The following is a 57671-nucleotide window of genomic DNA, read 5'->3' on the forward strand; positions in this document are numbered from 1 at the left end:
CCCCCCCCCCCCCCCCCCCCCCCCCCCCCCCCCCCCCCCCCCCCCCCCCCCCCCCCCCCCCCCCCCCCCCCCCCCCCCCCGATTGTGGGAGCGGCGTAACCCGCGAAGCAGATGGTTCCCAATGCAGTAAAAATCCCAAGCACTCCAGCACACTGGGCTTCGCGGCCCACACCGCTCCCACAAAAAAACACCAACACGCCCTGCGATCAGCACCACGCATCGCCCCGGACTTCCCAGCCTTGTGAATTTGCGCTGCAATAACGCAAACGAACAGATGGAAGCTCGATGCGCTATCAAGGCCGGCTGCAGGATTGGAACGATGACAAGGGCTTCGGTTTCGTATTACCCAACGGTGGCGGTGATCGGGCCTTCGTCCACATCAAGGCCTTCGAGCAGCGCAGCCAGCGGCCCTCCAATGGGATGCTGATCAACTACGCAGTACGCAAAGATGATCGCGGTCGCCTCAATGCGATTGCCATACGCTCGGCAACCACTTCCAAAACCACTGCGGCAAAACCAAAACGCGTCCCGATCACAGCTCGCCTGCCACATATCCTGCTTGGTGTTGCCGCCCTGCTCTGCATGTTCGGCTTATGGATAGCCAAGCTGGTACCGGACTGGACCTTGCCCGTGATTGGCGGCATGAGCATCGTTGCACTTGGCTTCTACCTGCACGACAAGGGCGCAGCGACCCGCGGCCAACAACGCACTGCGGAAAATACCTTGCATCTGATTGCCCTGCTCGGCGGCTGGCCTGGCGCGCTCATCGGCCAGGGCCTGTTCCGTCACAAGACCAGCAAGACCAGTTTCCAGATTGTCTTCTGGTTGACGGTTGTGCTCAACGTCGCCGCGGTTTGGCTCATGGCCAGCGGCAAGCTGAGCCTTCCGCTATAACCCCAGCCGCGTGGCAGCCACGCAGCCCGGGCAAGCGCAGCGCACCCGGGGCTCCCGCCCGTCACGCTTGAATCCACCAGAACCCCAGCCCGAGCGTGCGCTGCGCTTAACCGGGCCAAGCATTGTGTGCGCCTGGGCTTGTCGCTGATTGATGCCGCACTCCGGCAGTGGTGTGCCCCACCATCACCCCAGCCTCTGCCATGACCAAGCCCCCTGCCCGCTGAGAACAGTGCGGATCAGAATCTACTGCTTTCCGCCCAGCAACCACCTGCTACACCACCGCATTGGTGCCGGTGGCTTATCATTTGCCTTTCTCCAGCACCAGCACGGCATCATGGATCGAGCCCGTACGCAGTCCACCTTCCGCAACGTTTGTCTGCGGCTTGTCGCTCTCAGCTTTTTCTCGCTGATCGGTCTTCAAAGCGCCTTCGCGCAGACCGCCCGCAAGCCTTCGCCCTACGAATACCGGCCTGACGTCGCCGCGCCCGCAACCAATAGCAGCCAGGCCCCGGCGCATCTGCCGCGCATTGGCAGCCGCGATGACTTCATGCGCCTTGCCCGGGTTTACAACCCCGGTACGCCGCTGGAAATGCCGCACCTGATCTTCACCATCGATCGGCGTGACCCTGTCCGCATCTACTACATCAATACACCTCGCTTCGAGCTGCATGAGAACTTCGTGCGCCGCGAGCGGCTCGTCGCGCAGCTGGACAAAGCCACGCTCAACGCGCAGTACAAGGACCCGCAACGACGTTTCCTGTTCGGCACGGTGAGTTGGCAACGTGACCTGCCCGGCTATACCTATGAGTTCTGGGAAGGTGACCAGCTCACACCCGCACTGCTCAGGCAGACCGACCAGTTGGTGCGCGGATCGTTCTACGAGGCAATCCGCTTCAAGACCAATTCCACCCTGCACGAACAAACCGCACGCACAGCCGGGCTCCCCTTCATCACCCAGGAAGCACTGCTGCGTGAGCAATCCTTCCTGCCATTGAACGCAGGCATTGCACAGGGCCGCTTGCGCATCGTCCGCTCGGTCGAGCAGGCCAGCGATCTATCGCCACAGGATATCGTGGTACTGGATGATGTCCCGATCTCGCTATCACCGGTCGCAGGTCTGGTTGCCCAGCGACCATCGACGCTGCTGTCGCACGTCAATCTGCTGGCCAAGGGCTGGCGTATCCCCAACGTCTATGTCCGCGACGCGCAGGCTGCATTGCGCGTCTACGACGGACAGTGGGTCGAACTGGAAGTCACCAATAACAATTACAAGGTGCGCCCGGCCCTGCGCCCGGCATCATCGCCATCCCGAACCACGCAGGCTTCCGTGCGCAACCTGCCTCGGCCCGACCTGTCGGTGACCGCGCTGAAGCCACTGTCAGCCCTGCGCGCCAGGGACAGCAGCCATTGCGGGGTCAAGGCCGCGAACCTGGGTACCTTGAGATCCGCGTTGCCGCCGTCGGCCCGGGTTCCCGATGGTTTCTGCGTTCCCTTCTCGCACTATCAATCCGCAATGCAGAAACTGCGCATCGGCGAGCGACTGGCGGCACTGCAACAGCGCCCCGGCTTCGCCACCGATGCCAATGTCCGTCGCGAGGCACTCACCGCGCTGCGCGCCGAGATCGCCAATGCCACACCGGATCCGGCGCTGGTCCGCAACCTGCAGTCACAGTGGCAAGGCCAGCTGCAGGGCCGCGGTGTATTCGTGCGCAGCTCCTCCAACTCCGAAGACCTGCCCAACTTCAGCGGTGCCGGCCTGTATACGACGGTACCCAATGTGATTGCTGCTGATGCACTGGTGCGTGCGGTGCAGACGGTCTGGGCATCGGTCTATAACTTCGAAGCTTACGAAGCCCGCAGTGCCGCTGGCCTGCGCCAGGATGCGGTTGCAATGTCGGTGCTGGTGCAACTGGCAGCCCCGTCGGACAGCTCCGGGGTGATGATCACCCGCGATCCGTTTGACGCAGGTCGCCGCCATATCACCTATATCTCGGCCAAACGCGGGCTCGGCATCCGCGTGGTGGAAGGCAAGCGACAGGCCGAGCAGGTGATGTACTCGAACTGGTCAAAGGCCGTGCAGGTACTCAGCCGCTCCGCCGAAGACACCCAACTGGTCGCCAATGCCAGCGGTGGCGTGCGCGAAGTGCCGCTCACTGGTTCACGCCAGGTGCTGACCGACAGCTTGATCGCGCGGCTGGCCGCGGTTGGTGGCCGTACCAAACAAGCCCTGGGCGGGGTCGACCAGGACATCGAGTGGGCTGTGGTGGGCAATGACATCATCATCCTGCAATCACGACCTTATGTGGATGGCAGCAACCGTTGATAGTCGAACGGCTCCCTGCCGGCAGCATCACCGTCCCACTTCATCCAACGGGAGGATCCATGGACAAGATCGACCTGAAGAACCAGTTCAAGCAGCTCTACAAACCCTCGGCCAAGGATGTAGCCGAGGTGGATGTGCCTGCCTTCAATTTTCTTATGATTGATGGCGCCGGCAATCCAAATACGTCGCAGGAGTACAAGCAAGCAGTGGAGGCACTGTTCTCCGTCGCCTACACCATCAAGTTCGCACTGAAGAAAGCCGGGCGCCTGGACTATGCCGTGATGCCGCTGGAGGGTCTGTGGTGGGCAGATGACATGGCGAGCTTCCAGCGCGATGAGAAGCAGCACTGGCGGTGGACCATGATGATCATGCAGCCAGCGCAAGTCAGCGCCCAGGATGTGGATGCCGCGATCACCAGCGCGCTGAAGAAGAAGCCACTGCCCGGCCTGTCAAAGCTGCGCTTTGAGTACTTCCATGAGGGCCGCTGCGCGCAGCTGTTGCATATTGGTCCGTTTGCCAATGAAGGCCCGAACATCCAACGCGTGCACGACTTCATCGGCGAACGCTCTGCATTGCGCGGCAAGCACCACGAGATCTACCTGAGTGACATCAGAAGGGCCGCTCCAGAGAAGTGGAAGACCATCATCCGCCAGCCCATGCAATGATGTCGCGGCGATGATCAACCCAGCCTTCAGCCCGTCAGACAGGAGCTCCGCATGACTTTCTGGTTGGTCGCAATTGCAGCCAGCGTCGGCCTTGGGATGGCCGCAGGCGCACTCTGCCGTCGTGCCTGGCTTGCGGTTCTGCTTGCCGCCCTGCTCGGCGGCCTGCTCGCCCCGTATCTGGGGCTGCGCTTTGTCTGGGACGTTACAGGTCACCACGACGCACAGGATGGGTTGGCCTTCCTGTTCGGCCCGATGATCACCGTGCCTGTGGCCAGCATCGTTGCCTACTGCTTCAGGCGCTGGCGGCAACGGAAACCAGGCTGATCACGCGCGCCATCGCGCCCCCGCCACGATAACGCTGGAGCCGGGCCACGCCCGGCTCCAAATTGCTTAGTGCAGGACCAACTGCCCCTGCTGCAGCCGATACTCACGCTGCACCACGCCTTCCGGCAGGCGGTCATGGGTAATCATCAACAGGCTGCGCTGGCCCAGTGCCGCCGCCAGATCGATCAGCAACGCATGCGCCGTGTCCACGTCCAGACCTTCGGTCGGCTCATCCAGCACCATGATCGGTGCATTGCGCAGCAACGCCCGCGCCAAGGCCAAACGGCGCGCCTGCCCGGCCGACATGGTGGCGCCGTTCTCGCCAACCCATGCATCCAACCCGCCCTGTTGCTGCGCCCACTCGTTCAAGCGCACCTGTGCCAACACCGCCCACAGGGTCTCGTCACTGGCCTGCGGATCGCCCAGCCGCAGGTTCTCGGCAATGCTGCCGGCGAACACCGGTGCGCCCTGCGGCAACCAGGCGATCTGGCGGTACCAATCGTCCTGGGCAAACTCGCGCAGATCGACGCCGCCGAAGCGCACCGCGCCTTGCTGCGGATCCCATAACCGCAGCAGCAACGCCGACAACGTCGTCTTGCCGCAACCGCTGTCACCGCGGATCGCGATGCGATCACCCGCTGCGAGCCGCAGGTCCACCCCATCAAGCAGATTCCGTGTCTCGCCCGGCCAGGCAAACACCACCTGTTCGAAGCTGACGGTGGCATCGCCTACCGGCACAGCACGCGGCTGCGCCGGCTCCTGCACCGCAGACGGTTGGTCGACGATCTGCCGCAGCCGTTTGCCTGCGACCCGCGCCGCCTGCAACGCCTGCCACGCAATACCGCTGCCCGCTGCCACTTCCAACAGCGCGACGGTCAGGAAGATCAGGGTTGCAGCGAAGTGCGCCTCCACCTTGCCAGCCTGGAAGGCCGACAAAGCCAACCACAGCATCGCCACCAGACCGAGTCCAGCAATACTGGAATGCAAGACGTTGCCGGCGATCAGGCGCCCGCGACGTCGTTGATCGCTGCGCGCCAGTTGCTGCGCAGCGGCGTCAACACGCAGTGCCCAATCGTCGCGGGCATCCAGCGCGGTGAGATCAGCAGCGCCTTCCAGCCCTTCAAACGCCAACGTGCGCAGGCTGGCATGCTGCTGCGCACGCTCGGCCTCGAACGCATCGCCGCGACGCACCGCAAACACCGGCACGCCAACCCCGACCAGCACCGCCAGCAGCAGCAACAGCACGGCCGCCGGCCAATGGATCAAGCCAGCGGCCAGTACCGTCGCCAAGGCAATGCCGGCCAGGGCCAACAAGGGGCTGATGGCACGGACCATCAAGCCATCGACTTCACCGATATCGGTGATCAGTCGCGCCAACAGTTCGCCGGTGCGACTGCTACCCAAACGTGCTGGCGCCAGTGGCAACGCACGCTGGAAGAACCAAACCCGCAGGTCACGGGCGATGCGCAGGGTTGCGTCGTGGCCGACCAGCTTTTCGAAATAGCGCGAGACGATGCGCGCCATCGTCAACGCGCGGATGCCGGCCGACGGTGAGAAGAAGTTGAAGGTGGCGCCCATACCCAAGGCACCGGCCAGCGCCGCGGCGGTAAGGAAGCCACCGGACAGACCCAGCAGAGCAACACCAGCAAGCATGGTGGTGAACAGCAGCACGGTCGCCAAGGTCAGACGCCAGCGGTGGCGCTTGAATACATCACGCATCGTCAGCGCGCTCATGCGTGCTCTCCCTGTACTTCACGTTGCATGATGTGCTGCAGGTCGATGACGTTGTCGGCCCAGCGCATTGCCGCCTCACTGTGGGTCGCCATCAGCACGGTGCGGCCACGCGTATGCGCAGCCAGCGCCTGCAGCAGATCGGCTTCGGTCTGCGGATCAAGGAAGGCCGTGGGCTCATCCAGCAGGAACAGGTCCGGCTCCAGCAACAGCAACCGCGCCAGGCCTATCCGCCGTGCTTCGCCACCGGACAGGCCGAACCCGCGTTCGCCAATCACCGTATCCAGGCCCAGCGGCAGATGCTGGGCAAAGCGCATGATCTGCGCGACCTCGGCCACAGCCTGCAGGCGCGCAGCACTGACTGCCGGATCGGCCAGGCGCAGGTTGTCGGCAATCGTTCCGTGGAACAGGTACGGACGCTGCCCGGCATACGCGATGCGCACACCGTCGCGGACCACGATACGACCTTCGTGCGGCGGCAGCCAACCAGCAAGGGCTTCCAGCAAGGTGCTCTTGCCGCTGCCGCTTGGCCCAATCAGCGCCAGCCGCTGACCGTCACCGATCTCCAGCGAAAAGTCGTTCAACACATCGTGGGCGGCGCCTTGCGGACGCAGCCTGACGCTGCGGACCGAAACCAGCGACGCATGCAGCTGCGCCGGCTCTGGCGCTACCAACGGCGCCGCGATCGCGCCAACCGACGCAGCTTCCTGATCATCGGCCAGCAGTCGTTCCACCTCGGCAGCAGCAGCCAGGGCATTGGCGCGGTCGTGGTAATGCGCGGCCAGACGCCGCAGCGGCGCATAGAACTCCGGCGCCAGCAGCAGGCAGAACATGCCGGTACCCAAGGTCGGCACCACCGAATGCAGCGACATCAGGCCCAGATAGCTCAAACCCAAGTACAAGGCCACCATCGCCACGCTGACCGAGGCGAAGAATTCCAGCACCGTGGAGGACAGGAAGGCGATGCGCAGCACCTTCATGGTGCGCTCGCGCACGCCATCAGCGGCGGCGGCAACCCCTTCCAGCTCGGCTTCACCGCGCCCGTACAGACGTAACAGACCCAAGCCCTTGATGCGATCGGCAAAGTGGCCACTCATCCGCGCCAACTCGCCCAGCTGTGCCCGACCGGCGGCCTCGGCGCCCCAGCCGACCAGCATCATGAAGAACGGCACCAGCGGCGCGGTGAAGATGAAGATCAACGCCACCACCCAGTCCACATAGGCCACAGCGGCGGCAATCAGCAGCGGCACCACCACCACTTCCACCCGCACCGGCTGGAAACCCGCGTAATAACCCTCGATCGCGTCGCCATGTGACAGCAGCAGTTCGCCCAGCTCCCCCGTGCGCTGACGGCGCAACCACAACGGCCCGCGCGCCAGCAAACGCCGGTAAACCTGCTCACGCAGGGCCAGCTTGGCGGTATCGGCCACCTTGCCGGCGGCGGTCTGCGCGACACCCCCGAGCAGGCTGCGCGCCAGTAGAACTACTGCCAATATCCAGAAACCGTGAATTACCTGTACCCAATTCAGCTGCTTCACGACTATGCTCTGGATCAGCCAGGCAATTGCGCCAGCCTGCACGATCAGCAGCGCACCTGAAGTACAGACGGCCAAGGCCGCCAAACGCTGCTGCGAGCGGGCGCCGGACGCCAAGGCCGCCAGCCATTGCTGTTGCTGGCGACGTTGCTGCTGCACCGCGTTGGAATGTGGAACTTCGCTCAAGACTGACAACTCAGGTGAAGGAGAACCAAGTGATTGTAAGCAAGCCGTACCCAGCCTGCCGGCCCTGCACGATCGGCGTTGGACAGCCAGCCCACATTGATCCAGATCAAGGCATTGGCAGGCCTGAACGGGGAGTATCGCTGCCATAGAACCCCTCCCAGCCACTCCATGACGCCCAATTCCCACGAGGTAGCCAGGCCATGATCGACTCAACAGTCGTAGAACTGTCACGTCTACAGTTCGCGCTGACCGCGATGTATCACTTCATTTTCGTCCCGCTCACGCTGGGTCTCTCTTTCATGATCGCGATCATGGAGAGCGTCTATGTGATGACCGGCAAGGATGTCTGGCGCCGGATGACCCTGTTCTGGGGCGTGCTGTTCGGCATCAACTTCGCCATGGGTGTGGGTACCGGCATCGTGATGGAATTCCAGTTCGGCATGAACTGGTCCTATTACAGCCACTACGTAGGTGACATCTTCGGTGCGCCGCTGGCCATCGAGGGCTTGATGGCGTTCTTCCTGGAAGCGACCTTCATCGGCCTGTTCTTCTTCGGCTGGGGCCGTTTGTCCAAGGTGCAGCATCTGACCGTGACCTGGCTGATGGCGCTGGGTACCAACCTGTCGGCGCTGTGGATCCTGATCGCCAATGGCTGGATGCAGTACCCGGTGGGTGCCGTGTTCAACCCTGAAACGATGCGCATGGAAATCGTCGATTTCGCGGCCGTGCTGCTGAACCCGGTCGCCCAGGCCAAGTTCGTGCATACCGTTTCGGCCGGTTATGTGGCCGGTGCGATGTTCGTGATGTCGATCTCGGCCTTCTTCATGCTGCGCGGCAAGCACCGTGACATCGCCCGCCGCTCGTTCGCGGTGGCCTCGGCGTTCGGCCTGCTGGCCTCCATCTCGGTTGCCGTGCTGGGTGATGAATCCGGTTACGCCACGGCCGAAAACCAGAAGATGAAGCTGGCTGCCATCGAAGGCATGTGGCATACCCACCCGGCCCCGGCCCCGTTCACTGCGTTCGGCATTCCGAACCAGAAGGAACAGCGCAACGACTTCGAAGTGCAGATTCCGTACGTGATGGGCCTGATCGCCACCCGTTCGCTGGACGAGGAGATCCCGGGCATCCTGGACCTGGTCAAGCAGGCCGAAGGGCGCGTCAAGGGCGGCCAGATCGCCTACGCCGCGCTTGAGCGCATCCGCGCCGACAAGAATGACGTTGAAGCCCGCGAGGTCTTTGACCGCCATTGGCAGGACCTGGGCCACGGCCTGCTGCTGAAGCGTTACCGCGACGACATCGAGAACGCCACGCCCGAGCAGATCGCACAGGCTGCGCTGGATACGGTACCGACGGTAGGCCCGCTGTTCTGGACCTTCCGCGTCATGGTTGGCCTTGGCATCTACATGATCGGCTTCTTCGCCCTGGCCTTCTACTACTCCTGCCGCAACAACTTCGAGCACAAGCGTACCTTCCTGCGGGTTGCCCTGTGGTCGCTGCCAGCACCGTGGATCGCCATCGAATGCGGCTGGTTCATCGCCGAATACGGCCGTCAGCCGTGGGCTGTTGATGGCGTGCTGCCGACGTTCTATGCCGCTTCCGGCCTGGCCGTCTACGAAATCCTGGCGACGCTGGTCGGCTTCACCGCGCTGTACACGGTGCTGCTGGTCATCGAAGTCAAGCTGATGCTCAAGGCCATCCGCAAGGGCCCGGACGACATCCTGCCCTCGCTGCAGCAGTCGGCCGTCGCAACCAACCACGCCAATGCCGCCGGCAACGGCCAGGCATAAGGCAGGAGAACACACATGGAATTCATTCTTCTGGACTACACGACGCTACGCGTGATCTGGTGGCTGCTGCTTGGCGTGCTGCTGATCGGCTTCGCGGTGATGGACGGTTTCGATCTTGGCGTTGGCACCTTGCTGCCGTTCGTGGCCAAGACCGATGAAGAGCGCCGCCTGGTGATCAACACCATCGGCCCGGTGTGGGAAGGCAACCAGGTGTGGCTGGTGCTCGGTGGCGGCGCGATCTTCGCCGCCTGGCCGCCGCTGTATGCGGTGAGCTTCTCCGGCTTCTACCTGGCGATGTTCCTGATCCTGTTCGCCCTGATCCTGCGCCCGGTCGGCTTCAAGTACCGCGGCAAGATGCCCAGCCAGCGCTGGCGCAACAACTGGGACAAGGCGCTGTTCATCGGCGGCTTCATCCCGGCGCTGATCATGGGTGTGGCGGTTGGCAACGTGCTGCTTGGCGTGCCGTACCACTTCGATGACACCCAGCGCGTGTTCTACACCGGCAACCTGCTTGGCCTGTTGACCCCGTTCGCCCTGCTGGCTGGCCTGGTCAGCGTGGCGATGCTGGTCTCGCACGGTGCGGCAATGCTGGTACTCAAGACCAGCGGCCCGGTCGCCGAGCGTTCGGCAAAGATCGGCAGCATCGCCGCCATCGCCTCGTTCGTGCTGTTCGCCCTGGCTGGCGCCTGGGTTGCCTTCGGCCTGCCGGGCTACCAGATCACCTCGCAGGTGGTGACCGATGGTGCCAGCAATCCACTGTTGAAGACCGCTGAGTTCTCCGCCGCTGGCGGCTGGCTGCACAACTACAGCTCCATGCCGGCCACGATCCTGGCGCCGGTGGTGGGCCTGCTGGGCGCGCTGGCCAGCGCGGTGCTGCTGCGCAAGCGTCGTGGCGGCCTGGCCTTCATCGCCTCGGGCGCCTCCATTGCCGGCATCATCTTCACCGTCGGCTTTGCGATCTTCCCGTTCCTGCTGCCCTCTTCCACCAGCCCGGGCTCCAGCCTGACGCTGTGGGATGCTTCCTCCAGCCACCTGACGCTGTGGGTGATGCTGCTGGCCACCGTGATCTTCCTGCCGATCATCATCGCCTACACCACCTGGGTGTACCGCGTACTGAAGGGCAAGACCACGCTGGAAGAAATGGGTGAAAACCCGAACGCCTACTGATCCGCAACGACAACATCAAGGAGACAACTCATGTGGTATTTCGCTTGGATTCTGGGTGCTGGCCTCGCTGCGACGGTCGCCATCCTCAACGGCATGTGGTTTGAAGCGCGCGAAGCCAACAAGATCGATGCAAAGCGCTGAAAAAACTGCGTGAAGGTATTGCCAAAACGCCGGACTGAGCGTATCTTTCCGGCTCCCTTCGCGGGGTGTAGCTCAGTCTGGTAGAGCGCTACGTTCGGGACGTAGAGGTCGCAGGTTCGAATCCTGTCTCCCCGACCAAAGGGTCGGAAAAAGCCTGGAATGACGGCAACGTCCTCCAGGCTTTTTATTCGCCGATACATGGTTGTCGGCAGCCAACGCACCACGCCTTGCAGGCAGCGCTGGCTGAACAAAAGAACTTGCAGGGCGCGAGGTTCACCGCTATCATAGGCGGCTCCTTCGGGGTGTAGCTCAGTCTGGTAGAGCGCTACGTTCGGGACGTAGAGGTCGCAGGTTCGAATCCTGTCTCCCCGACCAATTTGACAAAAGCCGGCCTCTGGTCGGCTTTTGTTTTTGGTGGGTTTCAAACGACGCCACCCACCGCGTCGGAGTAAGCAATGTCCACGCCCGCCCAGTCCCCCATCCGGCACCCCCTGCTCAAGGGCCGCCTGCTGGCATTTGCCGCCATCGTCCTGGTCGCCGCCAACCTGCGCAGCGCAGTCACCTCGCTGACGCCACTGCTGGACCGGCTCGGCCACGTCTTCGACTTCGGCAGCACCATGACCGGCGTGCTTGGCATGATGCCGACCGCTGCCTTTGCCGTGTTCGGCCTGGCCACGCCACGCATCACCCGCGCCATCGGCCTGGAACGCACCGCCGTGCTGACCATGGTGCTGGCCACCATAGGCCTGCTGCTGCGCGCCTTCGCCAACGATGTCGGCATGCTGCTGCTCGGTTCAGCCGTCGCCCTGGCCGGCATGGGCATGGGCAACGTGGTGGTGCCGCCGTTGGTGAAGCGCTATTTCGCCGACCGCGTAGGCACGCTGAGTACGGTCTATATCTCGGTGCTGCAGGCCGGCACGATGGTGCCTGCATTGTTGGCGGTACCGGTGGCCGATCAGTTCGACTGGCGCATCTCGCTGGGCATGTGGTCGATGCTGTCGGTGGCTGCATTGCTGCCGTGGATCCTGCTGGCACGCAGCGCCCCGCGCGTGGAGGCTGCCGTCACCAGCAGCGAACATGCACCTGGTCGCGTCTGGAAGACACAATTGGGCTGGGGCATGGCGCTGATGTTTGGCATGACCTCGCTGGGCACGTATTCCCTGTTCACCTGGTTGCCCAAAGTGATGGTGGAAGCAGGCGCCAGTGAGTCCTTCGGCGGCGTCATGGTGGCGGTGTATTCGGCAATTGGCTTGTTGCCCTCGTTGCTGGTGCCGGCATTGGCAGTGCGCATGCGCAACCCCTTCCCGATTGCGGTGATAGTGTTTGTGTTGAACATGATCGCCTTCGCCGGCCTGCTATGGGCACCGATGAGCGCACCGCTGCTATGGGCAGTCATCGCGGGTCTTGGTCCGTCTACCTTCCCGCTCGGCCTGACCTTGATCAACCTGCGCACCCGCAGCCAAGCTGGTTCGGCAGCACTGTCCGGCTTCATGCAAGGCGTGGGATACAGCCTGGCCAGCCTCGGCCCGCTGTTGTTCGGTTGGCTGCATGGCATGAGCGACGGCTGGGCATGGTCGTTTGCCTTCCTCGCCTGTTGCTCGGGCGTACTGCTGACTGGCGCTTGGTTTGCCTGTAAACCGCAGCAACTGGAAGATCACTGGAAGTAAGCCGCAGTTGATACAGAAAAGCCGCCGATGTGAATCGGCGGCTTTTTCGTACTTGAGCAAGCAACGCAGCCCGGCACCGGCGGCTGACCGGATCTTGTAGGAGCGGCGTAAGCCGCGAAGCCGACGGTATTGGAAGGGCCGGAGCTTTGTGCACGCCGAAGCAGTGGGTGCTTCACGGCTTACCCGGGCTACAACGGTTGCTTGCCACGATTAATTCAACGGATGCCTCACCTGGCCTTCGCCGCGCACCACGAAGCGCTCCACCGTCAACGCTTCCAGGCCCATCGGACCATAGGAATGCAGGCGCGTGGTGGAAATCCCGATCTCCGCACCCAGGCCGAGTTCACCGCCATCAGAGAAACGCGAGGACGCGTTGACCATCACCACCGCCGAGCGCAGTGCGCGCACGAAGGCTTCGCCGTGGGCCGGATTACCGGTAGCAATGACTTCGGTGTGATCCGAGGTATAGGTCTGGATATGCGCAATGGCGGCAGCCATGTCAGGCACCACTCGGATTGCGAGGATCAGATCGAGATACTCGGCGGCGTAGTCGTCTTCCGTCGCCGGCACGATGTCCGCCACCAACGCCTGGGTCGCCGTATCGCCACGCAGCTCGACACCGCGCTCGCGCAGCGCAGCCGCCGCCAGCGGCAGGAACTGCGGCGCGATCGCCTCGTGGACCAGCAAGGTCTCCAGCGAGTTGCAGGCGGATGGCCGTGAAGCCTTGCCGTCGATCAGCAGATCCACTGCCAACTGCAAATCAGCTGTGTCATCGACAAACAGATGGCAGACGCCCTTGTAGTGCTTGATCACCGGCACCCGCGCATGCTCGGCGACGAAGCGGATCAGGCCTTCACCGCCACGCGGAATGGCCAGATCGATGATGTCGTTGAGCTGCAGCAACTCCAGCATGGTCTCGCGGCGCAGGTCTTCGACCAGCGTGAGTGCCGCATCCGGCAAACCCGCATCGCGCAATGCACGCTTGAGGCTGGCGGCAATCGCAGTATTGGAATGGATGGCTTCGGAGCCACCACGCAGGATCACGCCATTGCCAGCCTTGATGCACAGCGCTGCGGCATCGGCAGTCACATTGGGCCGCGCTTCGTAGATCATCGCGATCACACCCAGTGGCACCCGCACCTTCTGCACGCGGATGCCATTGGGTCGGTCATAGTCGCGAGTAACCTCGCCCACCGGGTCGGGCAAGGCAGCGACTTCACGCAGCGCATCGGCAACACCGCGCAGACGCTCCGGGTTCAAAGCCAGGCGATCCAGCATTGCCGAACCCACACCCTTGTCGCGTGCTGCCTGCAGATCGCGTGCGTTGGCAGCGAGGATGCTGCCAGCATCGGCCTCCAACGCTGCAGCCATCGAGCTCAGAAGCGCGCTGCGGGCAGCGCTGGAAAGCAGGCCCAACTGCTGCGCGGCATCACGGCACTGCAATGCCAGGGTGCGGATATCACTCATGTTCTGACCTGCCGGTAATCAAAGGGAAACTCACAGCAACACCAGGTCATCGCGATGGACCACGTTGTCGCCGTAGTTGTAGCCAAGGATGGATTCGATCTCGCGGGTGTGATGTTGGCTGATGCGGCGGATGTCCACGGCCGAATACTGGCTGACACCACGCGCAACGCGCTGCTGTCCCTGCGGATCAAACAAGCGCACCTCCACCATGTCACCACGGCGGAACTCGCCTTCCGCCCCAACCACACCGCCGGGCAGCAGTGAGGCGCCTTTGTCGCGCAGCGCACGTGCGGCGCCGGCGTCGATCAGGATCGCACCCGGCTCCAGTGGCGCGTGTTTCAGCCAATACTTGCGCGCGGCGATACGCGACTGGCCAGCATGCAGGCGGGTTCCATGCAACCTGCCCTGTGCCAAACCGCGCACAACGTCGCCGCTGCGGCCATTGAACAAGTAGGTATCAATGCCGGCTGCACCGGCCTTGGCCGCGGCCTGCAGCTTGGTGTGCATGCCACCGGTGCCAACCGCGCTGCCACTACCGCCGGCCATGGCCAGGATCTCCGCGGTAAGCACGGTGACTTCGTTGATCGGTTGCGCATCAGGACAACTGCGCGGATCGGCGGTGTACAGGCCATCGATGTCGGTGGCGATGAACAAGGCATCGGCATCGACCAGCGCGGCGACGATGGCGGCGAGGTTGTCGTTGTCGCCGAGCTTGAGCTCATCCACCGACACGGTGTCGTTTTCGTTGACGACCGGCAGCGCGCCGAGCGCCAGCAGCTCGTTGAGCGTTGCCCGCGCATTGAGGTAGCGCCGGCGGTTGCGCAGATCATCGTGGGTGAGCAGCACCTGTGCCACCGGACGTTCGAAGAAGCGCTGCCATAGCCCGATCAACTGCGCCTGGCCCAACGCGGCCAGCGCCTGCCGCGCAGCCATTGCCGTCCCCGCCTCTGCTGCCTTGGGCACGATGGCGCGCCCGGCGGCGACTGCGCCGGAGGAGACAATCACTACTTCGCGGCCGGCGAGCACATTGGCCGAGACGAACTGCGCCAGACCGAGTGCGAAGCGCGGGGTCAGACCACCACCATCGGCGGCCAGCAGACTGCTGCCGACCTTGAGGACGGCGCGACGCCACTGCGGCAACGCTTGCTCGGCAAAGGGTGAGAGCGAGGTCTGGATCATGGGATCAGCGGGTATTCCACTCGTGGATGGTCAGCTCGGAGCTGCCATGGATGGCCAAGGGGTCGGTCGCGACAATGGCCTTGGCAGCTTCGAGTGTTTCGATGTTCTTCAGCACATACGCGCCGCCGGTGCCGTCGCTGAAACCTCCGGTCAGGTGCAGCTGATCATCGGCGCTGAGCGCATCGAGGAAGGCCTTGTGTGGGGCGATCACCGCGTCGTCGAACGACGGCTTGCGCATCGCCAATACCAGATAGAGTTTCATTGCATTCTCCTTTAGCTGCGTATGACACCACGCCGAAGCTGAAGCTGGCGCGATTGCTTTCGCTTGGAACTTGCTGTGGCTATGGCTATGGCTATTGCTGTGGCTTTGGCCGTCCCTTCTCCCGCCTGCGGGAGAAGGTGCCCGAAGGGCGGATGAGGGGGCTTTTGACTTTATCCAGCTAGAAGCTCCCCTCACCCCAACCCCCGCTCCGCGCCCCGGCCCTTGCGCAGGCGCAAGGGCGTTCAACAGGGCACGAACCGGTGGTTCGTAAACGCACCTCTTTCACCCCGCAGGCGGGAGAGGGGCTTAAGCCGGAGCAAAAACAAACACGGGCGCCTCTCGACGCCCGTATCCAGCCATCAGCCCTACAACGCGCTCCAGCGCGCACCGAGCTCATCCAGCCTGAGATCCGCCGCAGCGCCGGGCGACACCCGCGCCGCCAGACTGCCTTCGGGCGTGCGCCCCCGCCCCGCCGTATCCGCTGCCTCTGCTGCCGCCTTGTAAGCATCACGGAATGGCACACCCGCCACCGCGGCTTCCACCGCAACGTCGGTCGCATACATGCCTGAATCAATCGCTGCGCGGATGTTGTCATCGCGCCAATCCAGGTTCGACAGCAAGGCCGGCAGCAGTTCCAGCGCTGCGAGTCCACGCCCAAAGCCATGCACGATTGCGCCCTTGGAGTTCTGCAGGTCACGCTGGTAACCAGACGGCAGCGACAGCAGCTGCTCGATCTCGGTGCGCGCGGCGGCAATGCTGGCATGAGTGGCGCGCATCAATTCGATCACGTCCGGGTTGCGCTTGTTCGGCATGATCGAGCTGCCGGTGGTGTACTGCGCCGGCAATGCCACGAACGCGAACTCACCGGTGGTGAACAAGGACAGATCCCAGGCGATACGACGCAGGTCCAGCGTCGCGCCGCCCAGCGCTTCCAATGCCGCCAACTCGAACTTGCCACGCGAGAGCTGCGCGTAGATCGGGCTGATCTGCATGCGCGAGAAGCCCAGCGCTGCGGTGGTGTGCTCGCGATCGAGCGGCAGGTTGACGCCGTAACCGGCGGCCGTACCCAGCGGATTGGTGTCGATCAGCGCGCGCGTGTCGCGGGCACGGATCGCATTGTCGATGAAGGCTTCGGCCCAGCCCGCCCACCACATCCCCGCCGAGGACACCACGGCGCGCTGGATGTGGGTATAGCCCGGCAACGGCTGCAGCTGTTCAGCGGCAGCGCGGTCCAGCGCAACCCTGGCAACGTCGGTGCTGATCTGCGCAACACGCTCCAGCTTGTCCTTCAGCCACAGGCGGGTAGCGACCAGGATCTGATCGTTGCGGCTGCGACCGGTGTGGATCTTGCGGCCGGCATCGCCCAGACGCTCGGTCAGGCGCGCCTCGATGGCCGAATGGCAATCCTCGTACTGCTCGTCCAGCACGAAGGCACCACTGCGGAAATCCTCGGCCAGAATCGCCAGCTCACGCTTCAGCGCTTCCAGCTCGTCGGCGCTGAGGATGCCGATATGCTGCAGACCTTCGGCATGCGCGGTACTGGCCTGGATGTCGTGCAGGAAGAACTCGCGGTCCAGGATGACGTCGTCACCGGCCAGGAAGGTCTGGATCTTCGCGTCAACCGCAACGCCGGGTTTCTGCCAAAGCAAGTTAGTCATGTCTATCTCTCTAAATGCAGCTGTGTAGGAGCGGCGTAAGCCGCGAAGCTGGCAACCTCCCAGCCGTTTCCCACCAGAATCAGTACGGAACCGCCATCAGCTCATCCAGCCCCAACGCCCGGTTGAGGTTCTGCAAAGCCTGCGTAGCCGCGCCCTTGAGCAGGTTGTCGATGGTCGCCACCACCACCACGCGCTTGTTGCCAGGCGCCATGGTGAAGCCACCAATCTGTACACCGTGCTTGCCGGCAATACGACTGACCCACGGTGCCTCATCGACCACTTCAACCAGCGGCTCGTTGGCATAACGCTGCTGGTACAACGCCATCACTTCCTCGCGGCTGCGCGGCTGCTGCAGCCACAGGTTGACGGTCATGGTGATGCCGCGGAAATGCGGCGCCACGTGCGGCATGAACTCCACGGGTACGCCGAGCTGGGTCGACACCTCGCGCTCGTGCACATGGTTGGTGAGCGCGTACGGCATCAGGTTGTCGCGCAGCAGCTCAGGGTTGTTCTTGTCCGACGGCGTCGTACCAGCACCGGACCAACCGGAGACGCCGAAACAGGTTGGCGGCCCAGCCAGCTGGCTCAGCAACGGCGCGATCGCCAGCTGCATGGCGGTGGCGTAGCAGCCGGGGTTGCTGATCCGCTTCTGCCCGGCGTAGCGCGCACGGGTCAATTCCGGCAGGCCGTAGTACCAATTGTTGTCGAAACGGTAGTCGGCCGACAGATCGACGATCACCGTATCCGGTGCGGCCGCATCCAGCGCAGCCACGAACGGCTCGCCCTTGCCGTTCGGCAGCGCCAGTACCACCGCGTCCACACCCTTGGCGGCAACTGCATCCGGGCCCAGACTTTCGTAGCGCAACTCGCCCTTGTAGTCCTCGTTGTGGTCGGCCACGCGCTGCCCATCGAGCTCGCGCGAGGACACGAAGGCCAGCTCGATGCGCGGGTGTGCAGCCAGCAGGCGGATCAACTCGGCGCCGGTATAGCCGCGCGCGCCAACGATGCCTACCGAGAATTTCTTGTCAGTCATGAATGCGAGTCCAGAAGGAATTGCAGGTGGGCTTTCACCGCCGGCCACTCCGTGTCGATGATGGAGAACACCACGGTATCGCGACGCGACCCGTCGGCATGACGCTTGTGGCTGCGCAATACGCCATCCTGCTTCGCACCGAGGCGGGCGATGGCGGTACGCGAGGCATGGTTGAACCAGCTGGTCTCGAAGCCCACGCTGATGCAACCCAGGGTTTCGAAGGCGTGATGCAACAGCAGCAGCTTTGCTTCGGTGTTCAAGCCGCTGCGCTGCACGCGCGGGTGGTACCAGGTGTAGCCGATGTTCAAACGCGGCACATCGGCTTCCAGTGCGTAGAAGCGGGTACTGCCAACCGCCTCGCCGCTGGCATCGCGAACCACGAATGCCAGCACCCTGCCCTGCGACTGTGCTTCCAGCGCAGCGACGACGTAGTGACCGGCGTGCTCGGGGGTCGGCACATTGGTGTACCAGCAGCGCGACAACTCGCCTTCACCCAAGGCACGCTGCAGCGCCGGCACATGCGCAAGCTGCAACGGCTCCAAGGTCACATGCCGTCCCTTCAGGACTGGCACCTGACCCCAGTGTCCGGCGGCGGCCAGATCCATGCTCATCCCTGCAGGCTCGGCTTGCGCTCGCCGCAGTGCGCGACGTAGCCCTTGATGCTGTCGAAGTCATTGGCGCCAAACCAGAACACCTTCCAGTGGTCGAGTTTGTAGCAGCCGTCCGACTCGGAATAGTAGAAGTGATTGACCGGGTTGCCGTTGCGCGAACGCCAGAACAGCTGCGGGGTTTCTTCCAGCATCACGTTCCATACCGCGCGCCCCAGGCCTTCGCCCTGTGCGTCGTCGAGCACGGCGAACTTGTCCAGGTAGACGCCCTCGGCTTCATCGGTCAGCACCACCGCAGTGCGATAGTTCTCGCTGACATAGGCGCGCAGCAGCTTGGTCTTCTCGAAGTAATCAGGTACCAGGGTGCGGCCAAAACTCGATTCGATCAGTGCCTTCAGGCGTGCGGTATCGAGCTGGTCCCACGAGGTCGCCTTCAGCACCTTCTCGCCACGGCGCACCAGCGTGCCGGAACCCTTATGCGTGAACAGCTCCTTGGCCAGGTCGGCCGGGCGCGTGATCGATACCGAGGACTCTTCCGGCAGACGATCCAGCAAGTCCTTGATCTGCTCGATCTTGACCCGCATGCCGCCATGAATCCACGGCTGCTGCATCAGCTGCTCGTACTCGGTGGACAGGTTGATCGAGTCGATCAGATTGCCATCTTCATCAAGCAGGCCACCGGTGCCGGTCAGGAAGATGATCTTGTACGGCTGCAGCTCCTGCACCAGCTCATTGGCAGCGAAGTCGGCATTGACGTTGAGAATCTGCCCACTCGGGGTTTCACCCAGGCTGGTGATCACCGGGATCGAACCGGCACGCAGGCTGGCCTCGATCGGCGCGAGGTTGACCTTCTTCACCTCGCCAACCAGACCGTAGGTATCCAGATCCAGATACTCGGCCTCGAACACACCACCAGTGATCGAGGTCGCGCGCGCGCCGTTCTGCTGCAGCGCTTCGACCAGCTTGAGGTTGGACTGTTGGAACACCTTGCGCACGATCGCCAGCGCTTCCGGCGAGGTCACGCGCAGGCCATCGATGGTCTTCTTCTCGATGCCGGCAGCGGACAACTCGGCATCCAGCTGCGGACCAGCGCCGTGCAGTACGATCGGGGTCAGGCCTACTTCCTGCAGGAAGGACAGCGAGGAGGTCAGCGCTTCCAGATCGTCGCGCAGCACTGCGCCGCCGACCTTGACCACGGCAAAGCGCTTGGCATCAAGCTGCGAGAAGCGCTTGAGGTACTGGCTGATTTCCTTCGCGCTGGCCATGCTCGAAAGCAGGCGGACGATGGTCTGACGGGTCTGGCGGTGCGGCTGCATGGCTGGGGACATTGCTTGTATCTACATGGCGACCTTGAAGGTCGCGGAAAGGAGCCGGCGGCAAGCCGCCGGGCCACGAGCGGCTCAGGCGCCGCGTTGCAGGATCTGCAGCACCGACTCGGCATAACGCTGCAACTGCTCCAGCGTCACGAATTCATCGGCGGTATGGGCCTGGGCGATGTCGCCGGGGCCGTACACCATGGTTGTGTAGCCACCTGCCGAGAACAGCGAAGCCTCGGTCCAGAAATCCACCGCATTGCCGATTGGCAAGCCAAGTTCGTCAGCGATGTCACGCGCAGCCAGGCGACGCTCCTCGGCGCGGGCGATATCGCCTGACGGCAGGCTCGGGCCGCGGAAGGTTTCTTCAAAGTGCGCGGCCTGTGGCTCGGCAAAGCTGGCGAAGGTGCCCAGCAGCGCGTCGATATCCATCGACGGCAGCGGCCGGAAGCCAAAACGCAGCTCGGCTTCGGGCGCGATCATATTGGCCTTGATGCCACCTTCGACGCGGCCGATGTTGAAGCGCAGGCCGGTCAGGCCGCCAAAGCGCGCGTGCGCCAGCGACTCGACATGCTCCAGCGCCTTGCCGCCCCAGCGCATCGCCTGGTGCAAGGCGCTGGCGGACGGGTCCTGCTTGCCCGAGGCGTGGCCGGCGCGACCCTGGAACTTCATCAGCACCGAGCTGATACCGCGGTGCGCGAGCACCGCTTCGCTCATGGTCGGTTCGGCGACGATCACCGCTTCATAGGCGATGCCACGCGCCAGGAAGGCGGCGATGCAACGCGGATCATTGGCTTCCTCGTCACTGGAGAACAGGAAGGCAGCATCGCCATCGCTCAGGTTGGCGGCGGCCACCAGCGCCGCAGCGGCGCCCTTGATGTCGCAGACGCCGAGGCCGACAACGCGGTCGTCCAAACGACGCATCACATGCGGATCGGCGGACCAGTGTGGCGAATCCGGCACGGTATCCAGATGCACGTTGAACAGGTATTTCGGCTTGCCACGCACTGCATAGAAGCTGACCGCACCGGCACCGTGGTCGATCACCTCGACATTGAAGCCCGGCAGGTTGTCGCGCAGGTAATCAAAGATGCCACCGGTGGTGATGGCACGCGGCGGATTGCGGGTGTCGTAGGACACCAGCTTTTCCAGGTGATCGAGGGTGGATTGGAGCAGGTTGGTCATGGTGGGCAGCAAGTCGGCAGATCAATGATCGAAGGGTTTCCCTTCTCCCGCTTGCGGGGGAAGGTGCCCGGAGGGCGGATGGGGGGAGCTTTTGATTTGCCTCGTCTGCTTTGAGAGCAAGCAACGACAGAAGCAGAAGCTGCCCTCACCCCCGCTCCGCGCCCCGGCCCTTGCGCAGGCGCAAGGGCGTTCAACAGGGCACGAACCGGTGGTTCGTAAACGCACCTCTTTCACCCCGCACGCGGGAGAGGGGCTTCAAGCGGCGAGCGTCGTGCGCTTAACGATTTACCTGCGCATACAACGTCGAGCTCATGCCAAACAGCTTGATGAAGCCCTCGGCTTCTTCCACGCCCCAGTCCGCCGACTGCGCGTAGGTCGCGCCCTTGGCATTGAGGATGTGCTCCGAACGCACCGCCACTGCATCAACGCGGCCGCCACGGGTTTCCAGCACCACTTCACCGGTGACCTTGGCCTGCGAGGCTTTCAGGAAGGCTTCGATGTCGGTCTTGAGCGGGTCGTGGTAGAAGCCTTCGTACACCAGCTCCACCCACTTGCGCGCGACTTCCGGCTTGAAGCGGTTCTGCTGCTTGGTCAGCACGGTGTCTTCCAGCGCGCGGTGCGCGGCCAGCAGCGAAACCAGGCCCGGTGCTTCAAACACGATGCGGCCCTTCAGGCCGATCACGGTGTCACCGGTGTACACGCCACGGCCAACGCCGTACTGGGCGAACAGCTTGTTGAGCTTGGCCAGGATCTGCTCACCCGGCAGTGCCTTGCCGTCCAGCGCAACCGCTTCGCCTTCGACGAACTTCAGGGTCACGGTCAGCGGCTCGATCGGCCAGGCGCTGCGCGGTGCGCACCAGCCGCGAGCGCCTTCACCCGGCGCTTCCCACTTGTCGATCTCGCCGCCGGACATGGTCAGGCCCAGCAGGTTCTCGTTGATGGTGTAGGCCTGCTGCTTGGCGCGCACGCCGAAGCCACGCGCTTCCAGGTACTTCTGCTCGTAGGCGCGGGTCTGGGTGTGTTCCTTCTGGATTTCACGGATCGGCGCGACGATCTGGTAGTCGCCCAGTGCCTTCACCGCCAGGTCGAAACGCACCTGGTCGTTGCCCATGCCGGTGCAGCCGTGGGCGATGATGTTGGTGCCCAGCTCGGCGGCGCGCTTGAGCGCGGCATCGACGATCAGGTAGCGGTCGGACACCAGCAGCGGGTACTGGCCCTGGTAACCCTCACCTGCCCACACGAACGGCTTGACGAAGCCATTCCAGATGGCCGGGCCACCATCGACGGTGACGTGGCTGGTCACCCCCAGCTCGGCCGCACGCTTTTCGATGAAGTCACGCTCGTCGGCATCCACGCCGCCGGTATCGGCGAACACGGTGTGCACGTTGTAGCCACGTTCCTGCAGGTAAGGCACGCAGAAGCTGGTGTCGAGGCCGCCGGAGAAGGCGAGGACGATGTCTTTGCTCATGGGGAAGGAATCTCTGCTTTTGATCTTTGAGCCCCTCGCCCGCCGAAGGAGGGGTTGGGGAGGGGGTAATGAAATGGAGGCGGTACCTGGAGCGAGGAGCTTTGCCCTCACCCCAACCCCTCTCCCGCACGCGGGAGAGGGGCTAAAGCATTACTTGCCCGCATGCGGGAGAGGGGCTTCGAGCATTACTTGCCGATCACTGCCGCCATGATCGCCTTCTGCACATGCAGGCGATTCTCGGCTTCGTTGATTGCAATGCATTGCGGCGAATCCATCACGCCATCGGTGGCCTTGACGTTGCGACGCAGCGGCAGGCAGTGGCTGAACACGCCATTGTTGGTCAGCGCCATCTTGGCTTCATCGACGATGAAGTGCTGGTACTGGTCGCGGATCGGCTTTTCCGGCTCCCAGTTGCCGAAGAACGGCAGTGCGCCCCAGCTCTTGGCGTAAACGACGTCGGCGCCGGCATAGGCACTCTGGATGTCGTGGCTGACCTGCAGCGAACCACCGCTTTCGGCCACGTTCTGTTCGGCCCAGCCCATGTAGCGCTCGTCCAGGATGTAGTCCGGGGTCGGACACAGCAGGGTCACGTCCATGCCCATGCGGGTGGCGATGGTCAGTGCCGAGTTGGCCACCGCGGTGTTCAGCGGCTTGGGGTGGTAGGTCCAGGTCAGCACGTACTTCTTGCCGCGCAGGTCACTGGTACCGAAGTGCTCCTGCAGCGCCAGGATGTGCGCCAGCTCCTGGCACGGATGGGTGATGGTCTCCATGTTGATGACCGGCACCGGCGAATACTTGGCAAAGCTCTTCAGCACCTGGTCCTCGCGGTCCTTGCTCCAGTCCACGAACTTCGGGAAGGCGCGCACACCGATCAGGTCGACGTAACGGCCCAGCACCTTGGCCACTTCGGCAATGTGCTCTTCGGTATCGCCGTCCATCACCGTGCCGAGGTTGAACTCGATCGGCCATGCATCCTTGCCCGGCTGCAGCACCACCGCGTGCCCGCCCAGCTGGAACGCGCCCAGCTCGAAGCTGGTGCGGGTACGCATGGACGGGTTGAAGAACACCAGGGCGATCGACTTGCCCTTCAGGTCATCACCCAGCTTGTTCTGCTTGAACAACGACGCTTGGGCAAGCAGCGCGTCGAGCTCGGCGCGGCTCCAGTCCTGGGTGTTCAAAAAGTGCTTCAGAGACATCGATCCTTCCTTTGTTGCGGAAAACCACCGTCGCCGGTGGGCGGATGCGCATGCGCGCGGCTCATTGCGTTTGAAACTTTTACCGAACCAGAAACGAAAAAACCCAGCCTGGGCTGGGTTTTCAGAACGGACAGCACGAAGCTCCGGTCACCCAGCGAATATGTGGGATTCCGGTCGGCGGGCACGCGACGTCATGCCGGTGGCCATCCGGGCGGTGCTGGTTTCGTGCTGGAAGCTGGTTGCTTTCATCGTCGGGCATACTCGCACGCGGCTCAGGCCGGCGCAAGTGGCGCGCTGCAACATTACGGAACGCTGTTCGCAGCCGGCGGTGCCTGGCCGATATCCGGGGTGATCGACACCCGCAGCTTGAGCCGGTTACCGGGGTCTTCCGGCAGCCGCGAACGGAATTTGATGCCCTTGTAGACGTAATCCACGTCATAGGCGATGGGCCGGCGGAACTCACGCCCGACCTCGACAATCTTGCATTCCGGGGTCAGCAGCGCGGAAGAACCGCCAACGCTCTGTGGGGCAAGCGCCATTTCTTCTTCCTGTGCCTGCCCTTCCTGCTTGAACATGCCACGCACGGAATCCCAGAAGCGACGGAACCCGCCCTTGTCTTCCTCGCCCTTGACCTGAACCGGCGCCAGCGTGCGGGTGGACACCGGCTCGCAATGCTCCTCGGTGCGGCTTGCGCGCAGGGTCTGGAAAACCGGCTCGACATTGAGCACCTGCGCATAGTCGTAGCGCACGTTTTCCATGATCACCACGCGATTGCGCTGCTCCGGTTCCTGCGCAAGCGCGGGCACGGCGGCACCAGCCAACAGGCAGATCGTCGACAGCAATGGAGCAGGTTTCATCAAGATATCGGCAGGAACTGGGCGCGGGTGACGGGTACTAGTGTAGGCAGCACAGCTGCCCCGGGCCTGAACATTACCCATCCGTACGCGTATTGCCCAGCCCGGGGATGCCCGACCCGGCGCGGACCGCTAGAATTGGCGGGTTCGCTTACCCCCGGATTGCCATGACCCTGCGCCTGCACAACAACCTGACGCGGCAGCTGGAGCCGTTTGCTCCGCTCGACCCCACCGCCCCCACCATGTATGTGTGCGGCCCCACGGTCTACAACTATGTACATATCGGCAATGCGCGCGGCCCGGTGGTATTCGGGGTGCTGGCCGACCTGCTGCGCCGCCGTTACGGGAAACTGCGCTACGCCCGCAACATCACCGACGTTGACGACAAGATCAACGCCGCGGTCAAGGACCAGGGGGTGCCGATCTCGGCCATCACCGACCGTTTTGCCGCTGCCTACCGTGAAGACATGGCCGCGCTCGGCGTGGTCCCGCCGGAGATCGAGCCGGAAGCCACCGCACACATGCCGCAGATCATCGCCATGATCGAGCAGCTGATCAGCACCAGCCACGCCTACGCCGCCGAGGGCCATGTGCTGTTCTCGGTAAGCAGCTTCGCCGATTACGGCAAGCTCTCGGGCCGCGACCCGGAGGAAATGCTGGCCGGTGCGCGCGTCGAAGTGGCGCCGTACAAGCGTGATGCCGGCGACTTCGTGCTGTGGAAGCCCTCCAACGACGACCTGCCTGGCTGGGACTCGCCCTGGGGCCGTGGCCGCCCGGGCTGGCATATCGAGTGCTCGGCGATGGCTGCGGCGCACCTGGGCCCGACCATCGACATCCACGCCGGCGGCGTCGACCTGCAGTTCCCGCACCACGAGAACGAGATTGCGCAAAGCGTCTGCGCCCACGGCGGGCAGACCTTCGCCCGTTTCTGGCTGCACAACGGCATGCTCAACTTTGGCGGCACCAAGATGAGCAAGTCGATCGGCAATATCGAGCGCGTGCACGATCTGGTGCGCCAGCACCCGCCGGAAGCGCTGCGCTATGCGCTGCTGTCGGCGCATTACCGGCAGCCGTTGGAGTGGTCCGATGCGTTGATCGAGCAGTCGGTGCGCACGTTGGACCGCCTGTATGGCACCTTGCGTGACCTGGCTGATGTCAGTGTCCAGGGCGCGATTCCTGCCGGTGTCGAAGCGGCGCTGGACGATGACCTCAACACGCCGCTGGCACTGGCCGAAGTGGCCCGTATCGCCAGCGAAGCGCGCAAGGCCGAGTCCAGCGAAGACAAGGCGCGCCTGAAGCGCGAGCTGCTCGGCGCAGGCCTCGCTCTTGGCCTGCTGCAGCAAGCGCCGGCCGAATGGTTCGGGCGTGGTGCTGAAGCCGGTGACGATGCGCGCATCCAGGCGCTGATCGACGAGCGTATTGCCGCCAAGCAGGCGCGCGATTTCGCCCGTGCCGATGCCATCCGCGACCAGCTGGCTGCGGAGAACATCGTGCTGGAAGACACGCCGCAGGGTGTGCGCTGGAAACGCGGGTAAGGCCTGCCCTCACCCCAACCCCTCTCCCGCGCGCGGGAGAGGGGCTTAAGCGGAACCTGCAATTGCATACATAGCGTCGGCTAACGGCGCACTGAGCCCCTCTCCCGCGTGCGGGAGAGGGGTTGGGGTGAGGGCAACTGCGCCCCGACCCACACCAAAGCCCCTCGCCACCAAGGCGACCGGCCAAGCACAGGACCCACAGTGATCAACTCCCCCTTCCCGCTCGAACCCACTCCCGCCGAAGCCCAGGCCGCCATTGCCGAGGAGTTTTCCTTCTTCGGTGACTGGTCCGAGCGTTACCAGTACCTGATCGACCTCGGCCGCAAGCTGCCCACCTTCCCGGAAGAGTGGAAGACCGAAGAACACCGCCTGCTCGGCTGCCAGTCCATGGTCTGGATCGTGCCCGAAGGCGATGCCGACAAGCTGGTGTTCCATGCGATCAGCGACTCGGCGATTGTCTCGGGCCTGATCTATCTGGCGCTGCGCGTGTACTCCGGCCGCTCGGCGACTGAGATCCTCGCCACCGATCCGGACTACGTGTCCGCCATTGGCCTGGCCAAGCACCTGTCACCGACCCGCAGCAATGGCCTGGCCGCGATGCTGGCCTTCATCCGCGACACCGCCCAAGCAAAACAGTGAGCAACAACGGCTCCATCTCCGAGTTGCTGCGTCAGCCCGGCTTCACCCAGCTGCTGCTGTACCGCATTGCCGGCATGCTGTCCTACCAGATCGTCGCGGTCACGGTTGGCTGGCATATCTATGAAGTCACCCGCAATCCATTCTCGCTGGGCCTGATCGGCCTGGCCGAGGTGCTGCCCTACTTCTGCGTGGCGCCATTCGCCGGCTATCTGGTCGATCATCTGCCGCGCCGCAAGCTCGGCATGACCGCCTGCCTCGGCCTGATTGCCACCGCCTTGATGCTGGTCGCGGTCGCCACCGGCTGGCTGCCGGTCAAAGGCGTCTGGCCCATCTATCTGGCGGTGGCACTGACCGGCATGGTCCGCGCCTTCCTGTCGCCGGTATACAACGCCTTGTTCGCACGCGTGCTCAAGCGCGAGCAGTTCGCGCGTGGTGCCGGTTTCGGCACGGTGGTGTTCCAGATGGGCATGGTGATTGGCCCTGCGCTGGGCGGCGTACTCGTCGCTGTTGGCGGCAAGGGCCTGTCCTATGGCGTGGCGGCGACAATGGCGGTGCTGGCACTGATAGCGCTGGCCTCGCTCAAGGTCAGCGAACCCGCACCGCCGCAGACCCGCGCGCCGATCTTCGCCAGCATCGCTGAAGGCGCACGCTTCGTACTGTCCAACCAGATCATGCTCGGCGCAATGGCGCTGGACATGTTCTCAGTGCTGCTTGGCGGCGTGGTGGCGATGCTTCCGGCCTTCATCCAGGACATTCTGCATTACGGTCCGGAAGGCCTGGGCATCCTGCGCGCGGCACCGGCACTGGGCTCGATCGGCGTTGGCCTGTGGCTGGCCCGGCACCCACTGCGACGCAATGCCGGGCGCGTACTGCTGTTTGCGGTGGCCGGTTTCGGCCTGTGCGTGATCGCCTTCGGCCTGTCCAGGAACTTCTGGTTGTCGGCCACGATTCTTGTGTTCTACGGCGCCTGCGATGGCGTCTCGGTGGTAGTGCGTTCGACCATCATGCAGTTGGTGACACCGGATGAGATGCGTGGCCGGGTATCGTCGATCAACGGCATCTTCATCAGCTCATCCAACGAACTGGGCGCGTTCTACGGTGGCAGCATGGCGCGTCTATTGGGCCTGGTCACAGCCGTGGTGATCGGTGGTTGCGCGGTACTTGGCGTTGCCGGCATCACCGCATGGAAAGCGCCCAAACTGCGCAAACTGGACAACCTGCAGGATCTCTGAACGGATCCAGGCCGGTGCAGGAAGGACGCCTGCACCGGCCAATCCATCTCAGGCAACCACATCCATCACGGTGCGTATTCGCTGGCTTGCTGTTTCTCGAACGCCTGCTGCGCACGGATATCGCGTGATGAAGCACCTACGCGCAGACTATAGGTCCCTGCATCGGCGACCCAACGACCCTGCTCCGTATCGAACGACGCCAGGTCCTTTCCAGCGATCTCAAACTGCAGCACCTGCGATTGCCCCGGCTGCAGTTCGCCAGTCTTGGCGAACGCACGCAGCTCCTGCGCTGGCTTCTCCAGTGCACCTTGTGGCGCACTCACGTACACCTGCGCCACCTCGCGTCCTGCCACCTTGCCGGTATTGGTGATCTTCACGCTTGCACGTACCAGGCCCGGCTGACTGGCATCGACCTGCAGATCGCTATAGCCGAATGTTGTATAGGAAAGACCGAAACCAAACGGATAGGCCACATCCACCTTATGTGCATCGAAGTGGCGATAGCCCACCCAGATACCATCCGTGTATTCCACCTCGGCCGCACGCGCGACTTGGCCGAAGACCGACTTGTCATTCGGATCGGGCCCGAGCAGCACCTTGCCGGGGAAGCCGTTGCTTGCCGGGTAGTCGCTCAGCCGTACCGCAAACGTATCAGCCAACTTGCCGGAGGGATTGACCGCACCTGACAGCAGATCAGCGACCGCATTGCCGCCTTCCTGACCCGGCTGCCACGCCAGCAGGATGGCATCGGCAAAGCGGCTCCAACTGGCGGTCTCGATCACACCACCGATATTGAGCACCACCACCAGCTTCTTGCCTCGCGCGTGGAAGGCGTTGGCGGTACGTTCCAGCAGTGCGTGCTCGGTGGCGGTCAATGTGAAATCACCCTCGGCCTTGCGGTCCACAAACTCGCCCGATCTGCGGCCTATGGTCACCACTGCCACATCCTGCTGCTCGGCCAGCCGCTGCAACTCAGCCTCATCAAGCGAACGCTCCGGAATAAGGGGTTTGGCCAGATACCACTCGGTCGCCGGCAACTTCGCCTCCTCCTCTTCGATATAACGGGTATAGCTCTGCTCCAGCCCCGCCGCATTGCTGAAACCTGCATTCTGCAAGCCTTGCAGGAAGGTTGTCGCATACGCTTCGTTCACGTCGCCGCTACCGGTGCCACCAGCGATCACTTGATAGCTGCCATACCCCAACAGCGCCAATCTGGCCGTAGCTGGCAGCGGCAGTGTTGCTGCCTGATTCTTCAACAGCACCATGCTTTGGGTCGCAGCGTGGCGCGACAGCTTCGCATCAGCCTGCAGGTCGGGTTGATCCGAATGCGGCAAGCCCTTGAACGCACGGCTTCGCAACACCAGCTCCAGCACCCGCTTTACATTGCGATCGAGCACCGCCGCATCGAGCGTACCGTCGCCGATTGCGGCCACTATCGCCTTGCGCTGCTTGCCAGTACCAGGCATCAGTATCTCGTTGCCGGCGCGCATCTGTGCCACGGCATCCTGCCCACCAAACCAATCGGTCATCACCACACCCTGATAGCCCCACTGCGAACGCAGCACATCGGTCAGCAGCCACGTGCTCTCAGAAGCATACGCACCGTTGAGCTTGTTGTAGCTGGACATCACGGTCCACGGCTGGCCTTCGCGCATGGATATCTCGAAGCTCTTCAGATAAATCTCACGCAAAGCGCGCTCATCCGCCTTTACATTGATGGTATTGCGATTCCACTCGTGATTATTGACTGCAAAGTGCTTCACCGAAGCACCCACGCCACGACGCTGCAGTCCCTTCACCAAAGCCGCTGCAATCTCGCCGGCGACAACCGGGTCTTCGGAGTAATACTCGAAGTTACGCCCGCCCAACGGAAATCGATGGATGTTCTGTGCTGGCGTCAGCATCACATCGACACCGTAAGCAGCAGCCTCATCACCTATGGCCGCGCCGACCTGCTGAACAAGCGCAGCATCCCACGAACTGGCGAGGGCGCTGCCAATCGGAAAGGCGGTGGCATGGAAGGTTTTTCCCGGCTCGCCCTTGCGGGTTGCATCGATGCGTACACCCGCCGGGCCATCGGCAAACACCAACGACGGTATACCCAGTCGCGGCACTGCAACCGTTGCCCCGGCCGCACCGGAAACCTTGTTCTCAATGGCCCCCACGGCCGGAGCCTGCATGTCCTCGGGCAAGCCCGGAATGCTCATCCCCTGACCAGTGACCAAGGCGACTTTCTCCTCAAGGGTCAAAGCTGCAACAACCTGCTCCAGCGATGCCTGACCGAGCTGTGGAAGCTCCATTCCATGCACCGGACTCGCTAGCAGACAAGCTGTCGCTACACTGATCAAGGTGGGCGTCAGCGTCGTTCCTTTCTGTTTCATTGCCATATTGCCTACTCCGGATAACGGCCCCTGGGAACACGGCGCCTTGTGGGTGGGGGATACGTTTTCGGTCAGGCAGCACACGATCGCCACAGCCATCAAGCAACGGGCAGTACCCGACCACAGGGCCTGCGCATCCGTCGCAGTGCTCTGTGCTGTCAAAAAAACTGGCTACCGATCGGCCCGGCCTGTGTCAGTACGAGAAGGTCAAACTGGTACTCAGGTTGATCACATCCGGATGCGCCGAGGCAAACAAAGGATTGCGGGAATAGTTCAGACCGTTCACCCAGTAAACGCCCCGAGCTGCGCGTAGCGCATACGAAATGGATGCCGAAGTGCTGTAGCGCACCGGTGCCATGCCTTGCGAACGCAGGAAACCTACAGCGTCCTGGCTGACGTCATTACGTGAGAAGGCGAACGCGACCATATCGCCAAGGCGCGTTGCAAATGGTGCAAGGCTGTACACCGTTACAGCGAAATCAGAGTCGAAGATGTTGTACCTGGACGCCGCACGATCAGCCTTGAGGCCAATGTACCAACCACGAAATGGCACCGTAGCATCCGGCTGCGTCACCTGGCGATCAGCCATCAGGTAAAACGCGTTGTTTCTTCCTTTCCCCCCCGGCTTGCTGAAGTCCGCATAAAGCGAGCGGTTGTGAATAACGCCCTGGCGTATCCAGGTCATACGTGTGCCAGCACCTGAAACCACGCGGTAGCCGAGCTCATTGATGTACAGCGGCCGGGCACCGTCGACGCTCCACGTCAAACCGCTGCGATTGGCTTTGGCATCAGCCTGGAAGCCTTCCGGGCTCTGTGAACGCAGCATGCCGAAATGCTCATAGAAACGTCCGTTCTTTGAATACAGGCGCACATCCACCCCTGGCACGGCCTTGAACGCAGACAAGCCAACCAGGATTGGGAGCGAGCTGTTTGGACCCAGCGCGGAGGCTGCGGAACTGGTGCCGAGCGTGCCGCCCATGAACTGCCCGGACGCGCCGTAGTAACCATACCGGATACGCACACGATCATTGGCAAAGCGCTGTTCAATCGACAACTGCCCTACGGTGGCGTCATCGTTCACACCACCATCCCGATAGTTGAACCGATAACTGGCAGCTTCGAATGTCAGCTGTGACTTTCTCCCGAACCACCCAAGACGCGACAAGTCGTAGGTGAGGATGGCCATCGCCATGCCACTGAACGTAGGCCGCTCACCACTATAGGACTGAGGCCCTTCACTCTGGTCGCGTACATCATAGGTTTCCGACGCATTATAAAAACCCATCAGCATCCAGCCCTTCTCGTACAGCTTCGAGCGCAGACCGAGCAGATCAGGCGACAGCGTTTCACAGGTGGTGATGATGGGTTGCTCAGAACCACGACTAGCGTACCTGTCGTAGTCCCTGCAACTTGGCATCGACGAGACATCAGCCAATTTGCCCACGGCTGACGGTGCTTGCGACGTCCTGGCCGAACCATCCGGCACAGCCGCAAGAACGGCATCCTGCCCTGGTTGGGCATACGCCATCGTGGTCGAAAGCCCAAGAAAAACGGTCAGCATCATTGTATGGAGGCCAAACCGCGGCCGATCTCCACTGCACTTCCTCATCAACGTCCTCTCCAACAATTCACAGCAACAGCCAACAGCACCGCATTGGCCACTGGCGATAGAGCAACCGGGCTACACGTCCAGCGCGGACCAGACCGTCCAACCGTGGCATTCCGACGCCGGCTTTTTCGGCAGACAGTTCATCCAGCAGAACAGGCGTTGCCGACACCGCCGCAGCAAGACGACGGTGCGATTCAGCGCGGCGCAATCCCTCTGGGATGCTGCTTGGCCACTCGACTACCGACAGCCGATAGCCGACGCCGCGGCAGTAAACCGAGGGATCATCAGGCTTGTCAAAAACTGTTGCGCAGGTACAGCCAGCACACAAAGTGAAAGCGCATTCCCTGCATGTGAGATGCGTATGGAATGCACACAAATGCCTCGGCCAGCATGATCTGGCCTCTCTCCCTGCAGCGGTCACGGCCCCGGAAGAGTGATGTTTGCCCAAGGAAGGAAGTGCCACGTCGGCAGTTCCAAATGGTAGTTGCAGGCATTGACTTGCGATGGCCGCGAAAGCCCACGGCTCAACTTGGTATCGAAATCCACCAGTAGATGCCACGACGATCATCTACAAAACCCACGGCGCTTCTCGCAGACTTCCAGGGCCAGCATCCAACGCGACAAGTCGTCAGCGCACGGCAGCCAACTCGACATGCAGCCTGGGCGGCCATGGAAGGCTTGGCATAAAAAAACCCCGCCGTGGCGGGGTTTTCGTGCTGCGATGCGCAGGCAGGGATCAGTCGCCCTGCTGCTTCTGCAGGTGTTCCCAGCGCTCCTGCGCATCAATCGTGCGCTCGGCGGTGAGACGGGCTTCCAGGCGATCCAGACCGATGTCTTCGCCGGTATCGACGCAGAAACCGTAGTCACCGGCTTCCAGACGCTTGAGTGTACTGTCGATCTTGCCGATCAGCTTGCGGTAGCGGTCGCGGGTACGCAGTTCCAGCGAGTTCTCCGTTTCGCGGGTTGCACGCTCGGCTTCATCGCCGATGTCACGCACTTCCTCACGCAGGTTCTCGATGGTCTGCTTCGATTCCTCGACCAGGTCCGCACGCCAGTTGAGCAGGCGCTGGCGGAAGTACTCCTGTTGCAGCGTGCTCATGTACTCCTCGTCGGCGCTCGGCTTGTAGCCGGCCGGCAGGATCGGACGGCCAGTGGCCTCGTCGACGTTGTATTCGACAACCTTGTACTTGCTGCGCGGCGCCGGAGCGGTCGAACGCGCGGTTACAGCGACTGCCACTTTGCCAACCGGACGAACGGCGACAGGAGCGGTGGATTTGACGGGAGTTTTGACGTTGGATTTCGAAACAGGCACGGGATTCTTGGATTGCGGGGCCTTGGCCGCTGGAGCCGGCTTGGCAGCCGCCGGCGCAGGTGCCGGAGCTGGGGCCGTCTTGGCGACTTCGACCGGGACAGACTTGGCCGCCGCCGGCTTTGCAGCTGGCTTCGGTACGGACTTGACCACGGGTTTGACAGGAGTCTTGGGCGTTTTGGCAGCCACTGGTTCGGCCACCTTCTTGACTACAGGCTTGGCAACGGGCTTGGTGGCCTTGGCAACCGGCGCAGCTGCTTTCTTGGCAACTGGCGCGGCAACCGGCTTGGTCACCTTTTTGACCGCTGCCTTCTTGGCGACAGGGGCCGCCTTTTTAGCGACTACCGTCTTAACCGCAGCCTTCTTGGCTACGGGCTTGCTGGCAGGAGCTGCTGGCTTGACCGGCGTTTTCTTCGCAACCGCCTTGCTGGCGGGTGCTTTCTTCGCGGCCGGCTTGGCAGCCTTGGCGACCGGCTTGCTTGCAACCGGCTTCGACACCGCCTTCTTGACTACAGGTTTGGCGGTTTTCTTGGCGACCTTGACGGCCTTTTTTGCAGGTTTTTTAGCAGCCACGAAACGCTCTTCCTTGTTTCCCCCGGGGCCCGGGAAAGCGGGCCTTTATAGCCTACCCGACCAGCAGCAGCAACCGCGCCGGGCACCGTATGTGAACGGATGCCCGACCCGTGCAGTACAGGTCCGGTGGCGTCACCGGACCGTTTCGCGCAGTTCGGAACGTAACCAGGCGCACCATCGCCCCTGGCAGGCAACGGAAAGCACGTAGTCTTTACCGGCGCCATCCCGCATCCTGCGACAAATCCTGCTCGCTTGCCAAGTGGCTTATCATTTAACCGTGATCGGCCGACTCCTCATTGCCGTACTGCGCTCCTACAAGCGCTTCATCAGCCCCCTGCTTGGGCCGCGCTGCCGTTTCTATCCCAGCTGCTCGGAATACTCCATGGACGCGATCCGCATACACGGTCCGCTACGGGGGTGTTGGCTTACCCTGCGCCGACTGGGGCGCTGCCATCCGTTCCACCCGGGCGGACTGGATCCGGTCCCCGAGCGCGCCGACTCCCCCTCTTGCCGCTGCACAGGAAAACACTGACATGTCCTCCACGCTTATCCGCAATGCCCGCATGGTCAACGAAGGCCGTACCTTCGACGGCGACCTGCGCATCGAGAACGACCGTATCGCGCAGATCGGCAGCGGCCTGACCCCGCGCGATGGCGAGCAGGTGGTGGACGCGGGCGGGCGCTGGCTGCTGCCCGGGATGATCGATGACCAGGTCCACTTCCGCGAACCCGGCCTGACCCACAAGGGCGACATCGCCAGCGAGTCGGCTGCCGCGGTTGCCGGCGGCCTGACCAGCTTCATGGACATGCCCAACACCAACCCGCCGACCCTGGATTCGACCATCCTCGAAGCCAAGTACGCGCTGGCCAAGGGCCGCGCCTGGGCCAACTACGGGTTCTACCACGGCGCCAGCAACGACAACCTGGAAGCGATCCGCGTGCTCGACCCGAAGAAAGCGCCGGGCGTGAAGGTGTTCATGGGCGCCTCCACCGGCAACATGCTGGTCGACAACCCGGAGACCCTGGACGCGATCTTCCGCGAGTGCCCCACTCCGATCATCACGCACTGTGAAGACACGCCGATGATCGACGCCAACATGAAGGCGTTCCAGGAAAAATATGGCGACGCGCTGACCCCGGACATGCACCCGGACATCCGCTCGCGCGACGCCTGCATCAAATCCACCCGGCTGGCGATGTCGCTGGCGAAGAAGCACGGCACCCGCCTGCACGTGCTGCATATCTCCACCGCCGACGAGCTGGCGCTGTTCGAAAAGGGCCCGCTGATCCGCGCCGACGGCAGCCGCAAACAGATCACCGCCGAAACCTGCGTGCACTTCCTGCATTTCGCACGGCCGGACTATGCGACCAAGGGCAACCTGATCAAGTGCAATCCGGCGATCAAGGAAGTGGCCGACCGCGAGGCGATCACCGCTGCCTTGGCCGATGACGTGCTCGATGTGCTGGCCACCGACCATGCCCCGCACACCTGGGAAGAGAAGCAGAAGCCCTATGCGCAGGCGCCGTCAGGCCTGCCGCTGGTGCAGTACGCGCTGGTCGCCGCACTGGAGCGCGTGCACGAAGGCAAACTGACCCGCGAACAAGTGGTACAGAAGTTCGCCCACGCCCCGGCCCAGCTGTTCGACGTCGAAGAGCGCGGCTTCCTGCGTGAGGGTTACTTCGCTGACCTGGTACTGGTCGAGGACGTGCCGTTCACGGTCAAGCGCGAGGACGTGCTGTCCAAGTGCGGCTGGTCGCCGTTCGAGGGCACCACCTTCCGCTCGCGCATCGCCTCCACCTGGGTCAATGGCCAGCAGGTGTGGGACGGCAGCAAGCTGGTCGGCGCACCGGCCGGTCAGCGCATGACCTACGACCGTTGATGCGTTCGGTCCTGATGATGGGCGCGCTGCTGCTGGCAGCGCCCCTGCTTACCGCCCTGCCCGCGCAGGCCCAGGATGGCATCGGCAACCTGCTCGACAACCGCGTGGTGTTCCCAACCAGCGCCTCGCAGGGTGCGATGGTGATCGGCAAGGTGCCGGCTGGCAGCACGGTCCGCTACGCGGGCCGCGAGCTGCGGGTCAGCAACTATGGCAGCGTGGTGTTCGGCATCGGCCGCGACGAGAAGGGCCCGCTGCAGGTACAGGTGCAGCGCCCGGATGGCGGCAGCGAGACCGTTTCGATTGCGGTGACTGCGCGCGACTGGCCGGTGGAACGGGTCAACGGCGTGCCGCCAAAGACGGTGAATCCGCCACCGGCAATCGCCGAGCGGATTGCCCGTGAACAGGCGCAGGTGACCGAATCGCGCAAGCGCGACGACAACCGCACCGACTTCACCCAGACCTTCATCTGGCCGGTGCAGGGCCGCATCAGCGGCCGCTTCGGCAATGCCCGCGTTTACAACGGGCAGCCGGGCAGCGGCCATTCCGGCATGGACATCGCCGTGCCCACTGGTACGCCGGTGAAGGCACCGGCTGCAGGCATCGTGACGTTTGTCGGCCCGGATCTGTACCTGACCGGCGGCACTTTGGTGCTGGACCATGGCTTCGGTATCAGCTCCAACTTCCTGCACCTGTCGCGGATCGACGTAAAGGTCGGCGACAGGATCGAGCAAGGACAGAACATTGCCGCAGTCGGCGCAACCGGCCGCGCGACCGGCCCGCATCTGCACTGGGGCATGAACTGGTTCGACACCCGCATCGACCCGCTGCTGGTGCTGGAACGCGGCAAATAGAGCCAAGCGACTGTAGTGCCGAGCCATGCTCGGCAGAAGCCTTACCGGTGGTAGAGCCTCAGCCGAGCATGGCTCGGCTCTACAGGGCATTCCCAACAGTGCTTGTGGGAGCGGCGTAAGCCGCGAAGCTGATGGATCAACAGCGCAAAGCCCCCCTCCCCAGCCCTCCCCTACGCCTGCGGCGCAAGGGAGGGGGCGTAGTGCCGAGCATGGCTCGGCTCTACAGGGCATTCCCAGCAGTGCTTGTGGAAGCGACGTAAGCCGCGAAGCTCATGAATCAACAGCCCAAAGCTGCCCTCATCCGCCCTTCGGGCCCCTTCTCCCGCTCGCGGGAGAAGGGAAGGGCTCCGACGAGCTTTACCTGGTTTAGCCCCGCGCAGCCCACCAGCTACGCAACATCAAACCCGCCGGGCTCGGCTGGTACTCACCACCGCGTATGCGCGCCTGCTGGCGACCACGCGCCAGCACCGCATAAACACGGCGGGCTCGCGGGCCGGCTACGCGCGACGGCCAGGCCGCCTGCAGGACCTTGTCCCACTCCATCTCATTGTTGAAGACCTGCGGCACCGACGCGGCATTTTCCTGCACGCGCAACGCCAGCATCTGCGTGGTCAGCGCCTCGGCAGCCGCCGGCAACGGCTTGCTGTTGAACACCGCCGCCTCCACCGCAGCCGCGGCAGTCGCGTACTGCGCCAACACCTTGCGCGCCTGCGCGGCATCGGCCACGCGATCACGCGCATCCAGCAAGCTCGGCAAGGCATCGGCCAACTGCGTCCACGGCGCACGCACCGGCTCCAGCACGCGGCCCAGCGGGTGCCGCGAGCGCTGCACTTCCCAACTGCGCAGCTCCTCACCCCACCACGCCAGCTTGGCGTCCTGCGGCGTGGTGTCGCCACTGGCGTTCAAGATGTCGTCGAATTCCTGCAGCAGCGCGAACCAGGCCACGCTGCGCTCACGATCGGCCTCGTCGACAAAGCGCTCCACGAAGGCCCATTCCGGCCAACGCTCACGCCACTTGTCCAGGAAGCTGTCCAGCGCACTGCTCACATCAAACCTCGTTGTTGAATCAGGCCGAAGCCGGTTGGGTAGCTGGCCATGCGGCTGGCTGCCAAAGTTCCTGCGGTAATTCGCAAATACTGTCGGCCTGCCAGGCCTGCGGGTCATCACCGTGCAGACGGTAGCCCCACAACACCGCCACCGACGGCATGCCGGCCGCGCGTGCGGCGATGATGTCGCGCTCGTCGTCGCCGACGTAGACGCAGGCGCTGGCGGCAGTCTTGATCTGCTGTGCTGCCACTTGCAGCGGCAGCGGGTGCGGCTTGCGCTCGGCCAGGCTGTCACCGCCGATCAGCACCGCGCAGCGCTGTTCCCAGCCCAGCTGCGGCAGGATCAGGCGTGCCAGATACTCCGGCTTGTTGGTGACGATGCCCCAGGTGGTACCGCTCCGCTCCAGCGCCTGCAGCATCGTTTCAATGCCATCAAACAGCGTCGCGTACCGCCCGATCAGCGACTCGTAGATGTCCAGAAACTCCGGCACCAGCGCATGTCGCTCTGCCTCGCCCATATGCGGGAAGGCAATCGCAAGCATCGCCCGCGAGCCCTTGGACACCGCCGGGCGTAACTGCTCCAACGTCACCTCATCCATGCCGCGCGCCTGCAGCATGCGGTTGGCGGTGACGACAAAGTCTGGTGCGCTGTCCAGCAAGGTGCCGTCCAGATCGAACAGCACGGCTGCCGGGAACGAATTGGCACTCATGCCTGTTCCGGCTTGACCGCGTAGGCCAGGTAGTTGATGTCGGTGCGGCTGCTCAGGCGGGCACGGTTGCGCCACGGCTCGTAGGCCATACCGCTGACATCCTGCAAGGACAGATCGGCCGCCCGCAGCCATGCGCCCAGCTCGGCCGGCTTGATGAATTCCTGGTAGTGGTGCGTGCCCTTGGGCAACAGTCGGGCGATGTACTCGGCGCCGACAATGGCCACCGCAAACGCCGCCGGGGTACGGTTGATGGTGGACAGGAACAGCTTGCCACCCGGACGCAGCAGACGGTGGCAGGCAGCGATGATCGCGCCCGGGTCCGGCACGTGCTCCAGCATTTCCATGCAGGTCACCACGTCGTAGCTGCCCGGCTGCTCTGCGGCCAGGTCTTCGGCTGCCTGCACCCGGTAATCGACCGTCACGCCCGATTCCAGTCCGTGCAGACGCGCAACCTTGACCAGCTCCGGGGCCAGATCGATGGCGGTCACCTGCGCACCTTCCTTGGCCAGCGCTTCGCTGAGCAGGCCGCCGCCGCAGCCAATGTCCAGCACCTTGGCGCCACGCAGGCTGGCGCGGTCGGCCACGTACTTCAGGCGCACCGGATTGAGCGCGTGCAGCGGCTTCTGCGGGCCGTCCGCATCCCACCAGCGGGTTGCCAACGCGGCGAACTTGTCCAGTTCGGCCTGATCGAAATTGGTGGAAGTGGAAGCTGCACTCATATCGGTTTCCTCGTGCGGCCGCGTGGGGCGGCCGGGTGCGCACTCAGGCGCGGATGGTACGGATGCGATCGCGCCACTGGCGCGCATTGGCGGTGATCGCGGCAATGTCCATGTCGACCAGCTCACGCTGGACCAGCTTGGGCTTGCCGGCGATCCACACGTCGCTGACCTGATGCCGACCGGCGGCATACACCAGCTGCGACAACACATGGTGCAGCGGCTGGGTTTCCAGCGCGGACAGGTCCACGCAGGCCAGATCGGCCTGCTTGCCAACTTCGATCGAGCCGATGCGGTCGCCGAAGCCCAGCGCGCGGGCGCCGCCCAGCGTCGACGCCCGCAGCGTGGTCGCTGCGTCCAGTGCGGTGGCGTCATTGGCCACGGCCTTGGCAAGGATGGCCGCGGTGCGGTTCTCGCTGAACATGTCCAGGTCGTTGTTGCTGGCGCAGCCGTCGGTGCCGATCGCCAGGTTGACGCCGGCCTTGACCAGTGCGCAGGCCGGGCAGAAGCCCGAAGCCAGCTTCAGGTTCGACTCCGGGCAATGCACCACGCTCACACCGCGTTCGCCGCACAGGTGGATTTCGGCCTCGGTGAGCTGGGTCATGTGCACGGCGATCAAACGCTCGTTGACCAGGCCAAGGCGATCCAGGCGCGCCAGCGGACGCTGCCCGTGCAGGGCGATGGAATCGCTGATTTCCTGCGCGGTTTCATGCGTGTGCAGGTGCACGCGGCTGTCGAGCTGGTCAGACAGCATCCGCACCCGCTCGAAATTGGCATCGCTCACCGTATACGGCGCATGTGGTGCGAATGCGGTGCCGATCAGCGCATCGTCGCGCCAGGTATCGTGCAGCTCGGTGGCGCGGGCGAAGTACTCGTCGTCGGTCTTGGCCCAGGCACTGGGGAAGTCGATGATCACCGAGCCCACCAGCGCGCGGAAACCATGCTTCTTGTAGACAGCAGCCTGCACGTCGGCGAAGAAATAGTTCTCGTTGGCGCAGGTGGTGCCACCGCGCAGCATCTCGGCGATGGCCAGGGTGGTGCCGTCGGCAACGAACTCCGGCCCGATCACCGCCGCTTCCACCGGCCAGATGTGCTCGCGCAGCCAGGTCATCAGCGGCAGGTCGTCGGCAACGCCGCGCAGCAGCGTCATCGGGTTATGGGTGTGGGCATTGACCAGGCCGGGGATCAGCGCCGCTTCCGGGCGCGATACAACCTGCCTGGCGCTGAAGCGCGCACGGGCCTCGGCACGCGGCAATACTGCCACGATCACACCGTTGCTGATCGCCACCGCGTGGTCCTCAAGCACCACCGCATGCGGTTCCACCGGCACCACGTAGCCGGCTTCGATCAAAAGGTCACACGCCTCGGGCGCGGTCTGGCTTGTAGTCATTGCATTACTTCCTGCCATTACGGTGCCTTGCGCCACCCTGCCTCAGTCACCCTTGGCAAAGATCCAACGCTTGGCTATGAACGAGAACGGGAGGATCAGCCCGAACACATAGACCCCCACCCCCGCCGGCAGCACGAAGCCAAGCGGGATGGTGCAGGCGAAAACAACAAAGGGGATCAGGCCACGCGCCAGCAACCAGCGTGCCTGCGCACGGCCGAGTTTGGCGTGCAGCCCTTCCTGCTTCACCACCAGACGGCGGGTAAGCCAGGAAAACAGCGATATGCCGGTCAATACCAGCGAATAGAACACGAACCGGTCCGGCTGCTGCTCGGAAACCGCCGCCGAGTATTCGCGCGTGGCGAACGGCATCAGCACCACGAAGAACAGCTGCAGCAAAGCGAGCCACACCAGCCGGCCATTGACCCGGGTGACGTGTTTCCAACTGAGCATGTGCCCGGTCCAGAACAGACCGGTGACGATGAAGCTGATGAAGTACGAGATGAACAGCGTGGCGAATTCGCTGTTGGCGGCATCGCTACCCAACTGTTCGATCAGTTCCTTGCCTGGCAGCCGCAACTCGATGGCCAGCAGGGTGATGACGATGGCGAACACCGCATCACAGAAAAAAACCACTCGATCATATGGAAACCGGTCCTCTCGGACCGGCTCCCCAACTGCCTGCTCGACGCTGGCCGGTTCGCTCATCGGCTTACTTGACGCGAGCCGAGTATTCGCCCGAACGGGTATCAACGCGGATGATTTCATCCTGGTTGACGAACAGCGGGACGCGGACCACGGCGCCCGATTCCAGCGTGGCCGGCTTGCCGCCGCCGCCGGAGGTGTCACCGCGCACGCCCGGATCGGTCTCGACAATCTTCAGCTCGACGAAGTTCGGCGGGGTCACGTCGATCGGGGTGCCGTTCCACAGGGTCACCACGCAGGACTCTTCGCCCTTGAGCCACTTCTCGGCGCCGTTCATGCCGGCCTTGTCGGCCTGCACCTGCTCGAAGGATTCCGGGTCCATGAAGTGCCAGTACTCACCATCGCTGTACATGAAGTTCATGTCGGTATCGACCACGTCCGCCGCATCCAGCGAATCGGTCGACTTCATGGTGACTTCCTGGGTACGGCCGTCCTTGATCAGGCGGTACTTCACGCGGGTGAACGCCTGGCCCTTGCCCGGCTTGACGTACTCGGTGTCGATGATGACAGCCGGGGTGTTGTTGACCAGGATCTTCATCCCGTTCTTTACGTCGTTCATGCCGTAACTGGCCATGCTGGAACTCCTGAATTGGCAAAACCGCCGCGTAGTGCGGGCGGCCGGATTAGAATGGAACGCCCGCCATCTGGTGGGCCATCTGTTTTTCTGACCGCCAATGATAACCGCAGCCCCCGCCCTCACTCCAGAAAAAGCCATCCTGACCCTGCCCGACGACCGCTGGCAGGCGCATTGGCGCCTGGCCATCCGTGATCCGGCCGAGCTGCTGGCGCTGCTGGGACTGGATGCCGAAGCGGTGGGTGTCTCGGCGGATGCACTGGCGCAGTTCGCGCTGCGGGTGCCGCGCGGCTTTGTGGCGCGGATGCGCCATGGTGACCCGGCCGACCCCTTGCTGCGGCAGGTATTGCCGATCACCGACGAGATGCAGGTCGTGCCCGGGTTCAGCTTCGACGCCGTCGGCGACGGGGCGGCCAAGAAGGCCACCGGGGTGATCCAGAAGTACCGCGGCCGCGCCCTGCTGGTGACCACCGGCAGCTGCGCGATCAACTGCCGCTACTGCTTCCGCCGCCACTTCGACTATGCCGGCGAGAACGCGGCCAAGGGCGGCTGGCAGGAGGCCGTGGCGGCAATCGCGGCCGACCCGGGCATCGATGAGGTCATCCTCTCAGGTGGCGACCCGCTGTCGCTGAGCACCTCCAAGCTGGCCGAGCTGACCGAAGCCTTGGCGACAATTCCGCACATCAAGCGCCTGCGCATCCACAGCCGCCTGCCGGTGGTGCTACCCGAGCGCGTTGACGATGCCCTGGTGCAATGGCTGCGCCACCTGCCCTGGCCGGTGGCCTTCGTGCTGCATGCCAACCATGCCAATGAATTCGACGCACAGGTGGATGCCGCCCTGGCCCGCATCCGCGCTACCGGCGCGCAACTGCTCAACCAGGCCGTGCTGCTGCGCGGGGTCAACGATGACCTGGAAGCACTGGCCGCCCTCAGCGAGCGCAGCTTCGCCGCCGGGGTGATGCCGTACTACCTGTACCAGCTGGACAAGGTGCAGGGCGCCGCCCACTTCGAGGTCAGTGACGAACAGGCGCTGGCCCTGCACGCAGGGCTGATGGCCAGGCTGTCCGGCTATCTGGTGCCCAAACTGGTGCGCGAGATCGCCGGCGACACCAGCAAGCGGCCGCTCTAGATCAGAGCGGCGCAGCGATGGCTGCCCTGATCAACGCAACGCAGCCATCGCGCCGCGCTCCAGCAGGCTGACCAGACCCGGCGCTTCCAGCGGGCGACCAAGCCAGTAGCCCTGCACCAGATCACAGCCGCGCTGGCTGAGCAGCTCGAACTGCGCCTCCTGCTCCACGCCCTCGGCAACCACGGTTATGCCCAACGCGTGCGCCATGGCGATGATCGCCGTGGTCAGGGCCAGATCGTCGGCGTCACGCTCCATGTCGGCAACGAAACTGCGGTCGATCTTCACCCCATCCACCGGCACCTGGCGCAGGTGGCTGAGCCCGGAGAAGCCGGTACCAAAGTCGTCCAGCCACACCCGCACACCGGCCCGGTGCAGCTTCTCCAGCAAGGACACCGCCAGCATCTCGTCACCGATGACTGCCGTTTCGGTCAGTTCAAGATGCAGTCGCGACGCCGCAAGACCGGAGCCCAGCAGACTGCTTTCAACCTCCTGCAGCAGGTTGCCATTGCGCAGCTGCTTGGGCGAGACGTTGACCGAGATGAACAACTCCTCGCCTATCGCATTGCGCGGCCATTGCTGGGCCTGTTCGCAGGCCGCGCGCAGCACCTTGGGGCCGATCACCTGGATCAGCCCACTCTGCTCGGCCACATCGATGAAAACTGTTGGCGGGATCGCGCCCAGCGCCGGATGATCCCAGCGCAACAGCACCTCCACGCCACACAACATGCGGTCGCGGGTGCGGAAGATGGGCTGGTAGACCAAACGCAACTCATTGCGCTCCCAGGCGCCGCGCAGCTCCTGCTCCAGATGCAGGCGTCGCTCGACGGCATGATCCATGGCCCGGCTGTAGTAGCGGAAGCAGTTCTTGCCGGCCAGCTTGGCCTGGTACATCGCGATGTCGCCGTTCTTCAACAAGGCGGTGGCATCGGTCGCATCTTCCGGGAACAAGGTGATGCCGATCGAGCTGCCCAGGAAGATCTCCCGTTGCTGGACCTGCAGTGGCTTGGCCAGGTCGATCACCAGCCTGTCGGCCAGTTGCTTGGCGATCTCAGCGGCACTGCGCGCGCCCTGCCCGATCAGGATGACAAACTCATCGCCGCCAAAACGGGCCAGCAAGGCATCGTCGCCGCCAATCTCCTCAACCGCGGCAGCGATATGCTGGGCAAACTGCAGCAGCGCATCGTCACCGGCCTCATGCCCAAGGGTGTCGTTGACCCGTTTGAACTCGTCGATATCGATGAACAGCAGCGCCAGCCCCCGCGCCGCCGCCTGCGCACCCTGCAAGCGGTGGTCCAGCGCCTCGCGGAAGGCCAGCCGATTGGTCAGGCCGGTCAGGGCATCGGTATAGGCCATCTGCCGCACGTCACGGTCGTGGCGGGCAATGCTTTGGCTCATGCGATCAAAGGTGCGCAGCAGCTCACCAACCTCGTCGCCGCGCCGGGTCGACTGCGTTTCGATCAGGTAGTCGCCACGTTCGATCCGCCGCGCCGCCGCGCCCAGCCAACGGATCGGCCGCACCAGGGTGGTCTGTACATAAAAGGCCATCACGCAGGCGAAGGCGATCAACAACAGCATCAGGCCAATTGCCCAACCCAGCTCGCGCCGCTGCGCCTCCTGCATGCGCTGCTCCAGCGCCTGCATGGATGCAGCTTCCTGCGCGCGCACCGGTGCCAGGTTCATGCCAATGCGCAGGCCGCCCAGGCGTTGATCGCCAATGGACAACGGCACATCCACTTCCAGTATCGCCGGCGACTCCTGCACCTGCGATTTACCTGCCGCCACCGCGGCAGCGGCCAGCGGGTCCTCCATCAACTGCCCGTAACCGGCCACGTCAAATGAGCCATCGTGGATCAGGCGACCTTCCGGATCGTGCACCAGCACATAGCTGACCGACTCCTGCCGGGCGGTATTGCGCACCAGACTGCCGATCGCCGACAGATCCGAGTAGTACAAGGGGTTGACCAGGGTATCGGCCAAGGCATTGGCCAAGGCCGTGCCACGTTCGCGCACGCCCTGGTCGAACACCTGGCTGAGCACCTCACCACTGTTGCGCAAGGCCTCGCGTTGCGCGGCCGACTGGCGCACCAGCATCAACGCAACGATTGCCAGCACCACCAGCAAGGCAGTGCCACTGGCCAGCAGGAAACGGGCCTGCAAGCCAAACCGGGGACTACTCATTCCACCTCCATACGGATGCGCTGCAGGCCACGGCGCAGGCGCTCGAGCGCGCGCAGATTGTCCGGGTCCACCGGGTGGAAGCCGGTGGTACCGAAGAATTTCGCCAAGGCCGGGCCAGCCAGTGGATCACTGCTGGCCTGCAGCAGCACCTGTTGCAGACGCTCGCGCACCGCCGGATCCAGGTCGGCGCGGACCATCTCCACGGCGCGCGGGATCGGCTCGCTGCGGTACAGCACCCGCATGTCCTGGCGAAATGCCGGCGGCATGGCGTGGTCGTCGCTCCAGTCCAGGCTGCTGATCACCCCGCCATCCACCACCCGCTTGTGCACATAGGTGGAGATGTTCAATTCCGAACGCGCAAACACATAGCCCACCGAGTCCTCGGCAGGGGTATCACGCGGGTCCAGCAGGATTTCCGGCCGCAGGTCGTGGTCCAGCAATTCCATCGCCGGCACCAGGTAGGCACTGGTGGACAACGCGCTCTGCAGCGCCAAGGTGCGCCCACGCAGCCCTTCAAGCGTGGTCACCGGGCTGTCACGGCGCACGAAGAACACGCTGTGATAGCTGCCCACGCCACTGCGCTCGGTCAGCAACAGCGGTTTGGCGCCAGCCCGCTGGCCCAGCGCCATCGCGGTACCGGCGGTCTCGGTAACCCAGTCAACCCGGCCGCGCCGCAGATAGCTGCCCATCTGCTGCGCATCCTTTGCCATCAGGATCCGTCCTTCGACGATCCCGACATCGCGCATGCGCGGCACCACATAGTCCAGCAGGGGTTTGAGCTGCTCGTAATGCGCCTTTGGATCATCACTGATCCGCCCCAATACCAACACCGAACGATCAACAGCTCCGACTGTCAAAGGCTGCAGTACAGCCAGTGTCAGTGCGGCTCCCCAAAGCCATCGCAGGACACCCAAAACGACACCCCCTAATCCATCCCCACAGATTACCGGCTTTCACAAAACGGTGACGAAGATCTCAGTTTTTTGGCTCCGTGGCTAGCCTTGCCATGCGCTGGGCATCCGACAGAATGCCACGCATCAGCCGAACCTCATGCTCGGACAGCTCGGCCTTCATGAACAGGCGGCGCAATTTACGCATCGCCGACTCCGGCGCGCGGCCCTTGTGGAAGTCAATCTGGTCCAAGGTGTCCCCCAACTGGCCGAACAGCCCTTCCAGCTGGGCATGGCTGGCTGGGGCCTCGTCGCGGCCTGGCTCGGCCGGGGCCGGTGTTGCCACGGCGCCCTGCGCCTCCAGCGACGCCATGCGCACCTCATAGGCAAGAACCTGCACTGCGGCAGCCAGATTCAGCGAGCTGAACTCAGGATCGGACGGAATGTGCACGGCGGCGTGGCAGAGCTGCAGCTCCTCATTGGTCAAACCAGTGCGCTCACGGCCGAACACGAAGGCCACTTCCGCCGGCTCGCCGGCCTTGGCCACGGCGCGCTGGCCGGCCAGTTCCGGCAGCAGTTCTTCCAGCTGCACCCGGCGCGAACGCGCGGTACAGCCCAGCACCAGGCGGCAATCGGCCACGGCTTCGGCAAGGGTGGCCACTACCGGCGCATCGCCGAGCACATCCTCGGCACCGGCCGAACGCCGGAAAGCGTCCTCGTCCAAGGGCTTTTCCGGGGCCACAAGCACCAACCGCGCCAGGCCCATGGTCTTCATCGCACGGGCCGCTGCGCCGATGTTGCCGGGGTGCTGGGTGCCAACAAGAACGAAGCGAATATGAGCAGAAACAGACATGGCGTTAAAAAATCAGGAGCGAGACAGCTGTAGATGGTAAACTGCGCGGCCGGTCAATGCGCCGGACCCGCTCTTTTCCCCCGCCAATCCGATCTCTGCCTTCACGGGAGCCTTTCGCCATGCAGAAACCCGCCGTAACCGTCATGGTCAAGGCCGCCCGCCTCGCCGGCAACGTCCTGCTCCGCAACATCAACAAGCTTGAAGCCCTCAACGTGGTACAGAAGGGTCGGATGGATTACGCCAGCGAAGTCGACGCTGATGCGGAAAAAGTAATCGTCAAGGAACTCAAGCGCGCCTACCCGGAATACGGCATCTTCGGTGAAGAAGGCGGTATCCAGGGTGTCAACCGCATGATGTGGGTGATCGATCCGCTCGACGGCACCAGCAACTACCTGCGCGGCTTCCCGCACTACTGCGTCTCGATCGCCCTGGTTGAAAACGGCGAGCCGATCGACGCGGTGATCTTCGACCCGCTGCGCAACGAGCTGTTCACTGCCTCCAAGGGCAATGGCGCCGTGCTCAACGACCGCCGCCTGCGTGTATCCGACCGCAAGGACCTGGAAGGCACGATGATCCACACCGGCTTCGCCCCGCGCGAACGCAGCCGTGCCAGTACCCAGCTCAAGACCGTCGACACCCTGCTGGTGCAGGCTGAAGACGTGCGCCGTACCGGCTCTGCCGCGCTGGACCTGGCCTATGTGGCCTGCGGCCGCGCCGACGCCTACTTCGAAGCAGGCGTGAAGGCATGGGACATCGCTGCCGGCGTACTGCTGGTTCGCGAAGCCGGCGGCAAGGTCTGCAATTACCGCGGCGCCCCGTTGGACCGCATGGACTCGCGCGGTCCGGAAACCCAGCAGGTCGTGGCTGGCAACATCAAGGTTTGCGAAGCCCTGCAGAAGGTCATCGTCAACACCGGCTACGCCGCCGAGTTCGACCCGAAGTTCTGATCCAGCTGCCATCGCAGTGAATCATCCGAAATCCGATGCCAGAGTTTTGACATCGGATTTTTTCTGGGCAAAGCTTTTGCAGATGCTGTTGTAGGAGCGGCGGCAGCCGCGAAGCGGAGACTCCATCAGATGACACACCCCGCCAGCGCTCCAGCAACGCCAGCTTCGCGGCTGACACCACTCCCACAACAGCCCGGCCTCTCAGCCAGCGGATACTGCGGGAACAACCACAGCACCGACCACCGGCTGCCGGCCCCAGCCATAGCGGGCGGCCAACCAGATCTCCAGCAGCACCAGCGCCAGCACGATCAGCAACGGCAGCAGCAGGCCAAAGTAGATGCCCGGCATCATCGAGCTGATCTGCGCCTTCAATAGACGGATCACCCCCTTGGTATGCAGCAGCTCGCTCATGCGCATGCCCAGCGCCTCACGGAACACGGCTTTATCCAACCCGCTGCGACCACCAACCTCCTTTACCAGGCTGTCCTCCACCCACTGCAACATCACTTCGCTGCGCAGGTGTTCGATGCCCCGGCGCGCCCAGCGCTGCGGCATGCTTTCGCCACTGAGCATGCCGATATCGGCCAGCCGATGCTCGCCAAGGTAGGACTCCACCGCCATGCGCGCGGCATCGTGCGCGGAAACATCATCGCGCAGCATCGCCTCCAACTCCGGCGTATCCAGCGAGCGCTCGAACTCGACCAGCCAATGCTCGGTCGCAACCTGCAGATGCGGCTGGAAGTGGTCGATCTGCTTGTACAGCGCACGCTGCCCACCAGCAACCAGTCCAACCTGCAATCCAATGAAGGCAAACAGCAGCGGTAGCACCACCACATAGCTGGCGATCAACCAGTGATGCCAACGCCGTCGCCGGGCAAGGCCACCGCGGCGCGCCAGCACGATCCACACTGCCACACCCAAGGCCAACCCCAACACTGCACCGATCAGCGCGCCGCCAATCAAGTCCAGCACGCTCAGCCCATTCCAGAATTCCATTGCCCAATATTGCGCGTCCTGCACCACATGCTCCCCATTCGTCTGCAGTGTCTAGAGGGTAGACACAAACCCGTGGACCGAGAATACAAGTGTCTGGTTTCTACGGACGGCAAAACGCAAAACTGTTAGCTGCGTGCACAGTCAGCAACAGGGGCACAGTTGCAATCACGACAGCAAAAAAGACAACGCCCCTTGCGGGGCGTTGCCTTCAATCAATTGCGTGCCTTGCTGGAACCCTGACAGTTGCTGCGCGCAATGCGTGCAGCAAATCAACCGCCTGGATCAGGCTACCGTCGAGGAACGCAGTGCAGCGATGCGCTCTTCCAGCGGCGGATGGCTAAGGAACAGCTTCTTGGCAGTGGAACCGGCAATGCCAAACGCGGCAATCTGGGTCGGCAAGGTGCTCTGGCCGTGGTTGAGCTTCAAGCGCTCCAACGCAGCGATCATCTTCTGGCGGCCGGCCAGCGACGCGCCACCATGATCGGCACGGAACTCACGACGGCGCGAGAACCACATCGCGATCATCGTCGCGAACAGGCCAAACACCATTTCAAGCACGAACACGATGATGTAGTACGCAAAACCACGGCCGCCGCCTTCGCGGTTGCCCGACAGCGCGCTGTCGATCACACCGCCGACAACGCGCGCCAATACGATCACAAACGTGTTCAACACGCCTTGCAGCAAGGCCATGGTGATCATGTCGCCGTTGGCAACGTGGGCAATTTCATGGCCCAGCACCGCTTCGGCTTCGTCTTCGCTCATGTTGTGCAGCAGACCGGTGGATACCGCCACCAGCGCATTGTTGCGATTGGCGCCAGTGGCAAAGGCGTTGATTTCGGGAGCGTCGTAAACCGCCACTTCCGGCATGCCGATGCCGGCTGCCTTGGCCTGGCGGGCCACCGTGTCCAGCAGCCAGCGCTCGGTCTGGTTGCGCGGTTCGGTGATGACAACGGCGCCAGTACCGCGCTTGGCCATGAACTTGGACAGCAGCAGCGAGATGATCGAGCCACCGAAGCCAAAAATGGCCGCCATGACCAGCAAGCCGCTCATCTGCGAAGAGTTCACGCCCAGGATGGACATGACGACGCTGGCCAGGATAAGCACGGCGACGTTGGTCAGAAGAAACAGCCCGATACGGGTAAACATGGGAAACATATCCGTGAGGATGGGAGATACAGGCAATTTGCGGCGCAGACAGCTTGAATTCAAGCATTAATCTGACCGACGATTCAGTTTCGATGCCAGCTATTCCTTACCGCGGCCGCTTTGCGCCCTCCCCGACCGGCCCCTTACACCTGGGCTCCATGCTGGCCGCCTTCGGCAGCTGGCTGCTGGCCCGTCATGCCGGCGGCCAATGGCTGGTGCGCATTGAAGATGTCGACCGGCCACGAGAGGTCGCTGGTGCGGTCGAATCGCAGCTGGCCACACTGGCCGCGTTTGGCCTGGATTCGGACCTGCCTATCCAATACCAGAGCCGACGCAATGCCTATTACCAGGCAGCGATCTCGCGCCTGCTGGAGCAGCATAAGGCCTTCGCCTGCCATTGCAGCAGGGCGGATCTAGCCAACCAGGGCGGCATCCACCGTCACTGCGCTGCCAGCCAACACCGCCCGCACCCGGCAATCCGCCTACGCGTGGCCGACGGCAGCCATGTCAGCTTCGACGACGCCCTGCAAGGCCGACAGGAACAGGACGTCGACCGGGACGTCGGCGACGTGGTGCTGCTGCGGGCCGACGGCTACTGGGCCTATCAACTGGCCGTGGTGGTGGACGATGCCGAACAGGGCGTCACCCATGTGGTCCGCGGCGCCGACCTGATCGACTCGACCGCCCGGCAGATCCTGCTGCAGCAGGCACTGGACCTGCCCACCCCGCACTACCTGCACCTGCCGCTACTGCTGGATAGCGCCGGGCACAAGCTCTCGAAGTCGCAGGCAGCCATTCCGGTGGACAGCGCCCAGCCGGTGCCCGTACTGCGCTGGCTGTGGGCCGCGCTGGGCCAGCAACCGGCGGCATTGGATGCTGCAGTCGGGGTTGCCGAGACGCTGCAGCATGCTGCAACCGCCTTTGAGCCGGCGCGGCTGCAAAAAACCTCGCTGCGGGCGCCTCTGCAGCCCCCAGGCTGAGCACAGTTTCATTAGAATCATGGGCTCCCCCGCACATCTGCCCTGGAGTTGAGCCCATGACATCGCGCGTCGCACTGGTCACCGGTGGTACCGGCGGCATTGGTACCGCCATCTGCCAACGCCTCGCCGATCAAGGGCACCGGGTCGCCACCAACTTCCGCAATGCCGAAAAAGCCCAGCAATGGCAGCAGCGCATGCGCGAAAAAGGCTATGACATTGCCCTGTTCGAAGGCGACGTCGCCGACCCGGACAGCGGCCGCCGCCTGATCCAGTCGGCCGAGGCCGCGTTGGGACCGGTGGAAATCCTGGTCAACAACGCCGGCATCACCCGCGACACCACCTTCCACCGGATGAGCCCGGAACAATGGCATGAGGTGATCAACACCAACCTCAACTCGGTGTTCAACGTGACCCGCCCGGTGATCGAAGACATGCGCAAGCGCGGCTGGGGCCGGGTGATCCAGATCAGCTCGATCAATGGCCTCAAGGGCCAGTACGGCCAGGCCAACTACGCCGCGGCCAAGGCCGGCATGCATGGCTTCACCATCTCCCTGGCACGCGAGAACGCCGGCTTCGGCATTACCGTCAACACCATCTCGCCGGGCTATGTGGCCACCGACATGGTGATGGCCGTGCCCGAGGAAGTGCGGGCCAAGATCATCGCCGACATCCCTACCGGGCGCCTGGGCAAGCCGGAGGAAATCGCCTATGCGGTCGCCTTCCTGGTCGCCGAGGAAGCCAGCTGGATCACCGGCTCCAACCTGGATATCAATGGTGGCCACCATATGGGCTGGTAACAGCAGCCTGGTGACCCCGTTCTTGAGACAGCCCGCGCCATGTTGCACAACATGGCGGTTCATGCTGCGCAACAAACCTAGTGTTCTCCAATACTTGCAACCTGTACTAATGGCGGTTGCAAGCCCTGCTGCACTGCGCCATGCTGCGCACCTACCGTGACGAGTGACTGCTTAATGGCTGCGACCCGCATCATCAAGAAGTATCCGAATCGCCGGCTCTACGACACCGAGATTTCCAGCTACATCACCATCGAAGACGTGCGCCAGTTGATCCTGGACGGCGAGGACTTCGAGGTCCGCGACGCCAAGAGTGGCGACGACCTGACCCGTTCGGTGCTGCTGCAGATCATCGCGGACAAGGAGCAGGACGGCGAACCGATGCTGTCCACCCAGCTGTTGAGCCAGTTGATCCGGTTCTACGGTGACTCGTTGCAGGGCTTCATGGGTAATTACCTGGAGCGCAGCATGCAGGTGTTCCTGGACCAGCAGCAGCAGTTCCGCCAGCAGATGGGCAACCTGCTCGGGCAGACGCCGTGGGCGATGATGAACCAGCTCACCGAGCGCAACCTGGAGTTGTGGCAGGAGTTCCAGCGCAATATGGGCAGCGGCTTTGGCGGCCCGCGTCCGCCGGCAGGCGGCAGCAAGCCGACCGAGCCACCGCCGACCAGCACCGGCAGCAAGACCCGCAGCGGTCGCTGAGTGCTACGAAAAGGCCGACGCAAGCGTCGGCCTTTTGCTTTGTGGAGATTTGTTTTTTGTGGGAGCGGCGTAAGCCGCGAAGCTCCCGCGGCATCAGACTTCAGTGGCTTCGCGACTTACGCCGCTCCCACAAAAGCTGCAACACCAAAGCCACTCAACGCTTGCAGGCGCTGCAGATCCGCTCGACCTTGTAACCCTGCGCGCGCAGCTTCTCGACCACGCCGTCGCTGCCCAAGAGATGCAGCGCGCCAACCACCACCAAGGTGTTGCCACGGCCCGGCTGCAGCCACTGCTGCAACTTCGGCACCCAGGCATCGTTACGCTCCACATTGATGCGCTGGTAAAGCCCCGGATACTCGCGCTTCATCTGCGCGGCCATGTCCCGCCACAGCATCACGTCATCGCCGCGCCGCCACGCGTCGTGCAGCTGGCGGCTCTGCTCGTCGCCCTTCTCCACCTGTTCCAAGGCTTCGCGCAGCAACTGCCGCTGCTCGTCGTTGCTCATGCCGTCGAGCATGCTGATCTGCGAAGCAGCGCTTTCCAGGCCTGAAGCAGGCTTGTTGGCCTGCGCGGCGCGGTCCATCAGATACCGATCCAACCCGGACTTCGGGTCCAGGCCTTGCCGGGTCATCTGCGCGACGCTGATGGTCAGGCCGACAAACCAGGGCTTGAGCCCGCCCAGGCGATCCACCGGCATGCTGTTGGCTGCCCCCCATCGTTCAAGTCGCTGCCAGGTAAGCGGATCAAGGTCGTCCTTGAGCTGGCGACCATCACGGCGCAACGCCGCCTGCATCATCTGTGCACCAAGCTCTGGCGAATTCATTTCATCCGGCGACAGCTCGAACAACAGCCGCTGCGCGCCGGCAAATGCACGGTCCACGTCACTGGAGAGCGGATAGTCATCAGGCTTGAGCAGGTGGAACGAGCCCAGCAGGTACAACTCACTGCCTTGCGCACCGCTCACCTTCCATAACAGCGGCACCGGCGGCTGCTTCGCCGCCGGCTTGGGCGTTGCTGCGGCAACCAACAGCGGCGTGGCCAACAAAAACGCGGCCGCCAACAACATGCCTAGACGCTTGCTCCAGCTCATGCGGCGGGCTCCTGTTTGGGCTTGGCATAAGCCTTCTCGCCAGCCTCGATTTCCATGTCCAGACGATTCTCCGGCGGCGGCAAGGGACAGGTGGCAAATGGCGTGAACGCACACGGTGGGTTGTAGGCGCGATTGAAATCAATCACCACCTGGCTCTTCCCGTCCGGCACATCCACATCGATGTAGCGCCCAGCCGCGTAACTGCCACGGCCACTGGTGCGATCGGCGAAGATCACCTGCAGCGGACGGCCAACATCACCCAGTGCCTCCAGCCGCCAGGTACGTCCATCACGCTCGAATTCAATCGCACCAGCATTGGCCAGCTCGGTGGTCAGCCCGGTGATATCAACAATGGGGATGGTCTTGTTGACGTCATGCGGCACGAAGCGCGCGGTGATGCGCCAGCTCGGATCCGCCGGCCAGTAGTCCAGATGGCTGAAGTTGACCCGCGCCGGCGCTTCGGCGTGTTTGACCCGCAAGCCGAAGCGCGGCCCGCGCTCGATCAGGCTCATGGTGCCCTTGTCATCGTCGAAATGGATCAGGGTTGGAGTCTCCGCATGATCGCTATGCAGCGGAATCCGCCCCTTCACCACCTGCCCGTCAACCTTGACCGAGACACCCGGCTCGGGCGCAAAGAACCAGGCATCACCCACACGCGTGACCAGGCCCATGCGCGCCGGCCCTGCCGCCAGGCGGATGCCGCTGGTGCTGCCGCTGCCGATGTAATGCGCTTTCAGATCCAGCCAGTGCAGGCCGACCAGGCTGGTCCAGCCATCGGGGGCCAGCAGTTCGGTCAGGCGTTGCTCGCGCCACAGCTCATTATCATGCGCGAAGGCTGGATCGACCTGCACCTTCGGCGCTGCGTTGTTTGCGTCATCGCCGCAACCACCGAGCAGCATCGCGGCAATCAATGCCGCGCTCCCCAATACGTATTTCATCAACGCCCCCGCAGGAACCAGCGATCAATTTCAGCCAAGGAAAAGCGCGCCCAGGTTGGACGGCCATGGTTGCATTGCCCGGAGCGCTCGGTGATTTCCATGTCGCGCAGCAAGGCATTCATTTCGGGAATGGTCAGGCGCCGATTGGCACGCACTGCGCCGTGGCAGGCCATGGTCGACAGCAGCTCGTCGCGCGCCGTGGCGATGCGCCGACTCTGCCCGTGCTCGCGCAGATCGCCGAGCACATCGCGCAGCAGCCCCTCCGGCTCGGCGTTGGCCAGCAGTGCCGGAATGCTGCGCACATGCAGCGAGCCGGGACCGGAACGGGTGACCTCGAAGCCCAGCGCCGCCAGCGTGGCTGCCTCGCGCTCGGCGGTATCGGCATCGCGCTCGCCCACTGCCAAGGTCATCGGCACCAGCAACGGCTGCGCATGCAGGCCGATGCCGTCATGTGCATTCTTCAGCCGCTCATAGCCGATGCGCTCATGGGCAGCATGCATGTCGACGATGATCAGGCCTTCGGCGTTCTCAGCCAGGATATAGATGCCGTGCAGCTGGGCAACGGCGTAGCCCAGCGGCGGCACCCCGGCCTCGTTCGAGGTCGGCGGCAGCGATGGACCTGCGTCCAACTGCCGCGCTCCAGCAGCGTCGTCGCCCACCGGCGAATACAGTGCCGCGTACGCAGAAGGCGCATCGGCTACCTGCAGGCCCAACGGCGATTGCCGCGCCTGCCAGTTTCCACCACCGCCGCCACCTGCACTGCCGCCCGGGCGCGACAGCATGTAACCGCCTGCGCTGTAGCTGGGCGCTGGCTGTGCCTGTGGGTCGGCAGGATGCGCCTGCCCTGCGGCGGGCTCCATGCCGGCGCGGGTTTCGGCCAGCGCATCCTTCAAGGTGCGGTAGACGAAATCATGGATCAACCGCGAATCGCGGAACCGCACTTCGTGCTTGGCCGGATGCACGTTGACGTCGACACGGGTCGGGTCGAGCTCCAGGAACAGGACGTAGGCCGGTTGCCGGCCGTGGTACAGCACATCGCCGTAGGCCATCTTCACCGCGTGGCTGACGCTGCGATCACGCACCGAACGTCCGTTGACGTAAAGGTACTGCTGGTCCGCGCTGGCGCGCGAGTACTGAGGCTGTGCGATCCAGCCATGCAGGCGCAGGCCAGCGGCACTGTGATCAACGCGCAGCGCCTGGCGCGCAAAGTCTTCGCCCAGGGTTTCACCCAGACGCGCATCCGAATACAGATCACCGGGCTTGTAGCGGCGCGAAGGCTTGCCGTTGTGCGAGACACGCAGCTCCACGTCTGGACGGGCCAGCGCCAGCGAACGCAGCCATTCTTCGATATGGCCGAGCTCGGTGCGCTCGGCACGCAGGAACTTGCGCCGTGCCGGCACGTTGTAGAACAACTCGCGCACTTCAACGGTGGTGCCGGGTGCGTGCGCACGCGGCGTGACATCACCGAGCTTGCCACCTTCGATCTGCAGCGCGGAGCCGTGCTCGTCATCGGCGCGACGCGACGCCAGGGTGAAACGGCTGACCGAAGCAATCGACGGCAGCGCTTCGCCCCGGAAGCCCAACGTAGCCACCGACTCCAGATCGTCCAGACTGGCGATCTTGCTGGTGGCGTGACGCGATACCGCCAGCGGCAGCTGCTCGGCAGCGATACCACCACCGTTGTCGCGGATGCGGATCAGGCGTACACCACCCTCTTCCAGATCGATATCAACGCGTGTAGCACCGGCATCAAGCGCGTTCTCGACCAGTTCCTTCACCACCGAGGCGGGGCGTTCAACCACTTCGCCGGCGGCGATCTGGTTGATCAGGATTTCCGGCAGCGGACGGATCGCATTCATGCCACACCGCCGGGCAACTGCGGGGCGTTGGCGGAATACGGGAGCGAGGATTGGCGGGGGATCAGGCTGACTTCATGCATGCTGACGATGATAGCCGAGCATGGGCCGAACACCGAGAGCAGCCGATACAGCCCGGCAGGCGGTCTCTTGTGGGAGCGGCGTAAGCCGCGAAGCCAACGGAGCCTGAAGCTGCAGCAGCTTCGCGGCTCACGCCGCTCCCACACAAAGCAAAAAATCCGACGCCAGCACCTTGGCATCGGATTCGGGGTGTCTCATTGCCAGAAGCTCCGCCAGCAGCGGGCTTGAATCAAGCTCTACTTTACTTGCTACCACCGGCAACGGTGCCAGCTGCGGCATCCATCTCGGCCTGGGCGCGGGCTGCAAACAGGGTTCCCGGCGGCGGCTGGCGGCTGAAGAAGGTATGCACGCCATCCAGCACCGCGCCGGCAATACGGCGCTGATAGGCCGGATCGATCAGGCGGCGCTCTTCATCCGGGTTGGAGATGAACGCGGTCTCGACCAGCATTGCCGGCATGTCGGAGGTGCGCAGTACGGCGAAGTTGGCCCGCTCAAGGTTCGGCTTGTGGTTGTTGCCGATACGCTTGAGGCCACCAAGCACATGCCCAGCCGCATCTTCGGACGCCTTCATGTTGCCGCTCTGGGCCAGATCCAGCAGCACGTTGGCCAAGGTGCCCTCGGTGCGGTTGAGGCTGACACCGCCAATCAGATCGGCCGAGTTTTCCTTGTCCGCCAGCCAACGCGCACGCTGCGAGGACGCGCCCTTGGTCGACAGCACATACACCGATGAACCCGTCGCTGAGCGGTTCTCGGCCGCATCGGCGTGGATCGAAATGAAGATATCGGCCTTGGCTGCACGCGCACGCTGGGCACGCATCGGCAGCGGAATGAACACGTCGGTGTCGCGGGTCAGGAACGCACGCAGGCCCGGGGTAGCATTGACCTGACGGGCCAGCTCACGCGCAACCGCCAGCGTTACGTCCTTCTCGCGCTTGCCGGTAGGCCCGACGGCACCCGGATCCTGGCCGCCATGGCCCGGATCGATGGCCACCACCAGGTTGCGCATGCCCGGCGCCATGCGAATTCGTGACGCGTCACTTGGCATGACCGGACGCGGCGAAGGCGTTTGCGCTGCAGCAACCGGTGCGGCGGCGGCAGGATTTGCCACGATCGGAGTCGGTACGCCGGTAGCAATGGTGGTGCGTACCGGCGTGCCTTGCCCATTGAGGATGGCTGCCGGCGAAGACGTCGATGCAGCTATCGGCGGATTGTCGGTGTTGGCGGCGACGGTCGTTGTGGCGACCGGGGCCGCTTGCACCGGCGCCGGCGGCGTGGCCGCCTGCTGGCGCACGGCAGCG

General features: G+C 63.7%; 50 protein-coding genes and 2 tRNA genes (1 of these 52 running past the window's edge). 21 read left to right on the plus strand and 31 right to left on the minus strand.

The features are described 5' to 3' along the window. Positions 1-285: 285 nt before the first annotated feature. From ACVOLV_RS08370 to ACVOLV_RS08385, 4 genes are all read left to right on the plus strand, one after another. Positions 286-894 carry a DUF1294 domain-containing protein gene (locus ACVOLV_RS08370; RefSeq protein WP_481553978.1) on the plus strand — a complete coding sequence of 203 codons (609 nt, stop codon included), beginning with the start codon at positions 286-288 and terminating at the stop codon, positions 892-894. Between the two features lie 334 nt (positions 895-1228). After that, on the plus strand, positions 1229-3217 hold the full coding sequence (locus ACVOLV_RS08375) for a PEP/pyruvate-binding domain-containing protein (RefSeq protein ID WP_481553979.1): 1989 nt from the start codon (positions 1229-1231) through the stop codon (positions 3215-3217). Between the two features lie 59 nt (positions 3218-3276). Beyond that, entirely contained in the window at positions 3277-3882 is a 606-nt protein-coding gene (locus tag ACVOLV_RS08380) for a GyrI-like domain-containing protein (RefSeq protein ID WP_481553980.1), read from the plus strand. A gap of 51 nt (positions 3883-3933) precedes the next feature. Next, positions 3934-4206: a hypothetical protein gene (locus ACVOLV_RS08385; protein WP_481553981.1), complete on the plus strand. Its 273-nt coding sequence runs from the start codon at positions 3934-3936 to the stop codon at positions 4204-4206. A gap of 66 nt (positions 4207-4272) precedes the next feature. On the opposite strand, the gene cydC is transcribed toward ACVOLV_RS08385, so the two are convergent. After that, a complete protein-coding gene (cydC, locus tag ACVOLV_RS08390; protein WP_481553982.1) occupies positions 4273-5940 on the minus strand; it encodes a thiol reductant ABC exporter subunit CydC in 1668 nt (555 codons plus the stop codon). Continuing rightward, positions 5937-7667 (minus strand): thiol reductant ABC exporter subunit CydD, encoded by a 1731-nt coding sequence (cydD, locus tag ACVOLV_RS08395; RefSeq protein WP_481553983.1) that lies wholly within the window; start codon positions 7665-7667, stop codon positions 5937-5939. The genes cydC and cydD overlap by 4 nt, the downstream gene beginning before the upstream one ends. A 191-nt stretch (positions 7668-7858) precedes the next feature. Between cydD and ACVOLV_RS08400 the strand changes: the two genes are divergently transcribed. From ACVOLV_RS08400 to ACVOLV_RS08425, 6 genes are all read left to right on the plus strand, one after another. After that, on the plus strand, positions 7859-9445 hold the full coding sequence (locus ACVOLV_RS08400) for a cytochrome ubiquinol oxidase subunit I (RefSeq protein ID WP_481553984.1): 1587 nt from the start codon (positions 7859-7861) through the stop codon (positions 9443-9445). Positions 9446-9460: 15 nt separating this feature from the next. Continuing rightward, a complete protein-coding gene (cydB, locus tag ACVOLV_RS08405) occupies positions 9461-10612 on the plus strand; it encodes a cytochrome d ubiquinol oxidase subunit II (RefSeq protein ID WP_481553985.1) in 1152 nt (383 codons plus the stop codon). 30 nt (positions 10613-10642) lie between these two features. Beyond that, positions 10643-10753, plus strand: coding sequence for a cytochrome bd-I oxidase subunit CydX (gene cydX, locus ACVOLV_RS08410; protein ID WP_282269734.1), 111 nt, complete (start codon positions 10643-10645; stop codon positions 10751-10753). A 61-nt stretch (positions 10754-10814) separates the two neighbouring features. Beyond that, positions 10815-10891 (plus strand) — tRNA-Pro (locus tag ACVOLV_RS08415). Positions 10892-11051: 160 nt separating this feature from the next. Then, positions 11052-11128 (plus strand) — tRNA-Pro (locus ACVOLV_RS08420). Between the two features lie 80 nt (positions 11129-11208). Continuing rightward, complete coding sequence (locus ACVOLV_RS08425; protein WP_481553986.1) at positions 11209-12420, plus strand: CynX/NimT family MFS transporter; 1212 nt, start codon at positions 11209-11211, stop codon at positions 12418-12420. Positions 12421-12630: 210 nt separating this feature from the next. On the opposite strand, the gene ACVOLV_RS08430 is transcribed toward ACVOLV_RS08425, so the two are convergent. The 11 genes from ACVOLV_RS08430 to ACVOLV_RS08480 form a co-directional block, all read right to left on the minus strand. Continuing rightward, complete coding sequence (locus ACVOLV_RS08430) at positions 12631-13887, minus strand: glutamate-5-semialdehyde dehydrogenase (RefSeq protein ID WP_481553987.1); 1257 nt, start codon at positions 13885-13887, stop codon at positions 12631-12633. Between the two features lie 30 nt (positions 13888-13917). Then, on the minus strand, positions 13918-15066 hold the full coding sequence (gene proB, locus ACVOLV_RS08435) for a glutamate 5-kinase (protein WP_481553988.1): 1149 nt from the start codon (positions 15064-15066) through the stop codon (positions 13918-13920). Positions 15067-15070: 4 nt separating this feature from the next. After that, a complete protein-coding gene (locus ACVOLV_RS08440; protein ID WP_481553989.1) occupies positions 15071-15328 on the minus strand; it encodes a YciI family protein in 258 nt (85 codons plus the stop codon). A 365-nt stretch (positions 15329-15693) separates the two neighbouring features. Then, complete coding sequence (argH, locus tag ACVOLV_RS08445; protein WP_481553990.1) at positions 15694-16986, minus strand: argininosuccinate lyase; 1293 nt, start codon at positions 16984-16986, stop codon at positions 15694-15696. A 79-nt stretch (positions 16987-17065) separates the two neighbouring features. Next, the gene (argC, locus tag ACVOLV_RS08450) at positions 17066-18019 is read right to left on the minus strand and encodes an N-acetyl-gamma-glutamyl-phosphate reductase (protein ID WP_481553991.1); all 954 of its coding nucleotides are present in this window, start codon (positions 18017-18019) and stop codon (positions 17066-17068) included. Continuing rightward, on the minus strand, positions 18016-18630 hold the full coding sequence (locus ACVOLV_RS08455; RefSeq protein ID WP_481553992.1) for a GNAT family N-acetyltransferase: 615 nt from the start codon (positions 18628-18630) through the stop codon (positions 18016-18018). Before ACVOLV_RS08455 ends, argC begins: the two co-directional genes overlap by 4 nt. Further along, positions 18627-19955 (minus strand): acetylglutamate kinase, encoded by a 1329-nt coding sequence (locus tag ACVOLV_RS08460; RefSeq protein ID WP_481553993.1) that lies wholly within the window; start codon positions 19953-19955, stop codon positions 18627-18629. The genes ACVOLV_RS08455 and ACVOLV_RS08460 overlap by 4 nt, the downstream gene beginning before the upstream one ends. A gap of 72 nt (positions 19956-20027) precedes the next feature. Then, complete coding sequence (locus ACVOLV_RS08465; RefSeq protein ID WP_481553994.1) at positions 20028-21125, minus strand: acetylornithine deacetylase; 1098 nt, start codon at positions 21123-21125, stop codon at positions 20028-20030. Between the two features lie 277 nt (positions 21126-21402). Next, a complete protein-coding gene (locus tag ACVOLV_RS08470; RefSeq protein WP_481553995.1) occupies positions 21403-22593 on the minus strand; it encodes an argininosuccinate synthase in 1191 nt (396 codons plus the stop codon). A gap of 185 nt (positions 22594-22778) precedes the next feature. Continuing rightward, positions 22779-23789 carry an N-acetylornithine carbamoyltransferase gene (locus ACVOLV_RS08475; RefSeq protein WP_481553996.1) on the minus strand — a complete coding sequence of 337 codons (1011 nt, stop codon included), beginning with the start codon at positions 23787-23789 and terminating at the stop codon, positions 22779-22781. A gap of 302 nt (positions 23790-24091) precedes the next feature. Continuing rightward, entirely contained in the window at positions 24092-24646 is a 555-nt protein-coding gene (locus ACVOLV_RS08480; protein ID WP_481553997.1) for a hypothetical protein, read from the minus strand. Between the two features lie 164 nt (positions 24647-24810). On the opposite strand from ACVOLV_RS08480, the gene cysS reads away from it, so the two are divergent. The 3 genes from cysS (at position 24811) to ACVOLV_RS08495 (ending at position 28049) form a co-directional block, all read left to right on the plus strand. Further along, on the plus strand, positions 24811-26178 hold the full coding sequence (cysS, locus tag ACVOLV_RS08485) for a cysteine--tRNA ligase (protein WP_481553998.1): 1368 nt from the start codon (positions 24811-24813) through the stop codon (positions 26176-26178). Positions 26179-26379: 201 nt separating this feature from the next. Further along, positions 26380-26817 (plus strand): SufE family protein, encoded by a 438-nt coding sequence (locus ACVOLV_RS08490; RefSeq protein WP_481553999.1) that lies wholly within the window; start codon positions 26380-26382, stop codon positions 26815-26817. Then, on the plus strand, positions 26814-28049 hold the full coding sequence (locus ACVOLV_RS08495; protein ID WP_481554000.1) for an MFS transporter: 1236 nt from the start codon (positions 26814-26816) through the stop codon (positions 28047-28049). Before ACVOLV_RS08490 ends, ACVOLV_RS08495 begins: the two co-directional genes overlap by 4 nt. 65 nt (positions 28050-28114) lie before the next feature. Here ACVOLV_RS08495 and ACVOLV_RS08500 read toward each other — a convergent pair whose 3' ends face one another. From ACVOLV_RS08500 to dksA, 3 genes are all read right to left on the minus strand, one after another. Next, the gene (locus ACVOLV_RS08500; protein ID WP_481554001.1) at positions 28115-30349 is read right to left on the minus strand and encodes a beta-glucosidase; all 2235 of its coding nucleotides are present in this window, start codon (positions 30347-30349) and stop codon (positions 28115-28117) included. Positions 30350-30623: 274 nt separating this feature from the next. Continuing rightward, a complete protein-coding gene (locus ACVOLV_RS08505) occupies positions 30624-31994 on the minus strand; it encodes a carbohydrate porin (RefSeq protein ID WP_481554002.1) in 1371 nt (456 codons plus the stop codon). 781 nt (positions 31995-32775) lie between these two features. Beyond that, the gene (dksA, locus tag ACVOLV_RS08510) at positions 32776-33921 is read right to left on the minus strand and encodes an RNA polymerase-binding protein DksA (protein ID WP_481554003.1); all 1146 of its coding nucleotides are present in this window, start codon (positions 33919-33921) and stop codon (positions 32776-32778) included. 259 nt (positions 33922-34180) lie between these two features. Between dksA and yidD the strand changes: the two genes are divergently transcribed. From yidD to ACVOLV_RS08525, 3 genes are read left to right on the plus strand one after another with little or no spacing between them, the layout of a single operon-like run. Next, positions 34181-34453, plus strand: a complete 273-nt coding sequence (gene yidD, locus ACVOLV_RS08515) for a membrane protein insertion efficiency factor YidD (RefSeq protein WP_481512077.1) — start codon at positions 34181-34183, stop codon at positions 34451-34453. A gap of 1 nt (position 34454) precedes the next feature. After that, positions 34455-35801, plus strand: coding sequence for a dihydroorotase (locus ACVOLV_RS08520; RefSeq protein WP_481554004.1), 1347 nt, complete (start codon positions 34455-34457; stop codon positions 35799-35801). Continuing rightward, positions 35801-36652, plus strand: coding sequence for a M23 family metallopeptidase (locus tag ACVOLV_RS08525; protein ID WP_481554005.1), 852 nt, complete (start codon positions 35801-35803; stop codon positions 36650-36652). The genes ACVOLV_RS08520 and ACVOLV_RS08525 overlap by 1 nt, the downstream gene beginning before the upstream one ends. A 366-nt stretch (positions 36653-37018) precedes the next feature. On the opposite strand, the gene ACVOLV_RS08530 is transcribed toward ACVOLV_RS08525, so the two are convergent. From ACVOLV_RS08530 to efp, 6 genes are read right to left on the minus strand one after another with little or no spacing between them, the layout of a single operon-like run. Next, entirely contained in the window at positions 37019-37699 is a 681-nt protein-coding gene (locus ACVOLV_RS08530) for a phytoene/squalene synthase family protein (RefSeq protein WP_481554006.1), read from the minus strand. 19 nt (positions 37700-37718) lie between these two features. Continuing rightward, entirely contained in the window at positions 37719-38408 is a 690-nt protein-coding gene (locus ACVOLV_RS08535; protein ID WP_481554007.1) for a phosphoglycolate phosphatase, read from the minus strand. Then, positions 38405-39127, minus strand: coding sequence for a bifunctional 2-polyprenyl-6-hydroxyphenol methylase/3-demethylubiquinol 3-O-methyltransferase UbiG (gene ubiG, locus ACVOLV_RS08540; protein WP_481554008.1), 723 nt, complete (start codon positions 39125-39127; stop codon positions 38405-38407). The genes ACVOLV_RS08535 and ubiG overlap by 4 nt, the downstream gene beginning before the upstream one ends. Positions 39128-39170: 43 nt before the next feature. Next, complete coding sequence (locus ACVOLV_RS08545; protein WP_303746794.1) at positions 39171-40514, minus strand: TRZ/ATZ family hydrolase; 1344 nt, start codon at positions 40512-40514, stop codon at positions 39171-39173. A 42-nt stretch (positions 40515-40556) separates the two neighbouring features. Next, a complete protein-coding gene (locus ACVOLV_RS08550) occupies positions 40557-41219 on the minus strand; it encodes a TMEM175 family protein (RefSeq protein ID WP_481554009.1) in 663 nt (220 codons plus the stop codon). Positions 41220-41223: 4 nt separating this feature from the next. Continuing rightward, on the minus strand, positions 41224-41790 hold the full coding sequence (gene efp, locus ACVOLV_RS08555) for an elongation factor P (RefSeq protein ID WP_481545580.1): 567 nt from the start codon (positions 41788-41790) through the stop codon (positions 41224-41226). A gap of 100 nt (positions 41791-41890) precedes the next feature. Between efp and epmB the strand changes: the two genes are divergently transcribed. After that, complete coding sequence (gene epmB, locus ACVOLV_RS08560; protein WP_481554010.1) at positions 41891-42919, plus strand: EF-P beta-lysylation protein EpmB; 1029 nt, start codon at positions 41891-41893, stop codon at positions 42917-42919. Between the two features lie 30 nt (positions 42920-42949). On the opposite strand, the gene ACVOLV_RS08565 is transcribed toward epmB, so the two are convergent. From ACVOLV_RS08565 to ACVOLV_RS08575, 3 genes are all read right to left on the minus strand, one after another. Continuing rightward, positions 42950-45097 carry a putative bifunctional diguanylate cyclase/phosphodiesterase gene (locus ACVOLV_RS08565; RefSeq protein WP_481554011.1) on the minus strand — a complete coding sequence of 716 codons (2148 nt, stop codon included), beginning with the start codon at positions 45095-45097 and terminating at the stop codon, positions 42950-42952. Continuing rightward, positions 45094-46011, minus strand: coding sequence for a phosphate/phosphite/phosphonate ABC transporter substrate-binding protein (locus ACVOLV_RS08570; protein WP_481554012.1), 918 nt, complete (start codon positions 46009-46011; stop codon positions 45094-45096). The genes ACVOLV_RS08565 and ACVOLV_RS08570 overlap by 4 nt, the downstream gene beginning before the upstream one ends. A 61-nt stretch (positions 46012-46072) precedes the next feature. Further along, positions 46073-46840: an RNA methyltransferase gene (locus tag ACVOLV_RS08575; protein WP_481554013.1), complete on the minus strand. Its 768-nt coding sequence runs from the start codon at positions 46838-46840 to the stop codon at positions 46073-46075. A 119-nt stretch (positions 46841-46959) separates the two neighbouring features. Between ACVOLV_RS08575 and ACVOLV_RS08580 the strand changes: the two genes are divergently transcribed. Continuing rightward, positions 46960-47787 carry an inositol monophosphatase family protein gene (locus tag ACVOLV_RS08580; protein ID WP_313317600.1) on the plus strand — a complete coding sequence of 276 codons (828 nt, stop codon included), beginning with the start codon at positions 46960-46962 and terminating at the stop codon, positions 47785-47787. A 201-nt stretch (positions 47788-47988) separates the two neighbouring features. Here ACVOLV_RS08580 and ACVOLV_RS08585 read toward each other — a convergent pair whose 3' ends face one another. Together ACVOLV_RS08585 and htpX are read right to left on the minus strand one after the other, a co-directional pair. Further along, complete coding sequence (locus ACVOLV_RS08585; protein ID WP_481554014.1) at positions 47989-48783, minus strand: hypothetical protein; 795 nt, start codon at positions 48781-48783, stop codon at positions 47989-47991. Positions 48784-49065: 282 nt separating this feature from the next. After that, positions 49066-49932: a protease HtpX gene (htpX, locus tag ACVOLV_RS08590; protein ID WP_481554015.1), complete on the minus strand. Its 867-nt coding sequence runs from the start codon at positions 49930-49932 to the stop codon at positions 49066-49068. 92 nt (positions 49933-50024) lie between these two features. Between htpX and gluQRS the strand changes: the two genes are divergently transcribed. The 3 genes from gluQRS (at position 50025) to phaR (ending at position 52408) form a co-directional block, all read left to right on the plus strand. Beyond that, positions 50025-50912, plus strand: a complete 888-nt coding sequence (gluQRS, locus tag ACVOLV_RS08595; protein ID WP_481554016.1) for a tRNA glutamyl-Q(34) synthetase GluQRS — start codon at positions 50025-50027, stop codon at positions 50910-50912. Positions 50913-50968: 56 nt separating this feature from the next. After that, positions 50969-51709 carry an acetoacetyl-CoA reductase gene (gene phbB, locus ACVOLV_RS08600; RefSeq protein ID WP_481554017.1) on the plus strand — a complete coding sequence of 247 codons (741 nt, stop codon included), beginning with the start codon at positions 50969-50971 and terminating at the stop codon, positions 51707-51709. Between the two features lie 174 nt (positions 51710-51883). After that, a complete protein-coding gene (gene phaR, locus ACVOLV_RS08605; RefSeq protein ID WP_481554018.1) occupies positions 51884-52408 on the plus strand; it encodes a polyhydroxyalkanoate synthesis repressor PhaR in 525 nt (174 codons plus the stop codon). Positions 52409-52562: 154 nt separating this feature from the next. On the opposite strand, the gene ACVOLV_RS08610 is transcribed toward phaR, so the two are convergent. The 4 genes from ACVOLV_RS08610 to ACVOLV_RS08625 form a co-directional block, all read right to left on the minus strand. Then, positions 52563-53498 (minus strand): TraB/GumN family protein, encoded by a 936-nt coding sequence (locus ACVOLV_RS08610; protein ID WP_481554019.1) that lies wholly within the window; start codon positions 53496-53498, stop codon positions 52563-52565. Next, positions 53495-54436: a DUF1684 domain-containing protein gene (locus ACVOLV_RS08615; RefSeq protein ID WP_481554020.1), complete on the minus strand. Its 942-nt coding sequence runs from the start codon at positions 54434-54436 to the stop codon at positions 53495-53497. Before ACVOLV_RS08615 ends, ACVOLV_RS08610 begins: the two co-directional genes overlap by 4 nt. Next, positions 54436-56295: a DNA mismatch repair endonuclease MutL gene (gene mutL, locus ACVOLV_RS08620; protein WP_481554021.1), complete on the minus strand. Its 1860-nt coding sequence runs from the start codon at positions 56293-56295 to the stop codon at positions 54436-54438. The genes ACVOLV_RS08615 and mutL overlap by 1 nt, the downstream gene beginning before the upstream one ends. 319 nt (positions 56296-56614) lie before the next feature. Beyond that, positions 56615-57671 carry the 3' portion of an N-acetylmuramoyl-L-alanine amidase gene (locus ACVOLV_RS08625; RefSeq protein WP_481554022.1) on the minus strand. It continues 530 nt past the right edge of the window, so 1057 of the gene's 1587 nt are visible here — the last part of the coding sequence; the start codon falls outside the window, past its right edge; the stop codon is at positions 56615-56617.

It is taken from the genome of Stenotrophomonas sp. STEN023 (assembly GCF_056760135.1).

Coding starts and splice junctions, on each gene's coding strand:
- ACVOLV_RS08370 (WP_481553978.1), top strand. CDS start 286: ATGCGCTATCAAGGCCGGCTGCAGGATTGGAACGATGACAAGGGCTTC.
- ACVOLV_RS08375 (WP_481553979.1), top strand. CDS start 1,229: ATGGATCGAGCCCGTACGCAGTCCACCTTCCGCAACGTTTGTCTGCGG.
- ACVOLV_RS08380 (WP_481553980.1), top strand. CDS start 3,277: ATGGACAAGATCGACCTGAAGAACCAGTTCAAGCAGCTCTACAAACCC.
- ACVOLV_RS08385 (WP_481553981.1), top strand. CDS start 3,934: ATGACTTTCTGGTTGGTCGCAATTGCAGCCAGCGTCGGCCTTGGGATG.
- cydC (WP_481553982.1), bottom strand. CDS start 5,940: ATGAGCGCGCTGACGATGCGTGATGTATTCAAGCGCCACCGCTGGCGT.
- ACVOLV_RS08400 (WP_481553984.1), top strand. CDS start 7,859: ATGATCGACTCAACAGTCGTAGAACTGTCACGTCTACAGTTCGCGCTG.
- cydB (WP_481553985.1), top strand. CDS start 9,461: ATGGAATTCATTCTTCTGGACTACACGACGCTACGCGTGATCTGGTGG.
- cydX (WP_282269734.1), top strand. CDS start 10,643: ATGTGGTATTTCGCTTGGATTCTGGGTGCTGGCCTCGCTGCGACGGTC.
- ACVOLV_RS08425 (WP_481553986.1), top strand. CDS start 11,209: ATGTCCACGCCCGCCCAGTCCCCCATCCGGCACCCCCTGCTCAAGGGC.
- ACVOLV_RS08430 (WP_481553987.1), bottom strand. CDS start 13,887: ATGAGTGATATCCGCACCCTGGCATTGCAGTGCCGTGATGCCGCGCAG.
- proB (WP_481553988.1), bottom strand. CDS start 15,066: ATGATCCAGACCTCGCTCTCACCCTTTGCCGAGCAAGCGTTGCCGCAG.
- ACVOLV_RS08440 (WP_481553989.1), bottom strand. CDS start 15,328: ATGAAACTCTATCTGGTATTGGCGATGCGCAAGCCGTCGTTCGACGAC.
- argH (WP_481553990.1), bottom strand. CDS start 16,986: ATGACTAACTTGCTTTGGCAGAAACCCGGCGTTGCGGTTGACGCGAAG.
- argC (WP_481553991.1), bottom strand. CDS start 18,019: ATGACTGACAAGAAATTCTCGGTAGGCATCGTTGGCGCGCGCGGCTAT.
- ACVOLV_RS08455 (WP_481553992.1), bottom strand. CDS start 18,630: ATGAGCATGGATCTGGCCGCCGCCGGACACTGGGGTCAGGTGCCAGTC.
- ACVOLV_RS08460 (WP_481553993.1), bottom strand. CDS start 19,955: ATGTCCCCAGCCATGCAGCCGCACCGCCAGACCCGTCAGACCATCGTC.
- ACVOLV_RS08465 (WP_481553994.1), bottom strand. CDS start 21,125: ATGACCAACCTGCTCCAATCCACCCTCGATCACCTGGAAAAGCTGGTG.
- ACVOLV_RS08470 (WP_481553995.1), bottom strand. CDS start 22,593: ATGAGCAAAGACATCGTCCTCGCCTTCTCCGGCGGCCTCGACACCAGC.
- ACVOLV_RS08475 (WP_481553996.1), bottom strand. CDS start 23,789: ATGTCTCTGAAGCACTTTTTGAACACCCAGGACTGGAGCCGCGCCGAG.
- ACVOLV_RS08480 (WP_481553997.1), bottom strand. CDS start 24,646: ATGAAACCTGCTCCATTGCTGTCGACGATCTGCCTGTTGGCTGGTGCC.
- cysS (WP_481553998.1), top strand. CDS start 24,811: ATGACCCTGCGCCTGCACAACAACCTGACGCGGCAGCTGGAGCCGTTT.
- ACVOLV_RS08500 (WP_481554001.1), bottom strand. CDS start 30,349: ATGGAGCTTCCACAGCTCGGTCAGGCATCGCTGGAGCAGGTTGTTGCA.
- ACVOLV_RS08505 (WP_481554002.1), bottom strand. CDS start 31,994: ATGATGCTGACCGTTTTTCTTGGGCTTTCGACCACGATGGCGTATGCC.
- ACVOLV_RS08520 (WP_481554004.1), top strand. CDS start 34,455: ATGTCCTCCACGCTTATCCGCAATGCCCGCATGGTCAACGAAGGCCGT.
- ACVOLV_RS08525 (WP_481554005.1), top strand. CDS start 35,801: ATGCGTTCGGTCCTGATGATGGGCGCGCTGCTGCTGGCAGCGCCCCTG.
- ACVOLV_RS08535 (WP_481554007.1), bottom strand. CDS start 38,408: ATGAGTGCCAATTCGTTCCCGGCAGCCGTGCTGTTCGATCTGGACGGC.
- ubiG (WP_481554008.1), bottom strand. CDS start 39,127: ATGAGTGCAGCTTCCACTTCCACCAATTTCGATCAGGCCGAACTGGAC.
- ACVOLV_RS08545 (WP_303746794.1), bottom strand. CDS start 40,514: ATGACTACAAGCCAGACCGCGCCCGAGGCGTGTGACCTTTTGATCGAA.
- ACVOLV_RS08550 (WP_481554009.1), bottom strand. CDS start 41,219: ATGAGCGAACCGGCCAGCGTCGAGCAGGCAGTTGGGGAGCCGGTCCGA.
- efp (WP_481545580.1), bottom strand. CDS start 41,790: ATGGCCAGTTACGGCATGAACGACGTAAAGAACGGGATGAAGATCCTG.
- epmB (WP_481554010.1), top strand. CDS start 41,891: ATGATAACCGCAGCCCCCGCCCTCACTCCAGAAAAAGCCATCCTGACC.
- ACVOLV_RS08565 (WP_481554011.1), bottom strand. CDS start 45,097: ATGAGTAGTCCCCGGTTTGGCTTGCAGGCCCGTTTCCTGCTGGCCAGT.
- ACVOLV_RS08575 (WP_481554013.1), bottom strand. CDS start 46,840: ATGTCTGTTTCTGCTCATATTCGCTTCGTTCTTGTTGGCACCCAGCAC.
- ACVOLV_RS08580 (WP_313317600.1), top strand. CDS start 46,960: ATGCAGAAACCCGCCGTAACCGTCATGGTCAAGGCCGCCCGCCTCGCC.
- ACVOLV_RS08585 (WP_481554014.1), bottom strand. CDS start 48,783: ATGGAATTCTGGAATGGGCTGAGCGTGCTGGACTTGATTGGCGGCGCG.
- htpX (WP_481554015.1), bottom strand. CDS start 49,932: ATGTTTACCCGTATCGGGCTGTTTCTTCTGACCAACGTCGCCGTGCTT.
- gluQRS (WP_481554016.1), top strand. CDS start 50,025: ATGCCAGCTATTCCTTACCGCGGCCGCTTTGCGCCCTCCCCGACCGGC.
- phbB (WP_481554017.1), top strand. CDS start 50,969: ATGACATCGCGCGTCGCACTGGTCACCGGTGGTACCGGCGGCATTGGT.
- phaR (WP_481554018.1), top strand. CDS start 51,884: ATGGCTGCGACCCGCATCATCAAGAAGTATCCGAATCGCCGGCTCTAC.
- ACVOLV_RS08610 (WP_481554019.1), bottom strand. CDS start 53,498: ATGAGCTGGAGCAAGCGTCTAGGCATGTTGTTGGCGGCCGCGTTTTTG.
- ACVOLV_RS08615 (WP_481554020.1), bottom strand. CDS start 54,436: ATGAAATACGTATTGGGGAGCGCGGCATTGATTGCCGCGATGCTGCTC.
- mutL (WP_481554021.1), bottom strand. CDS start 56,295: ATGAATGCGATCCGTCCGCTGCCGGAAATCCTGATCAACCAGATCGCC.